This window comes from Pseudomonas sp. PA-6-3C, from assembly GCF_021605825.1.
GTDB classification, from domain to species: Bacteria; Pseudomonadota; Gammaproteobacteria; order Pseudomonadales; family Pseudomonadaceae; genus Aquipseudomonas; species Aquipseudomonas edaphica.
In genome coordinates this window covers 171,131-223,959 of sequence record NZ_WKDV01000004.1, presented here as the reverse complement: position 1 = coordinate 223,959, position 52,829 = coordinate 171,131, and the positions used below count along the sequence as shown (strand labels likewise).

The following is a 52,829-nucleotide window of genomic DNA, read 5'->3' as shown; positions in this document are numbered from 1 at the left end:
GACCATAGAGCATTGGAACCACCTGATCCCATCCCGAACTCAGTAGTGAAACGATGCATCGCCGATGGTAGTGTGGGGTTTCCCCATGTGAGAGTAGGTCATCGTCAAGATTAAATTCCGAAACCCCATTTGCGAAAGCAGATGGGGTTTTGTTTTGCGCGCTCGAAAAGTGTCCCGCAAGCTATTCCGCGAAAAAGCCACCATCAATGCGCACTAACGGGTGCACAGCACGCGTCAAAACGCCTCCAGGCGCTCGCCTCCTTGCCATTCCAGAAGACTGGCTCACTGGTTATCTCTACATGAATGCTGACACTCTGCTGTCTCCCAGGCTCATCAGATCGTGAAAGGTCGTTATATGGGTCGAGGGCGGTAGGATAATCGCAACGCTCCGACGGCCTCTGAAGGCGCTCACGAGGTTTTGAAAGGGCTTATGGTCATAGGGCTTGTTCTGTCATGATTTTGCCTTCTGGGCGCCATTGCGGCGGCCAGCGCTGGAATCTCACTTTTCTACAGACGAAAAAAAAGACCTTGAAATTCAAGGTCTTTCTTTAAGATGGTGCCCCGAGGGAGACTCGAACTCCCACTCCTTTCGAAAACGGATTTTGAATCCGCCGCGTCTACCAATTCCGCCATCAGGGCTCAATGGCGGCGAAGTATAGAGATGAGATTACCGTTGGTCAATCACGTTTCATGGTCTATTTTCACTATTTCCGCTAGACTCCCCGGCCCTGCTAGACGAACCCTATCATGCGCGTTGCTGACTTTACTTTTGAGCTCCCTGATTCGCTGATCGCTCGCCACCCTTTGGCCGAGCGTCGCGCCAGTCGACTGCTGACCCTGGACGGGGTGAGTGGTGCCCTCGCACACCGCCAATTCACTGATTTGCTTGAGCATTTGCGCCCAGGCGATTTGATGGTGTTTAACAATACCCGGGTGATTCCGGCACGGCTGTTTGGCCAGAAAGCGTCCGGCGGCAAGCTGGAAATTCTGGTGGAGCGGGTGCTGGACAGCCATCGCGTGCTGGCCCATGTGCGCTCCAGCAAGTCGCCGAAACCCGGCTCGAGCATCCTCATTGATGGCGGTGGCGAAGCCGAGATGGTTGCACGCCATGACGCGTTGTTCGAACTCAAGTTTGCCGAGGAAGTGTTGCCACTGCTGGAACGCGTCGGCCATATGCCGCTGCCTCCCTATATCGACCGCCCCGACGAAGACTCGGATCGCGAGCGCTACCAGACGGTGTACTCGCAGCGCCTCGGTGCTGTCGCCGCACCTACAGCCGGGCTGCATTTTGACCAGCTGCTGCTGGACGCGATTGCCGCCAAAGGTGTCGAAAGCGCTTATGTGACCCTGCACGTGGGGGCCGGTACGTTTCAGCCGGTGCGTGTGGATAATATTGAAGACCACCATATGCACAGCGAATGGCTGGAAGTCAGCCAGGAAGTCGTGGATGCGGTGGCGGCGTGCAAGGCGCGCGGCGGTCGTGTTGTGGCGGTGGGCACCACCAGCGTGCGCTCGCTGGAGAGTGCCGCGCGCGATGGCGTGCTCAAGCCCTTCAGTGGCGACACCGATATCTTTATTTTCCCGGGCCGGCCGTTCCATGTCGTCGATTGCCTGGTGACCAATTTCCATTTGCCGGAATCCACGCTGTTGATGCTGGTGTCGGCCTTCGCGGGTTATCCCGAAACAATGGCGGCGTATAAAGCTGCCATCGATAATGGATACCGTTTTTTCAGCTACGGTGATGCGATGTTTATCACCCGTAACCCTGCGCCGACTGCTCCTAAAGAAGCGGGCCTTGAGGAGCAACTATGAGTCGTATGTCGTTTGAATTGTTGGCCACGGATGGCAAGGCTCGTCGTGGTCGCCTCACGTTCCCGCGTGGCACCGTCGAAACCCCGGCGTTCATGCCAGTGGGCACTTACGGCACTGTAAAAGGCATGCTGCCGCGTGACATCGTCGCGACCGGCGCCGAGATCATCCTGGGCAACACCTTCCACCTGTGGCTGCGCCCGGGCACGGAAGTGATCAAGAAGCATGGCGACCTGCATGACTTCATGAAGTGGCAAGGCCCGATCCTCACCGACTCCGGTGGTTTCCAGGTATTCAGCCTGGGTGCCATGCGCAAGATCAAGGAAGAGGGCGTGACTTTCGCCTCGCCGGTGGACGGTTCCAAAGTGTTCATGGGCCCTGAAGAGTCGATGCAGGTGCAGCGCGACCTGGGCTCCGACATCGTGATGATTTTTGACGAGTGCACGCCTTATCCCGCGGATGAAGATGTCGCGCGTATCTCCATGGAACTGTCGTTGCGTTGGGCTCAGCGCTCGAAAAACGCCCACGGCGATAACACTGCTGCGCTGTTCGGTATCGTCCAGGGCGGCATGCACGAAAGCCTGCGCAAGCGCTCGCTCGAAGGCCTCGACAAAATCGGCTTTGATGGCCTGGCTATCGGCGGTCTGTCGGTAGGTGAGCCCAAGCACGAGATGATCAAGGTGCTGGATTACCTGCCGGGCCTGATGCCCGCTGACAAACCTCGTTACCTTATGGGCGTTGGCAAACCGGAAGATCTCGTAGAGGGTGTGCGCCGCGGTGTGGACATGTTCGATTGCGTGATGCCAACCCGTAATGCCCGCAATGGGCATCTGTTCATCGATACAGGCGTGCTGAAGATCCGTAACGCGTTCCATCGCCATGATGATTCGCCGCTGGATCCCACCTGTGACTGCTACACCTGCCAGAACTTCTCGCGTGCTTATCTGCACCATCTGGACAAGTGCGGGGAAATGCTGGGTAGCATGTTGAATACCATCCACAATTTGCGTCACTACCAAGTCCTGATGGCTGGTTTGCGTGAGGCTATTCAACAGGGTACATTGGCCGCCTTCGTCGATGCCTTCTATGCCAAGCGCGGGCTCCCTGTGCCGCCCTTGGACTGAGTTTTCCGACCCTAAGATTCACTATTTGCAACTGGAGTGCTAAATGAGCTTTTTTATCTCTAATGCCATGGCTGACGCCGCTGCGCCTGCCGCCGCCGGCCCTATGGGTGGTGGTTTCGAGTGGATTTTCCTGGTCGGCTTCCTGGTCATCTTCTACCTGATGATCTGGCGCCCACAGGCCAAGCGCGCCAAAGAGCAGAAAAACCTGCTGGGCAGCCTGCAGAAAGGCGACGAAGTTGTGACTACTGGCGGCATCGCCGGCAAGATCACCAAGGTTTCCGATGCTTTCGTGGTTCTGGAAGTCTCCGACACCGTAGAAATGAAGTTCCAGAAGGGCGCCATCGCCGCCACGCTGCCAAAAGGCACGCTCAAAGCGATCTGAGTAACAACCTTTACCAATCGACGGGGCGCGCAAGGCGCCCCGCGTTATAAGCGGGCGGCGTGATGCTGAACAAATACCCTCTGTGGAAATACGTACTGATCCTGGCGGTGCTGGCGATCGGTTTTATTTATTCCGCTCCCAATCTTTATCCTGATGACCCTGCGATCCAGATCACTGGCGCCAGCACTACGCTGCAGGTCAATCAGGCTGACCTGGACCGTGCGAGCAAAGCGCTCACCGACGCCGGTATCCAGGTAAAAGCGGCAACCTTGGCGTCTGATGCGAAAGGCGGTTTGTTGCGCCTGACCAAGGCCGAAGACCAGTTGCCGGCCAAAGACGTCGTGCGCAAGGCCATGGGTGATGACTACGTTGTCGCGCTCAACCTCGCACAGACCACGCCAAAATGGCTGCGCAGCATTGGCGCGCACCCGATGAAGCTGGGTCTGGACTTGTCCGGTGGTGTGCACTTCCTGCTGGAAGTCGACATGGACAAAGCCCTCGACGCGCGTCTGAAAGTTTACGAAGGCGACGTGAAGAGCCTGCTGCGCAAAGAGAAGGTGCGTTATCGCAGCCTGCCGCAGCTCAACGGTGCCATCCAGCTGGGCTTCTCTGATGAAGCGACCCGCGAACAGGCCCGTGCCCTGGTGCGCAAGAACTTCAATGATTTCGACATCGTACCGGCTGACCTGAATGGTCAGGCTGTGCTGCGTCTGGCGATGACCCCGGCCAAGATCGCGGAAATCCGCGAATACTCCATCAAGCAGAACTTGACCACGGTACGTAACCGCGTCAACGAGCTGGGTGTGGCTGAGCCGATCGTGCAGCGTCAAGGCGCCAACCGCATCGTGGTTGAACTGCCAGGCGTACAAGATACCGCTGAAGCCAAGCGTATCCTGGGTAAAACCGCCAACCTGGAATTCCGTCTGGCGGCTGAGCCGGGTGCGACTCGCGCGACTGCCGAAGAATTCGAGTTCCGTGAAGGCAACCGTCCTCCAGCGCTGATCGAGCGTGGCTTGATCATCACCGGTGATCAGGTGACTGACGCCAAGGCGGGTTTCGATTCGCAGCACGGTACTCCGGAAGTGAACATCCGTCTGGATGGCCATGGCGGTGACCTGATGAGCCGCGCCACGCGCAGCAACGTCGGTCGCAGCATGGCGGTGATCTTCATCGAGCAACGCCCGGTCACCACCTACACCAAACAAATGGTCGACGGTGTCGAGAAAGACGTGCCGGTGCAGACCTTCAAGGAAGAGAAGAAAATCATCAGCCTGGCGACCATCCAGTCGCCGCTGGGTGCTCAATTCCGCATTACCGGCCTGAATGGCCAGGGCGAATCTTCCGAGCTGGCACTGCTGCTGCGTGCGGGTGGCCTGGCGGCGCCGATGTACTTCGCTGAAGAGCGCACCATTGGCCCGAGCCTGGGTGCCGACAACATCACCAAGGGTATCGATGCGGCCTTGTGGGGCATGCTGTTTGTGTCCTTGTTCATCATCGCCATCTACCGCTTCTTCGGCGTCATCGCCACCGTGGCCCTGGCGGGCAACATGGTGATGCTGCTGGCACTGATGTCGCTGCTGGGCGCAACACTGACCCTGCCAGGTATCGCCGGTATCGTACTCACCATGGGTATGGCCGTAGATGCCAACGTACTGATCTTCTCGCGTATTCGTGAAGAGATCGCGGCGGGCATGACCGTACAACGTGCAATCAACGAAGGCTTCGGCCGGGCATTTACCGCGATTCTCGACTCCAACCTGACCACTCTGCTGGTCGGCGGGATTCTCTTTGCCATGGGCACCGGCCCGGTCAAAGGTTTTGCGGTGACCATGTCCCTCGGTATCTTTACCTCGATGTTCACGGCCATCATGGTGACCCGCGCAATGGTCAACCTGATCTTTGGCGGACGTGACTTCAAGAAGTTGTGGATTTAAGGGGCTGCCATGTTACGTACAATCAACTTCATGGGCGTTCGCAACATTGCGTTCGGCGCCACAGTGCTCCTTACCGTTCTGGCGTTGTTCAGCTGGTTCCATAAGGGCCTGAACTACGGTCTGGACTTTACCGGCGGTACGCTCATCGAGCTGACCTACGAGAAGCCGGCCGACGTCACCCTGGTGCGCAGCGAGCTGGTCAAGGCCGGCTATCACGAAGCCATCGTGCAGAGCTTTGGTGCTACCACCGACCTGCTGGTACGTATGCCGGGCGAAGATCCGCAGTTGGGTCATCAGGTAGCCGAAGCCTTGCAGAAGGTCGGCGGTGACAACCCGGCGTCGGTCAAGCGCGTCGAGTTCGTAGGCCCGCAAGTGGGTGAAGAGCTGCGCGACCAGGGCGGTCTCGGCATGCTGATGGCGCTGGCCGGCATCATGGTCTACCTGGCGTTCCGCTTTCAGTGGAAATTCGGCGTCGGCGCCATTGTGTCGCTGATCCACGACGTAATCGTCACCGTGGGTATCCTGGCGTACTTCCAGATCACCTTCGACCTGACGGTGCTGGCGGCGGTGTTGGCGATCATTGGTTACTCGCTCAACGACACCATCGTGGTATTCGACCGGGTTCGTGAGAACTTCCGTGTACTGCGCAAGGCTACTCTGGTCGAGAACATCAACATCTCCACCACCCAGACCTTGCTGCGGACCATGGCGACGTCGATCTCCACCTTGCTGGCGATTGCTGCACTGATGATCTTCGGTGGCGACAATCTGTGGGGCTTCTCCCTGGCACTGTTCATCGGCGTTCTGGCGGGTACCTACTCGTCGATCTACATCGCTAACGTGGTGCTGATTTGGCTGAACCTCAACAGCGAAGATTTGATCCCACCTGCCGCTACCGGCAAGGAGGTCGACGACCGTCCTTGATGGGCGTTCGTTGATACGCTGTTACAAAGAAGGCACGAGTATTGAACTCGTGCCTTTTTTTTTGCTCCAAGGCTGGGTATAGCGCGGACGTTTCGGTCCGCTTGTGATGGTCAGGAGGTTCACGTGAACAAGTCGTTACTGGTTGGTGCGGTATTGGGTGCTGTCGGTGTGACTGCCGGGGGTGCTGTTGCCACCTACAGCCTGGTAAAAAGCGGCCCTGAGTATGCGCAAGTGCTGGCAGTGCAGCCGGTGAAAACCCAGATCAAAACCCCTCGTGAGGTCTGCAAGGACGTCACCGTGACCCGGCAGAAGCCGGTGCAGGATCAACACCAAATCGTCGGCACCGTGGTTGGCGCGCTGGCCGGTGGCTTGTTGGGCAACCAGGTCGGTGGCGGTAATGGCAAGAAGCTGGCTACTGTAGCCGGTGCTGTCGGTGGCGGTTACGCCGGTAACAAGGTGCAGGAAGGTATGCAGAACCGCGATACCTACACCACCACGCAGCAGCGTTGCAGCACGGTCAACGATATCAGTGACAAGGTTGTGGGTTATGACGTGCGCTACAACCTGGACGGTAAGGAAGGTTCGGTACGTATGGACCGTGATCCGGGCGGCCAGATTCCAGTGGATAAGGAAGGTCGTCTGATCCTGGGTCAGAACCAGCAATAAGGCTGACATCAATCCAAGTGTGGGAGCTGGCTTGCCTGCGATAGCGGTGGGTCAGTAACCCATTAGCTAGCTGGTAGACCGCTATCGCAGGCAAGCCAGCTCCCACATTGGATTGTGTTGGCTGCTGGGATAGCAAATCCCAGGCATAAAAAAAGCACCCCTCGGGGTGCTTTTTTGTGCTCGCTCGCTTAGCGCTTCAGCGAAGCCGGCAGGTGCGGCTGGATCGCCGTCAGTACTGCCTTGAAGCATTTGGTGTTGCCGGCGACCACATGGCCTTTCTCAAGGAAATCGTGACCACCGGTAAAGTCGCTCACCAGGCCACCAGCTTCCTGGATCAGCAGGGCGCCTGCAGCCATGTCCCATTCGGACAGGCCCGACTCCCAGAACGCATCAAAACGACCGGCGGCAACATACGCCAGGTCCAGGCTGGCAGCACCGGCGCGGCGGATGCCGGCGGTCTGGCCAACCAGGGCGCGGAACATGCCCAGGTAGTTTTCCAGGTTGTCCATCTGGTCGTCACGGAACGGGAAGCCAGTGCCCAGCAGGGCGCCGTCCAGGCTGGTACGGCCGCTGACGCGCAGGCGACGACCGTTCAGTTGGGCGCCACGGCCACGGCTGGCGGTGAATTCTTCCTGGCGAACCGGGTCGAGTACGACGGCGTGTTCAAGGCGGCCACGGTATTTGCAGGCGATGCTGACTGCAAAGTGTGGGATGCCGCGCAGGAAGTTGGTGGTGCCGTCCAGTGGGTCGATGATCCACAGGTAGTCTTCGCCTTCGCCGCTGCCTTTGTGCAAGCCGGTTTCTTCACCGAGGATGCCGTGGGTAGGGTAGGCCTTGCGCAGCGCGTCGATGATTTTTTGCTCAGCGGCGCGATCCACCTCGGATACATAATCCTTGGCGTCTTTTTCGTCGACCTTGATGGTATCCAGGCGCTCGATGGAGCGGAAGATCAATTCACTGGCGCTGCGGGCGGCGCGCAGCGCGATATTCAGCATGGGCTGCATGGATGTGTCACCTAAGGTTGTTAAAGAAAGCCGGGCATTCTAGCAGAAACTTTCTTCAGGTGAAGGACGACGTTAGCTTTCATGGCATAACCTTAGGCTGTTCTGTAAGATTTGCTCCCCTTTCCTGTGTCCGAGAGCGCCTCCCTTGCTGCAAAACATCCGTGTTGTCCTCGTCAATACCAGTCATCCCGGCAACATCGGCGGGGTGGCGCGAGCCATGAAAAACATGGGGCTGACGCGCCTGGTGCTGGTCGAGCCGCGTGTGTTCCCGCACCACGAGGCCGATGCCCGTGCATCCGGCGCCAATGACATCCTTGAAAAAGCCCAGGTCGTCGCCACTTTGGAAGACGCTTTGGTCGGCTGCAACCTGGTGCTTGGCACCAGTGCTCGCGACCGTCGAATCCCCTGGCCACTGCTGGATCCGCGCGAATGCGGCACCAAGGTGGTGGAAGAGGCAGCAGGTGGCGCTGAAATCGCTTTGGTGTTTGGCCGTGAAGACTCCGGCCTGACCAATGAAGAGCTGCAGCGATGTCATTACCACGTGCACATCCCATCAGACCCTGAGTTCAGTTCGCTGAACCTCGGGGCAGCGGTGCAGGTGTTGAGTTACGAAGTGCGCATGGCCTGGCTGGCTGCAGAAGGCCAGCCGAGCAAGGTCGAGAAGGATGAGGTCGCATCGACCAAGAGTGGCGAGTTGGCCACCATGGACGAGTTGGAGCGATTCTATGAGCACCTGGAGCAAACCCTGGTGGCCATCGAGTTTCTCGATCCGGAAAAACCACGGCACTTGATGGCACGCCTGCGTCGCTTGTACGGCCGTAGCTCGGTAAGCCGGGCAGAAATGAACATATTGCGTGGCATCCTCACGGAAACCCAGAAAGCGGCCCGTGGTGAGCTTCTTAAGCGGAAGGATTAAAAATGTTCGAGCGTTTGCGAGAAGATATCCAGAGTGTTTTCCACCGTGACCCGGCGGCGCGCAACGCCTTTGAAGTGCTGACCTGCTACCCAGGCATGCACGCGATCTGGATTCACCGCCTGTCCGCAGTCTTATGGGGCATGGGCTGGAAATGGCTGGCACGGCTGGTGTCGAACTTTGGGCGCTGGTTGACCGGAATCGAGATTCATCCAGGCGCCAAGGTGGGTCGTCGCTTCTTTATCGACCATGGCATGGGCATCGTGATTGGCGAAACCGCCGAAATCGGTGATGACGTGACGCTGTATCAGGGCGTGACCCTGGGTGGCACAACGTGGAATAAAGGCAAGCGCCACCCGACATTGGGCGATGGCGTAGTGGTGGGGGCGGGTGCCAAGGTGCTTGGCCCGTTCACTGTCGGCGCGGGTGCCAAAGTGGGCTCCAATGCTGTGGTGACCAAGGCTGTGCCGCCTGGCGCGACGGTGGTGGGCATTCCCGGCCGCATCATCGTCAAGCCGGAGCTCGGCGACGAGCAGGAAGCCAAGCGCAAAGCGATGGCTGAGAAGATCGGTTTCGATGCCTACGGTGTCAGCGAAGACATGCCCGACCCGGTGGCGCGTGCCATTGGCCAGTTGCTCGACCACCTGCAGGCCGTGGATGGCAAGCTGGACGGTATGTGCGGCGCATTGAAGGAGTTGGGCAGTAGCTACTGCGCAAAAGATCTGCCTGAGCTGCGCGAAGAAGACTTCGCCGAGATCAAGGTTGAAGCTGCCACCACCAAGGCTGGCTAAATCTTAAGCGCGATAAAACCTTCTGTGGGAGCTGGCTTGCCTGCGATAGCGGTCTGCCAGCTCATTTAGGGGGTGCTGACCCACCGCTATCGCAGGCAAGCCAGCTCCCATATTTGGCTTCCATTGGTCTTGAGGTTGAGTCGTGGCCCGGTTCCCGCTGTTCGTCCCCACCCCACCCTGCTATTATTCGCGCGCCCTTTTTGCGGGTAATCCTGACTAAAGTACTAGGTCTTATAGTTGACTTAAATACTCGGGAATCGCATACTTGCTCCCATTCTGAAACACCTTGGTACTTGTCCATGAGACTGACTACAAAAGGCCGATACGCGGTGACCGCCATGCTTGACCTGGCCTTGCACGCGCAAACTGGGCCGGTGTCCCTGGCCGATATCTCCGAGCGCCAAGGCATTTCCCTGTCCTATCTCGAGCAGTTGTTCGCCAAATTGCGCCGTAGCAACTTGGTTTCCAGCGTGCGTGGGCCGGGCGGCGGTTATCAATTGTCCCGCGATATGCAGGGCATTCAGGTAGCTCAGGTGATCGACGCGGTGAACGAATCCGTCGATGCCACCAAATGCCAGGGTTTGGGTGACTGCCATGCCGGCGACACCTGCCTGACCCACCACTTGTGGTGTGACTTGAGCCTGCAGATCCATGAGTTTTTGAGTGGTATCAGCTTGGCTGATCTTGTGACTCGCCGTGAGGTGCAAGAAGTAGCCCAGCGTCAGGACCAGCGCCGTTGCAACACCAAGGCGCCGCGTCTGGACAAGATTGAAGCGTCCGCCGTCGAGTGACAGCCGAAGAGCTAACGGCACGCCAGCCAGCCTGATTTAGGAGAAAGTCCATGAAATTGCCGATTTACCTTGATTACTCAGCGACCACCCCGGTTGATCCGCGTGTCGCGCAAAAGATGAGCGAATGCCTGCTGGTTGACGGAAACTTCGGTAACCCAGCTTCCCGTTCCCACGTATTCGGCTGGAAAGCCGAGGAAGCGGTCGAGAACGCTCGTCGCCAAGTCGCCGACCTGGTAGGCGCCGATCCGCGGGAAATCGTCTGGACTTCCGGTGCTACCGAATCCGACAACCTGGCAATCAAGGGCGCGGCGCATTTCTACGCGACCAAGGGCAAGCACCTGATCACCACCAAGATTGAGCACAAGGCTGTCCTCGACACCATGCGCCAACTGGAGCGTGAAGGTTTCGAGGTTACCTACCTTGAACCAACCACCGACGGTATCGTCACGCCGGCCATGATCGAAGCGGCCCTGCGTGAAGACACCATCCTGGTTTCCGTGATTCACGTGAACAACGAAATCGGCACCATCAACGACATCGCAGCCATTGGCGAGCTGACTCGCTCCAAAGGCATCCTGCTGCACGTCGACGCTGCTCAGTCCACCGGCAAGGTCGACATCGACCTGTCCAAGCTGAAAGTCGACCTGATGTCGTTCTCTGCCCACAAAACCTACGGCCCTAAAGGCATCGGCGCGCTATACGTGAGCCGCAAGCCTCGGGTGCGCATCGAAGCCACCATGCACGGCGGCGGTCACGAGCGCGGCATGCGTTCCGGCACCCTGGCGACTCACCAGATCGTCGGCATGGGCGAAGCCTTCCGTGTAGCCAAAGAAGACATGGCTGCCGAAAACATCCGTATCAAGGCGCTGAGCGATCGCTTCTACAAGCAGGTCGAGAACCTTGAAGAGCTGTACATCAATGGCAGCATGACCGCCCGTGTACCGCACAACCTGAATTTGAGCTTCAACTACGTCGAAGGCGAGTCGCTGATCATGGCGCTCAAGGACCTGGCGGTTTCGTCCGGTTCGGCCTGCACCTCGGCTTCCCTTGAGCCTTCGTACGTTCTGCGCGCCCTGGGCCGCAACGACGAACTGGCACACAGCTCGATCCGCTTTACGTTCGGCCGTTTCACCACCGAAGAGCAAGTCGACTACGCCGCGCAGAAAGTCTGCGAAGCCGTCAACAAGCTGCGCGTTCTGTCGCCGCTGTGGGACATGTACAAAGACGGTGTCGATATCTCCAAGATCGAGTGGGCGGCACACTAACTATAGAAGCCGCCACCCAAGCTCTGTAAGAACGTGGCGGAAAACGCAGGCGTTTTTACAGGGTTCCAGAGCGGCCCTGATGAGTGAGGATTCAGTACCATGGCTTACAGCGAAAAGGTCATCGACCACTACGAAAACCCGCGCAACGTCGGCAAGATGAACGCGGAAGACCCTGATGTCGGCACCGGCATGGTCGGCGCTCCGGCGTGCGGCGATGTGATGCGCCTGCAGATCAAGGTCAACGACGCTGGCGTTATCGAAGACGCCAAGTTCAAGACTTACGGCTGCGGTTCCGCCATTGCCTCAAGCTCCCTCGCTACCGAGTGGATGAAAGGCAAGACCCTGGATGAGGCTGTCACCATCAGCAACACCCAGCTGGCTGAAGAACTGGCCCTGCCGCCAGTGAAAATTCACTGCTCCGTACTCGCCGAAGACGCCATCAAGGCGGCCGTTCGCGACTACAAGCAGAAGAAAGGCTTGATCTAAGCATTTGGCGACGAGTAAGGAGTCAACGATGGCTATCAGCATGACAGAAGCGGCTGCGCAGCACATTCGCCGCTCCCTGAATGGGCGCGGTAAAGGTGAGGGGATTCGTCTGGGTGTTCGCACCACGGGCTGTTCCGGCCTTGCCTACGTGCTGGAGTTTGTCGACGAGGTGGTTGAAGAGGACCAGGTGTTCGAAAGTCACGGCGAGAAAGTGATCATCGACCCTAAAAGCCTGACCTACCTGGACGGCACCGAACTCGATTTCGTCAAGGAAGGGTTGAACGAAGGCTTCAAGTTCAACAACCCCAACGTTCGCGGTGAATGTGGCTGCGGCGAAAGCTTCAACATCTGAGGCTATTCGTGGGTACTCCTTGTCATTTCGCTTTATTCGAGCTGCAGCCGAGCTTTCGGCTGGACCTTGAGAAGCTTGCCACGCGCTACCGAGAGTTGGCGCGTGGGGTGCATCCGGACCGCTTTGCTGACGCTTCCGAGCGTGAGCAGCGCCTGGCGCTGGAGCAATCGGCCAGCCTCAACGAAGCCTATCAGACGCTGAAAAACCCGCCCAAACGCGCGCGCTACCTGCTCGCGTTGAACGGTGGTGAGTTGCCTATCGAAGTGACGGTGCACGACCCGGACTTCCTGATGCAGCAGATGCAGTGGCGCGAAGAACTCGAAGACTTGCAGGACGAGGCTGATATAGCCGGTGTCGCGGTCTTCAAGCGTCGTCTGAAAACGGCCCAGGATGAGCTCAATGAAAGCTTCGCAGCCTGTTGGGATGATGCAGCGCAACGTGAACAGGCCGAACGCCTGATGCGGCGCATGCAGTTCCTCGACAAGCTCACCTACGAAGTGCGCCAGCTAGAAGAGCGCCTCGACGATTAACCCAGTGCTGCCCGTGATGCACGCCTGATAGACAGATAAGACCTGATTACCATGGCCCTACTGCAAATCGCCGAACCCGGCCAAAGCCCTCAACCACACCAGCGTCGCCTGGCGGTCGGGATTGACCTGGGCACCACCAATTCCCTGGTTGCTGCCTTGCGCAGCGGCCTGTCCGAGCCATTGCCCGACGCTAATGGCCAGGTGATCCTGCCCTCCGCTGTGCGTTATCACGCTGATCGCACTGAAGTCGGTGAGTCGGCCAAGCTGGCAGCGTCCAGTGACCCGTTGAATACCGTGCTGTCGGTTAAACGCTTGATGGGTCGCGGTCTTTCCGACGTCAAGCAATTGGGCGACCAGCTGCCGTACCGCTTTGTTGGCGGCGAATCCCATATGCCGTTCATCGACACCGTCCAAGGCCCGAAAAGCCCGGTTGAAGTGTCGGCCGATATCCTCAAGGTGCTGCGTCAGCGCGCAGAAAATACCTTGGGCGGCGAACTGGTCGGCGCAGTGATCACCGTTCCTGCCTATTTCGATGACGCACAGCGTCAAGCCACCAAGGACGCCGCGAAGCTTGCGGGCCTGAACGTGTTGCGCTTGCTCAACGAGCCGACCGCAGCGGCGGTGGCCTATGGCCTGGATCAGCACGCTGAAGGCCTGGTGGCTATTTATGACCTGGGCGGTGGTACTTTTGATATTTCGATTCTGCGCCTGACCGGCGGTGTGTTTGAAGTACTGGCCACCGGGGGCGACAGCGCCTTGGGCGGCGATGACTTTGACCATGCCATTGCAGGCTGGATCATCACCAGCGCTGGCTTGTCGGCTGATCTGGACCCGGGCGCGCAGCGTAATCTGCTGCAAACTGCCTGTGCGGCCAAGGAAGCACTGACTGACGCTGATTCTGTTGAAGTTTCCTACGGCAGCTGGTCGGCTCAACTGACTCGCGAAGCCTTTGATGCGCTGATCGAACCGATGGTCGCTCGCAGCCTCAAGGCGTGCCGTAGGGCTGTACGTGATTCCGGTATCGAGCTGGAAGACGTGGCCGCAGTGGTCATGGTCGGCGGTTCGACGCGCGTCCCACGCGTTCGCGAAGCGGTTGCCGAAGCTTTCGGTCGCCAGCCACTGACAGAAATCGACCCGGACCAAGTAGTCGCCATCGGCGCTGCTATCCAGGCCGACACGCTTGCCGGTAACAAGCGCGAGGGTGGCGAACTGCTGCTGCTCGACGTGATCCCGCTTTCTTTGGGGTTGGAAACCATGGGCGGCCTGATGGAGAAGGTGATTCCACGCAACACCACCATCCCCGTCGCACGCGCCCAGGATTTCACCACGTACAAAGATGGCCAGACGGCCATGATGATTCATGTGCTGCAAGGCGAGCGCGAACTGATCAGCGACTGCCGCTCCCTGGCGCGCTTTGAATTGCGCGGCATCCCGGCGATGGTGGCCGGTGCGGCGAAAATTCGCGTGACCTTTCAGGTCGACGCCGATGGCCTGCTCAGCGTAGCAGCGCGTGAATTGGCCTCGGGCGTTGAAGCCAGCATTCAGGTCAAGCCGTCCTACGGCCTCACCGACGGCGAAATCGCCAAGATGCTCAAGGATTCGTTCCAATATGCCGGTGACGACAAGGTCGCCCGCGTGCTGCGCGAGCAGCAAGTCGATGCCCAGCGCCTGCTCGAAGCTGTGCAGGGCGCCCTGGAAGCCGACGGCGAGCGTCTGCTGGATGCTGAAGAGCGCATGGTTATCGACCTGCAAATGCAGGAACTGGCCGAACTGATGAAAGGCAACGATGGTTACGCCATCGAGCAGCAGACCAAGCGCCTGTCGCAAGTGACTGATGCTTTTGCCGCCCGCCGCATGGATCAGACGGTGAAAGCCGCACTGGCCGGGCGCAACCTGAATGAAATCGAGGAATAATTAATGCCGCAGGTCATTTTTCTGCCACACGCCGAGCATTGCCCGGACGGTATGGTTGTGGAGGCTGAGACCGGCAAGTCCATCCTCGAGGTTGCCCATGACAACCACATCGAGATCGAAAGCGCCTGCGGCGGTGTCTGCGCCTGCACGACCTGCCACTGCGTGATTCGCGAAGGTTTCAACTCTCTCGAAGAAGCGGACGAGCTGGAAGAGGACTTTCTGGATCGCGCCTGGGGCCTTGAGGCGACTTCTCGCCTAAGCTGTCAGGCAAAGGTCGGCACGGAAGACATTACCGTCGAAATTCCGAAATATTCCCTCAACCATGCAGCCGAAGCGCCGCATTGATTCAAGGAAATGTCATGAGCCTGAAATGGGTTGATGTACAAGAAATCGCTATACAACTTGCTGAAGCTCATCCTGAGGTCAATCCTCTTACCGTGAACTTCGTCAAATTGCGCGACCTCGTAATGGCGCTGCCGGAATTCGACGACATTCCTGACCGGGGTGGCGAAAAGGTCCTGGAGGCGATTCAGGGTCTGTGGATCGAAGAAGCAGACGACTGAGCCGACTTTTTACGCAGTTAGGCAATACCTAATAACCCGCGTATAATTCGCGGGTTTAATTTTTCGTAAATTACCGTTTCTGGAGTTACACCATGGCTGTTCAACGTACTTTCTCCATCATCAAGCCTGACGCTGTTGCAAAAAACGTCATCGGCGAGATCACCACTCGTTTCGAAAAAGCCGGCCTGAAGGTTGTAGCTTCGAAACTCAAGCAACTGTCCAAAGCTGAAGCTGAAGGCTTCTACGCTGAGCACAGCGCTCGTGGCTTCTTCGGCGACCTGGTTGCCTTCATGATCTCCGGCCCTGTTGTTGTTCAGGTTCTGGAAGGCGAAAACGCTATCGCTCTGAACCGCGAGCTGATGGGCGCTACCAACCCTAAAGAAGCCGCTGCCGGCACTATCCGTGCTGACTTCGCTGAGTCCATCGACGCCAACGCTGTTCACGGTTCGGACTCCGAAGCCGCTGCTGCTCGCGAAATCTCGTACTTTTTCGCTGCTACTGAAGTAACCGCTCGCTAAGCATCGGCTTAAAGAGTGAGGGTGAATCCATGACTACATCGACTGTTAAAACCAACCTGCTGGGTCTGACTCAACAGGAAATGGAAAAATTCTTCGACTCAATCGGGGAGAAGCGTTTCCGTGCCGGTCAGGTAATGAAGTGGATTCACCACTTTGGTGTCGACGATTTCGACGCCATGACGAACGTCAGCAAGGCCCTGCGCGACAAGCTCAAGGCCATTGCTGAGGTCCGTGGTCCCGAGGTTGTCAGCGAGGACATCTCCACCGACGGCACCCGTAAGTGGGTGGTGCGCGTGGCGTCCGGCAGCTGCGTCGAGACCGTCTACATTCCCCAGGGCAAGCGCGGCACTTTGTGCGTTTCGTCCCAGGCAGGCTGTGCCCTGGACTGCAGTTTCTGCTCCACCGGCAAGCAAGGCTTCAATAGCAACCTCACCGCCGCCGAAGTCATCGGCCAGGTGTGGATTGCCAACAAATCCTTTGGCAGCGTCCCGGCAACCGTCGACCGTGCCATCACCAACGTGGTGATGATGGGCATGGGTGAGCCGCTGCTGAACTTCGACAACGTCGTTGCCGCCATGCATTTGATGATGGACGACCTCGGCTACGGCATCTCCAAGCGCCGTGTGACCCTGTCGACTTCCGGCGTGGTGCCGATGATCGATGAGCTGGCCAAGCACATCGACGTCTCCCTGGCGCTGTCGTTGCACGCACCGAATGACGCATTGCGTAACCAATTGGTGCCGATCAACAAGAAGTATCCGCTTAAGATGCTGCTCGAATCTTGCCAGCGTTACATGGCGACCCTGGGCGAAAAGCGTGTGTTGACCATTGAGTACACCATGCTCAAGGACATCAACGACAAAGTTGAGCACGCGGTCGAAATGATCGAACTGCTCAAGAACACCCCGTGCAAGATCAACCTGATTCCGTTTAACCCGTTTCCCCATTCTGGCTACGAGCGGCCGAGCAACAACGCCATCCGTCGTTTCCAGGATCAACTGCACCAGGCCGGCTACAACGTTACTGTGCGCACCACCCGTGGTGAAGACATCGACGCCGCCTGTGGCCAACTGGTCGGGCAAGTGATGGATCGCACCCGCCGCAGTGAGCGTTATATCGCCGTGCGCGAACTTAACGCCGCCGAAGATTTGCCGCAAATTGCTGTGAATCGAATCTGAGAGAGGACCTCTATGCCCTTGCGCCTCGCGCTGCTGTTGCTTTTTACCGGTCTCGCGGCCGGTTGTGTTTCATCGGGCCATGACAGCCCCATGCAAACCGGCAAAGGCCGTGACGAGGCGCGAATTGCCTATGTGCAATTGGGCTTGGGATATCTGCGCCAGGGCATGAGCGAGCAGGCCAAGGTGCCGTTGAAAAAAGCCCTTGAGCTGGACGGCGACGACGCCGATGCCAATGCCGCACTGGCGCTGGTATTCCAGGCCCAGGCCGAGCCTGAACTGGCCGACGCGTATTTTCACAAGGCCCTGGCCGCACGTCCTGCCGACCCGCGGCTGCTGAACAACTACGGCAGTTTTCTGTTTGCGCAGCAACGTTACGACCAGGCGTCCCGCTATTTCCAGCAAGCCAGTACCGATACCCTTTATCCTGAGCGTTCGCGAGTATTCGAAAACCTTGGGGTGACCTCGATACGCCTTGGCCTGCGCGACAGCGGTCGTCAGCAACTGGAAAAAGCCCTGCACCTGAACAATCGCCAGCCACGGGCTTTACTCGAAATGGCTGAGTTGTCTTACGAAGACAGGCATTATGTGCCGGCACGTGACTTTTACGAGCGTTTTAGCCTGCTCAGCGGGCAAAATGCACGTAGTCTATTGCTCGGTGTGCGCCTGGCGACGGTTCATGAAGAACGCGACACGGCCGCACAGTTTGGCCAGCAACTCGAACGACTCTATCCCGGTACGCCGGAATATCAGCAATACCTGTCGGAGCAATGATGAAAGCGGCGCACCCGGAAGTTGTAGCAGCTAATCGCGTAAACCCAGGCGAGACCTTGCGTCAGGCCCGCGAAAGCAATGGTTGGTCGCTGGCAGAAGTGGCCCTCAAGCTCAATTTGACCGCCACATCCCTGGGCAACCTGGAAGCCGGCGCGTTCGACAAGCTGCCTGGGCATACTTTTGCCCGCGGCTATATCCGCGCCTATGCAAAGTTGCTGGGCATCGACCAGGCGGTACTGGTCCAGGAATTTGACCAGTTCACCGGCACCGATTCCCAGGGCAGCAATGTGCATGGCCTGGGCCGCATCGAGGAGCCGGTACGGGTTTCCCACACTATTTTGCGGATTGTCAGCCTGTTGCTGCTGATTGCCGTAGTGGGTGGCGGTTTCGTCTGGTGGCAAGACCAGGCCTCCCAACGCACCAAGGATATGACCAGCAACGCCATGGAGCACGTCGAAGTCGAAAGCGCCGACGGCACCACCCAGATTCACCCGCTGGATGAGCCGGAAGACCAGGCGGTTGCCCAAGGGCAGGCCGCCTCGGAAGCGCCGGCTACCACCGAGCAACCGACTCCGGAAGCGGGCACTGCACCTGCAGCCACCGCTGCTGTGCCGGCTCCAACCGTACCGGCTGCCCCGGTTGCCCAGGCGCACACGCCAGTTGCTCCGGCTGCTCCGGCGCAGGCCCCAGCGACTAACGCACCAGTGGCCCCGGCCCCGGCCGCGATTTCGCCTCCCACCACCCCGGCATTGATCGCCGGCGACGGGCATATCCAGATTACCTTCATCGCTGACTGCTGGACGCAAGTCACCGATGGCAATGGCAAAGTGCTGTTTAGCGGTCTGAAGCGTAAGGGAGATACGCTTGACCAAGGCGGCAAGCCTCCTTTGACGCTGCGTCTGGGCTTTGCCCGTGGCGCGCAAGTGGCCTACAACGGCCAGCCTGTGGACGTGGCGCCGTTCACCAGTGGCGAGACTGCTCGCCTCAAGTTGGGACAATAGTCATGCACGGCGAATCTCCAATCAAACGTCGCGTATCGCGCAAGATCTGGGTCGGCTCCGTACCGGTAGGTGGCGATGCCCCTATCGCAGTGCAGAGCATGACCAACAGCGACACCAATGATGTGGCCGCCACAGTCGCCCAGATCAACCGTCTGGAAGCCGCCGGTGTGGACATCGTGCGCGTATCCGTACCGGACATGGACGCTGCCGAGGCCTTTGGCCGCATCAAGCAACTGGTCAAGGTTCCGCTGGTCGCCGACATTCACTTCGACTACAAAATCGCTCTGCGTGTGGCCGAGCTGGGTGTGGACTGCCTGCGCATCAACCCGGGCAACATCGGTCGCGAAGACCGTGTGCGCGCCGTGGTGGACGCGGCACGTGACCGTGGCATTCCCATCCGTATCGGCGTCAACGCCGGTTCGCTGGAAAAAGACCTGCAGAAAAAGTACGGCGAACCAACCCCAGCCGCGCTGGTTGAGTCGGCATTGCGCCACGTCGAGCACCTTGAACGCCTGAATTTCCAGGACTTCAAGGTCAGCGTAAAGGCCTCCGACGTGTTCATGGCGGTAGAAGCCTACCGCCTATTGGCCAAGGAAATCGTGCAGCCGCTGCACCTGGGTATCACTGAAGCGGGCGGTTTGCGCTCAGGCACAGTGAAATCTGCGGTGGGTCTCGGTATGCTGCTCGCCGAAGGGATTGGCGATACTATCCGCATCTCCCTGGCGGCAGACCCCGTAGAGGAAGTGAAAGTCGGCTACGACATTCTCAAATCCCTGCGTTTGCGTTCCCGTGGCATCAACTTCATTGCCTGCCCGAGCTGCTCGCGGCAGAACTTCGACGTGGTGAAAACCATGAACGACCTGGAGTTGCGCCTCGAAGACCTGCTGGTGCCGCTGGATGTGGCGGTGATCGGGTGTGTGGTCAATGGGCCGGGTGAAGCCAAGGAAGCCCATGTGGGCCTGACTGGCGGTACACCGAACCTGATTTACATCGACGGCAAGCCGTCGCAGAAACTGACGAATGAGAATCTCGTGGATCATCTGGAAAAGCTGATCCGCGAGAAAGCAGCTGAAAAGGTTGCGGCTGACGCAGCGCTGATCGCGCGCGGCTAAGAACGAATTTAAGGATTAGATGTGAGCAAGTCTCTGCAAGCCATTCGTGGCATGAACGACATCCTGCCGGAGCAGACGCCACTGTGGCGCTACTTCGAGAGCACGGTCGCGCGTCTGTTGGATAACTACGGTTACAAACAGATCCGCATGCCGATCGTCGAGTTCACCGAGCTGTTCAAGCGCTCCATCGGTGAAGTGACCGACATCGTCGAAAAAGAGATGTACACCTTTGAAGATCGCAACGGTGACTCCCTGACCCTGCGTCCGGAAGGTACAGCCGCCTGCGTGCGTGCCGTGCTCGAGCATGGTCTCACCGGTGGTGGCCAGCCGCAGAAGTTGTGGTACATCGGCCCGATGTTCCGCCACGAGCGCCCGCAGAAAGGCCGTTATCGCCAGTTCCACCAGATCGGCCTCGAGGTGTTCAACCTCGATGGTCCGGACATCGACGCCGAGCTGATCGTGCTGACCTGGCGCCTGTGGGGCCTGCTCGGCATCCGCGACGCGGTCAAGCTTGAGCTCAACAGCCTGGGCACCAGCGAATCCCGGGGTCGCTATCGCGTTGCCCTGGTCGAGTATCTGTCTGCTCACTTGGACAAATTGGATGAAGACAGCCAGCGCCGTCTGAAAACCAACCCGTTGCGCGTCCTCGATACCAAGAACGCCGACACCCAAGCCGTACTGGTCGACGCGCCGAAAATGGCCGACTACCTGGACGACGAATCGCGCGTGCACTTCGAGGGCCTCAAGGCTCGCCTGGATGCGGCCGGTATTCCCTACGTCATCAACCCTAAACTGGTGCGTGGCCTCGATTACTACAGCAAGACCGTGTTCGAGTGGGTCACCGACAAACTCGGCGCCCAGGGCACCGTGTGTGCCGGTGGTCGCTACGACGGCCTGGTTGAGCAAATGGGCGGCAAGCCGACCACCGGCGTAGGTTTTGCCATGGGCATCGAGCGGCTGATCCTGCTGCTGGAAACCCTGGAGCAGGTCCCGGAAGAAATCTCCCGTCAGGTGGACGTGTACCTATGCGCCTTTGGCGAGGCCGCCGAACTGGCAGCCCTGGCCCTGAGCGAAAAAGTGCGTGACCAACTGCCGAACCTGCGCCTGCAGATCAATGCCGGCGCCGGCAGCTTCAAGAGCCAGTTCAAGAAGGCCGACAAGAGCGGCGCGCTGTATGCGCTGATCCTCGGCGATGACGAACTGGCCCAGCAAGTGATAGGTTTCAAACCCCTGCGTGGCCAGGGCGAGCAACAGAACATTGCCTTTGATGCGCTCGCCGCGCACTTGGCCACCTGCGTCGTGCAGGGTTGAAGCTGTCGAACAGCCGAATTTAGCGATTAAGGAGTATTGGGGTGTCGAGTACTGATGATGAGCAACTGGCCGAGTTCAAGGACTGGTGGCAGCGTAACGGCAAGCCCCTGGTTACTGGCGGTCTGCTGGCTTTAGTGGTGGTGTTCGGCTGGCAAGCCTGGCACAAGTATCAGGCCAACCAGTCCCAAGGCGCCTCGATCCTCTATCAGCAATTGCTGGAAACCACGCTGACGCCGGACGGCAAGCCTGATCCAGCCCAAGTGGCGGACCTTGCCGGCAAGCTGAAAAACGAATTTGGCGGTAGCACCTACGCCCAGTACGGCAGCCTGTTCGTCGCGAAAGTTGCGGTCGACACCGGCAAGCTGGATGACGCAGCCACCGAGCTGAAGGCCATCGCCGACAAACCGACCAACCCGACCCTGGGTGAAATCGCACGTCAGCGCCTGGCGCAGGTATTGGCGGCACAGAACAAGGCTGACGAAGCACTCAAACTGCTCGACGGCGATGCTGACAAGGCATTTGTGGCCACTCGTGAAGAGCTCAAGGGCGACCTGTTGGTCCAATTGGGTCGTACCGACGAAGCCCATGCTGCGTACCAAAAAGCCAAGGCGGCGCTGTCTGATGAAGCAGCGGTCGGTGGCTTACAAATCAAGCTGGACGACTTGGCCAAAGGGGATGCGTGACGTGATCCGTTGGAAACATGCAGCATTGCTGGCTCTGGCCGTTCTGGCCGCGGGTTGCAGCAGCAACAGTAAAAAAGAACTGCCTCCTGCCGAGCTGACCAGCTTCAAGGAAGAAGTGGTCCTGCAAAAGCAGTGGAGCCGCTCCGTCGGTGACGGCCAGGGCGACCTGTACAACTTGTTGCAGCCGGCAATCGACGGCGACAACATCGTGGCCACTGACTCCACTGGCGTTGTCATGGCCATGGATCGTATGAATGGCGACGTGAAGTGGAAGAAAGACCTCGAGCTGCCGGTTTCCGGTGGTGTGGGCGTCGGCTACGGCATGGTGCTGATCGGTACGCTTAAAGGCGACGTGGTGGCTCTGGACTCGGCAACGGGTGAAGAGAAATGGCGTGCTCGCGTGACCAGTGAAGTGCTCTCCGCGCCTGCCACCAACGGCGATATCGTCGTGGTGCAAACCCAGGATGACCGTGTGATCGGCCTGGATGCCGCCACCGGTAACCAGCGCTGGTTGTATGACAGCACCCCGGCGGTGTTGACCCTGCGCGGTACCAGTGGTCCGATTGTGACGAACAACCTGGCCGTTGCTGGCCTGTCGACCGGTAAAGTGGTCGCCCTGGATACCCAGAACGGCGTGCCGGCCTGGGAAACCCGTGTGGCCATTCCGCAAGGTCGCTCCGAGCTGGACCGCGTAGTGGACATCGACGGCGGCCTGCTGCTGTCGGGTGAAACCATTTACGTGGCCACTTACCAGGGCCGTGTTGCGGCGCTGGACCTGCAAAGCGGCCGCATCAACTGGCAGCGTGATGCTTCCAGCTACGCCGGTGTCGCCCAAGGGTTCGGCAGCGTCTACGTAAGCCTCGCTTCCGGCACCGTTGAAAGTGTCGACGAGCGTTCCACCACTGCGCTGTGGAGCAACGACTCCCTGGCTCGCCGTCAACTGTCGGCACCGGAAGTGTTCTCCAGCTACGTAGCGGTAGGTGACTTCGAAGGTTACCTGCACCTGCTGAGCCAGGTAGACGGTCGTTTTGTCGGCCGCGAGCGTATCGACAGCGACGGTCTGCGTGCGCGTCCGCTGGTTGTGGGTAACATGCTTTACGTGTTTGGCAACAGCGGCAAGCTGGAAGCCCTGACCATCAAGTAAGCAACTATGCTTGGGGTAAAACCCAGGCGGCCCCGCTTCGGCGGGGCATGCGGCATTTGACTATGCTGCCCCGAGCACCAGCCGCTGCCTTGCAGCGGCTTTTGTATTTTCTGAAATAACGAAGTGGAGAGCCGCATGGTTCCCGTAATCGCCCTGGTGGGCCGACCTAACGTCGGCAAGTCCACCTTGTTCAACCGCCTGACCAGGACTCGTGACGCCATCGTTGGCGACTTGTCCGGTCTGACCCGTGATCGCCAATACGGTGAGGCAAAGTGGCAAGGGCGCTCCTACATTATTGTCGACACCGGTGGTATCTCCGGTGACGAGCATGGCATGGACGAAAAGATGGCCGAGCAGTCGCTGCTCGCTATCGAAGAAGCCGATGTCGTGTTGTTCCTGGTGGACGCCCGTGCGGGCTACACCGCTGCCGACCAAATGATTGGCGAGCACCTGCGCAAGCGCAACAAGCGTTCCTATCTGGTCGCCAACAAGATCGATAACATCGATCCTGAAGCGGCCCGTGCCGAATTCAGCCCGATGGGCCTGGGCGATGCGATCCCGGTCGCCGGTGCCCACGGTCGCGGCATCACCCAGATGCTGGAAATCGCCCTGCGCGACTTCCCCAAGGATGACGCTGAGGAAGAAGAGGGCGAGGAAGAGATCGTTGCCGAAGGTGAGGAAGCCAAGCGCATTCCTGGCCCGAGCGAAAAAGACGGTATCAAGATCGCCATCATCGGCCGTCCGAACGTCGGCAAGTCGACCCTGGTTAACCGCATGCTCGGTGAAGACCGGGTCATCGTGTATGACCAGCCGGGTACTACCCGCGACAGTATCTACATCCCGTTCGAACGTAACGACGAGAAGTACACGCTGATCGACACCGCCGGTGTGCGCAAGCGCGGCAAGATCCACGAGGAAGTTGAAAAGTTCTCGGTGGTCAAAACCCTGCAGGCGATCAAAGACGCCAACGTGGTGATCTTCGTGATGGACGCCCGCGAAGGCGTGGTGGACCACGACCTCAACTTGCTGGGCTTTGCCCTGGAAGCCGGTCGTGCCCTGGTCATCGCGATCAACAAGTGGGACGGCATGACGCCGAGCGAGCGCGATTTCGTCAAGATCGAGCTGCAACGTCGGCTGTTCTTCGTCGAGTTCGCCGATATCCACTTTATCTCGGCACTGCACGGCACCGGCGTGGGCAACCTCTACGCGTCCGTGCAGAACTCGTTCAAGTCTGCGGTTACTCGCTGGCCGACCAACCGCCTGACCCAGATCCTGGAAGATGCGGTCGGTGAGCACGCGCCACCGATGGTCAACAACCGTCGGATCAAACTGCGTTACGCCCACTTGGGTGGTGCCAACCCGCCGATTATCGTGATCCATGGTAACCAGATCGAGAAGGTGCCCAAGTCCTACGTGCGTTACCTGGAAAACACCTACCGCCGTGTCTTGAAACTGGTCGGTACGCCGATCCGTATCGAGTTCAAGGGTGGCGAGAACCCATACGAAGGCAACAAGAACACACTGACTGACCGTCAGGTGAACAAGAAGCGTCGTTTGATGACTCACCACAAGAAGGCCGACAAGAAGCGCCGCGACAAGAAATAAGCGCCGCTTTGAGTTGTGAGCGACACGCTGCAAAAAGGGCTCCTTTGGAGCCCTTTTTTGTGCGCGGTGGTTTGTGCCTTGACCCGATGCTTAGGGCAGCTTAAAACTTGGGGCTCACCTGCAGGGGCCTCCGATGATCACCAGCAAGCTGCCGAATGTCGGCACCACCATTTTTACTACAATGTCGCAATTGGCTGCCGAAACCGGCGCGCTTAACCTGTCCCAGGGCTTTCCCGATTTTAATGGCCCTCAAGGGTTGCTCGATGCCGTGGGCAAGCATATCGCCCTCGGCCATAACCAATATGCACCGATGACCGGCCTGCCCGTGTTGCGCCAACAAGTGGCGGCCAAGATCGCCCGCAGTTATGGCGCTACAGTGGATGTCGACAGCGAAGTGACCATCACCCCAGGCGCGACCGAGGCGATCTTTTGCGCGATCCAGGCGGTCATCCGCAACGGCGATGAAGTCATCGTGTTCGACCCCAGCTACGACAGCTACGAGCCGTCGGTCGAGCTGGCCGGTGGCCGTTGCGTGCATGTGCAATTGAGCCTGCAAGGCTTCGCGCTCGACTTTGACAAGATCAAGGCTGCGCTCTCACCGCGCACGCGCATGATCATCCTCAACTCGCCGCACAACCCCACCGGCGCGTTGATCAGCCAGGCCGAGCTGGACCAGTTGGCCGAGCTGATCCGCGACCGCGATATCTACCTGGTCAGCGATGAGGTCTACGAACACCTGGTGTTCGATGGCGTGCTCCATGTCAGCGTGCTGGCCCATGAAGAGTTGTATCAACGGGCGTTTGTGGTCAGCTCCTTCGGCAAGACCTACCACGTCACCGGCTGGAAAACCGGCTACGTGGTCGCACCACCGGCCCTGACCGCCGAGCTGCGCAAGGTGCATCAATATGTCAACTTTTGCGGCGTGACCCCTTTGCAGTACGCTTTGGCTGACTTCATGGCCGAACACCCGGAACACGTCGAGCAATTGCCGGCCTTTTATCAGGCCAAGCGCGACCTGTTCTGCGACCTGCTGGCGCCGTCGCGTTTCAGCTTTACCCGGGTGGCCGGCACTTACTTCCAACTGGTGGATTACTCGCAGATTCGCCCCGACCTGGATGACGTCGCCATGTCACTGTGGATGACCCGCGAACACGGCGTGGCGACCATCCCCGTCTCGGTGTTCTATCAGAGCCCGCCGCAAGGCCAGCGCCTGGTGCGCCTGTGCTTTGCCAAACGCGAGGAGACGCTGCAACACGCGGCGGAGAAACTATGCGTGATTTGACTGCATTGCCCGACCTGAATATCGCCTTGGTCCAGACCAGCCTGGTATGGCATGACCGTCAGGCCAACCTCGAACATTTCGAACTGTTGCTGGAGCAGGCCAAAGGCGCCGACCTGATTGTACTGCCGGAGATGTTCACCACCGGTTTCTCCATGGAGTCGCAAACCCTTGCCGAGCCGCAACATGGCCCGACTCATCATTGGCTGCAAGCCCAGGCGGCGAAGTACAACGCGGTGATCACCGGCAGCGTGATCATCCAGGCAGCCGACGGCAGCCACCGTAACCGTCTGCTATGGGCACGCCCGGACGGGGAAGTGTTGCACTATGACAAGCGTCACCTGTTCCGTATGGCTGGCGAGCACGACCATTACACGCCCGGCGAGCGCCAGGTACAGTTCGAGTTGAAGGGGTGGCGTATACGCCCGTTGATTTGCTACGACCTGCGCTTCCCGGTGTGGAGCCGTGATGCCCAGGACACTGACCTGCTGCTGTACACCGCGAACTGGCCGGGTGCGCGCCGTCAGCACTGGAACCGCTTGCTGCCGGCGCGTGCTATCGAGAACCTGTGTTACGTGGCGGCAGTCAATCGGGTGGGTACCGATGGCAAGGGCTTTGCCTACACCGGGGACAGCCAGGTGCTGGATTTTCAGGGTGAGACCTTGCTGAGTGCGGGGGAGGCGGACGGGGTGTTTCAGGTGTGCCTGAATGCGGCAGAGTTGGCAGCGTATCGCACCAGGTTTCCGGCAAATCTGGATGCCGATGACTTTCAGTTTGTCTGACAGACCGCTATCGCGGGCAAGCCCGCTCCCACAGGTGAATGCATTCCAAATGTGGGAGCCGGGCTTGCCCGCGATGAGGCCCTAGCAGACACCACAAATAAAAAGGCCCCTGGATTCTCACCCAGGGGCCTTTTGCATTACCGCGACAGCGCTTACGCCGCCTTCGCTTCCAGCTGGCTCAACGAGCGGTTCAGCGCACTGAACACCGCCTTGAAGCTCGCGGTGGTGATATTTTCATCAATCCCCACACCATGCACCGGACGCTCGCCGTTCACGCGCAGCTCGATGTAAGCCGCCGCCTTGGCATGGGTACCGGCGCCGATCGCGTGTTCGTTGTAGTCCATGATCTCAACCTTGATCGGCAGCGCCGCCACCAGCGCTTCCAAAGTGCCGTAGCCCTTGCCGTTCCAGCGCAGGTTGGTTTCGCCCTGGCCCTTGCCCGAGACTTCCACTTCCACGGTGCTATTGCCGTTTTCTTCCTGCAGGCGATGGCTGACCAGCGCGTACGGGGTGTTGGCTTGCAGGTATTCACGCTGCAACAAGGCGTAGATCTGTGGTGCAGTCATCTCCAGGCCCACGCGGTCGGTTTCGGCCTGTACCACTTGGCTGAACTCGATCTGCATGCGGCGTGGCAAGCTGATGTCGTACTCCTGCTCCAGCAGGTAGGCGATGCCGCCTTTGCCCGACTGGCTGTTTACGCGGATCACCGCCTCGTAGCTGCGGCCGATATCCGCCGGGTCGATCGGCAAGTACGGCACTTCCCACAGCGCGTCGGCTTTCTGCTGGGTAAAGCCCTTGCGGATTGCGTCCTGGTGGGAGCCGGAGAATGCGGTGTGCACCAGGTCGCCGACGTACGGGTGACGTGGGTGCACCTGAATCTGGTTGCACTCCTCGACGACTTTGCGCACGCCATCGATATCGGAAAAGTCCAACTGCGGGTCGAGGCCTTGGGTGTACATGTTCAAGGCTACGGTCACAAGATCGACGTTACCGGTACGCTCGCCGTTGCCGAACAGGCAGCCTTCGACACGGTCAGCGCCGGCCATCAGGCCCAGCTCGGTGGCGGCCACGCCGGTGCCGCGGTCGTTGTGGGTGTGCAGGCTGATGATCACGCTGTCACGACGGTTGATATGGCGGCCGAACCACTCGATCTGGTCGGCATAGATGTTGGGTGTCGCGCATTCAACCGTGGCCGGCAGGTTGAGGATCATCTTGTGCTCTGGCGTCGGGTTCCATACCTCGATCACCGCATCACACACTTCCTTGGCGAACTCCAGCTCCGTGGCGCTGAAGGTCTCTGGGGAGTACTCGAAAGTCCACTGGGTTTCCGGCTGCTGGGCGGCGTATTTGACGAACAGCTTTGCCGCGTTGACCGCGATGGCCTTGATGCCATCTTTGTCCTGGTTGAACACGATGCGGCGGAACGACGGCGATGTGGCGTTGTACAAGTGCACGATGGCCTTTTTAGCGCCGCGCAGGGATTCGAAAGTACGTGCGATCAGGTCTTCACGGCCCTGGGTCAGCACCTGGATGGTGGTGTCCGCGGGGATGTGGTTGTCTTCGATCAAGGTGCGCACGAAGTCGAAGTCGGTTTGCGACGCGGCCGGGAACGAGGCTTCGATTTCCTTCACGCCTACAGACACCAGGGTCTTCCAGAAACGCAGCTTTTTCGCGGCGTCCATCGGTTCGATCAGCGACTGGTTGCCATCACGCAGGTCGGAGCTGCACCAGATCGGCGCTTCGGTGATGGTCTTCGACGGCCACGTGCGGTCCGGGATATCGATGGTCGGGAACGCGCGGTATTTCGAAGACGGGTCTTTGAGCATGCTCATCGGGAAATCCTTTGTAGTAGGGGCCGAGAAAAGGCGGCCTGCCGTAAAACTGTTATTGGGGGCGAAGCTTGGGACGAGGCAGATCGATTCAGCCTGGCAGTCGTGCGCTGACGAGGCACAGGCTACGGTGCTGGCGGAGCTGAATGAGGGTGTGAGAGGTTTTCATAAGCTCAACCCTAACCGCAGGGGTGAAAGATGGCAAGCAGTCGGGAAAAATTGAGATAAGTTCTGCTATTTGGCTGGGATTCGATATTTTGTGTCGGTTATTGAGTGTAGGGTTTCTTTTTATTGCGCGGTACTTATCGGGCGCGCAATTGGGCTGGCAGGCTTGGCGTCATCGCGGGCAAGCCCGGCTCCCACAGGGAATCGCGTTCACCTGTGGGAGCCAGGCTTGCCCGCGATGAGCATAGGTATCTACACAACCGGTTAACACGAAGTCTGTGGCAGGTGGGCTGTTGTGGCGAGCAGGCTTGTCCTGCGTTGGGCTGCGAAGCGGCCCCAGTACAGGCACGGCAATTTTGCTGAAAGTACTCAGCGTCTGTTTTTGGGGCCGCTTCGCAGCCCAACGCAGGACAAGCCTGCTCGCCACAGGAGAAATAGGCTGCTTTTAAAAGTTGCGTAGATACCTATGCCGCGATGAGGCCGGTAGGTTGAATATTTTTATCAGGGCTGGAACGCGCCAATAAAGATCGCCGGGTCAACCCGCGCATCGTTAAGGCTGATGTTCCAATGCATATGCGGCCCGGTTGCACGGCCAGTGGAACCGACCTTGCCCACCACTGCGCCGCGTGCCAGTTGGTCGCCGACTTTGACGTCGATCTTCGACATATGGCAGAACATGCTGATAAAGCCCTGGCCATGGTCGACGAACACGGTGTTGCCGTTGAAGAAGTAATTGCCGGTGAGGATCACCTTGCCCGCCGCCGGCGTCTTGATCGGCGTGCCCGCGCCCACGGCAAAGTCCAGGCCCGAATGCGGGTTGCGTTCCTCGCCATTAAAGAAACGGCGCACGCCGAATTTGCTCGACAGTGGCCCGTTGACCGGTTTGTCCAGCAGCAGGTTGCTCGGTGTGTTCGGGCTGAAGCTGCGGTAAGCCTTGAGCTGCACGGCCAGTTCGCCCTCGATGCGCTTGAGTTGCGCCGGGGCCGGGTTCACCTGGCTTTTGTTCTTCAAGGTGATGTGCTGTTCGGGGTATTTCTTGAAGCCCACCACAAACGGCAAGTTTTGCCCGCCGCTGGTGATGCGCTCGGTGCCGGGTTTGACCGTCAGTGGAATGCCGACAATCGCCAGCCAGTTGTTCTGCTCCTTGACCACCAGCACCGGCCGGTTCTGGTAGGTGGCTTTAGGCGCGGCCGTTGAAGTGCCCAGGTCAATCACCGCGACGCCACCCGGCACCGGCTTGTTCAGCAACCGCGTGATGTAGCTGTCGGCGTGGGCGTTGAAGGTCAGGCACAAGAGCATCAGCAGGCTAAATAAACGTGGCATCAATCAATCCAGTAACGAAAGGGTGACGGGCGTCAGGTGGTTATCTTCCACCCGCACCTGCAATTGGCCTTCGCCGAGGCGCGCAGTGAGGCGCTGGCCGGTGTGGGTTTGCGCGGCGTTGCGGATCGCCTGGCCGCGCTCGTCCAGCAAGATGCTGTAGCCACGGCCCAGGGTGGCCAGCGGGCTGACCACCTGCAACGTCTGCACCTGGCTTTGCAGTTGCAGGCGGCGTGCCTTAAGGCCTTCGCGCATGGCGCGGGGCAGGCGTTCTGCGAGGCTATCGAGGCGCTGGCGCAGCAACGCCAGTTGACGGCCGGGGTGTTGGCCTGCGAGGCGGGTTTCGAGGCGGATCAGGCGTTCGCGACGGGTATTGAGGCTGCGCTCGAAGGCGCGGCGCAGGCGCATGTCCAGGTCGTCCAAACGCTGGGCTTGCTGGCGAAGACGTTCGCCAGGGTGACGCAGGCGGCGGGCCATGCCTTCCAGGCGCAGGCGATCATGGCTCAGACGGTTGCGCATCAGCATCACCAGGCGGCGGTGCAGGTTTTCGACTTGGCGCACCAGGTGGCTGGCATCTGGCGCGAGCAATTCGGCGGCGGCGGAGGGCGTGGGGGCGCGCACGTCGGCCACAAAGTCGCAGATCGACACGTCGGTTTCATGGCCGACGGCGCTGACGATGGGCGTCACGCAGGCATCCACCGCGCGGGCCACGGCTTCTTCGTTGAAGCACCACAGGTCTTCGAGCGAACCGCCGCCTCGGGCCAGGATCAACGCGTCGAAACCGCGCGCATCCGCCAGTTTCAGCGCGCGCACAATCTGCGGGATGGCTTCGCGGCCCTGTACGGCGGTGGGGATCAGTGTCAGTTCAACGTTCGGCGCACGACGACGGAACACGCTGATGATGTCGCGAATCACCGCGCCCGTCGGCGAGCTGATAATCCCAATGCGCCGAGGGTGCGCCGGCAGCGGCACCTTGCGCTCGGCGCTGAACAGGCCTTCGGCGCTGAGCTTTTCCTTCAACGCGTCAAAGGCCAAACGCAGCGCGCCATCGCCGGCAGGTTCCACGGTGTCGAGGATCAGTTGGTAGTCGCCCCGGCCTTCGAACAGCGAGACCTTGCCGCGCACCTTCACCGCCAGGCCGTCCTTCAACGCCTGGCGCACCCGTGCGGCGTTGTTGCGAAACAGCGCGCAACGCACTTGGGCGCCGCTGTCCTTGAGGGTGAAATACACATGGCCGGAAGCCGGGCGGGCGAGGTTGGAGATCTCGCCTTCGACCCAGATATTGGTGAACACGTCTTCCAGCAACACCCGCGCGCGGCCGTTGAGCTGGCTGACAGTCAGGACTTCGCGGTCCAGGCCCAAGCGGGCAAACGGATCTTTAATCATGAGGAGCGATCTTTAATCATGGGCGGCAGTTTATAGGCATTCGTGCAAGGTTTGGCAGAATTGCTCCACCAGTGCGCTCGGCGCCTGCGCGCAGGCAAGGGCCACGGTACTCAAGCAGTCCGGGTCCGCCAGGGACAAAAAGTGCAGGTTGGCCGGCGCTATGTCCTGCATGGATTTTGGTAACAGGGCAATACCGAATCCGGCCTGGATCAGTTGCAACTGCGTGGTTTTGCGCGACATCACCCGCGCCGCCTTGGGGAAAAATCCTGCACGCATGCACAGCTCGGCCGACAGATAACTCAGGCCGCCGCGTTGGGGATGGGGGATCGAGATAAACGCTTCGTCCTTGAGTTGCTCCAGTTCGATCGGGTTATTACTGCGGGCCAGCGAGTGATTGGGCGGCACAGCCAGCAACAGTTGTTCGCTATATAAAGGCACCACGCGCACGCCTTCGCGCTGGCGCAGCACCGGTAAACGTAAAAGGCCGACTTCCAGGCGCCCGTCGGCAATTTCTTCAAGTTGCGCCTCGGAAGACAGTTTGACGATATCCATCGATACGCCGGGGCAACGCTGCAGCCAGGTGCTGATGCCGTGCAGCAATGGCCCGCTCATCGGCACGGTGCTCGAATGGCTCAGGCGCAGGGTGCCAAGCTGACCCTTGCCAACCTGGGTGGCCATCTCGCTGGCCTTGAGCAGCTCGCTCAGCAGGTTGCGCGCCCTCGGGTAAAAGGCTTCGCCCGCCGCCGTCAGCCGGGGCTGGCGCGCGGTGCGTTCGAACAGTGAAGTTTGCAGCTGGGTTTCCAGCGCCTTGATCTGGCGGCTCAGGGCCGATTGCGCCACGAACAAACGCTCGGCGGCGGCGCTGAAGCTGCCGCTGTCGGCGATCTCTACGAAGTAGCGCAGTTGGCGGGTCGAGATCACTTGTCATGCCTTTTCAAGATAAGTAGAGGGCTTTGAAGATATTAGTCGCAACACTCGGCGATGGCTAAAGTGTTGGTTATCTCTTTCAAGGAATACGACATGAGCCCGGTTGAGCTGATGAGCCAGTGGTCGTTTAGTGGTGTCGATTGGCTGGTCATCGGCCTGGGTGTGGTGCTGGCCTATATCGTCTTCGGTATTGCAGGCTTTGGCACGGCGCTGGTGGCGGGGCCGATCCTGATTGTGTTTATGCCGTTGTCGAAGATCATCCCGCTGCTGGTGCTGCTGGATTTTGTCGCGGCCTTTGGCAATCTGCTGCAATCGCGGCGAGACGTGAACAAGCCCGAGCTGCTGCGGTTGCTGCCATGCATGGCCATCGGTTGTACGCTGGGCGTGATCTTTCTGCTCAACCTGCATTCGGATCTGTTGCTGCTGCTGATGGGGGTGTTTATCAGTGCCTATGCGATCTACAGCTTGTCGGTGAAGGCGCGGCCCACTCAGCTTTCCAAAGGTTGGTCGATTCCAATGGGCACCGTCGGCGGCCTGTTTGGTGCGCTGTTCGGCAGCGGCGGCTTTTTATATGCGATCTACCTCAACAGCCGTTTGCCCAAGGATGCGGCGCGGGCCACGCAAAGTGCGTTGATCAGTTGCAGCACGGTGGTGCGCTTGAGTCTGTTCCTGATTGCCGGGGTGTATGCGGACTTGCCGTTGCTGTTGTTGGCGCTGTGCCTGTTGCCGGCGATGGCCCTGGGGCTGTGGTGTGGGCGCAGGTTGACGATGCGGATGTCCCGCGAAGCCTTTGTGCGCTTGGTGACATGGTTGGTGTTGGCCAGTGGGATTGCATTGATTGGGCGGTATTTGAGCACTTGACCTGTGTGGGGCAGGGATTAAGCTGCCAGGCTTCAAGGCCTCATCGCAGGCAAGCCAGCTCCCACAGGTGAATGCATTCCAAATGTGGGAGCCGGGCTTGCCCGCGATGTCGGCAGTCGCCACACCGCAGGGCTCCCAAGCACCATGAACTCCCAAAGCATCCTTGTCCCCAAAATCTCCACCTTGCCCGTCCACGAACCCCGCGCCCGGGCCATCGTGCGTTGGCTGGTGCGCAAGAACATCATCAAGGAAGAGCTGACCACCTGCGGGCGCACCGGCAACCGCATGGCCTACGCCCTGGCCGACGGCGCCCGCGCCGTGGTGCTGCACCCCGAAGCGCTGCCGTTCAACGAGCCGATCAATGGCCTGGAGATCATCTACAAGCGCTGCATCTACACGCCGGCCAAGGGCTTTCTCGAAGAGGCCGGCTGCCCGGAGTGCCTTAAAGAAGTCGGCGAGGCGCTGTTCGAAAGCCTGGAAGACTGGATGCCCGGCCACACCGATAACTTCACTTGCCCGTTGTGTGGGCATGAAGATGACATCAATGGGTTTCTGTTCCTGCAGGAATGCGGCTTCTCCAACCTGGGTTTCATCTTCAACAACTGGGCGGAAGCGGGATTCAAGCAGAGCTTTATCGACGAATTTGCCGACTGGCTGGACCAGAAGATGAGTTGGGTCAAAGTCGAGCTTTAACCTGATCGTTCCCACGCTCCTGCGTGGGAATGCATCCCGTGACGCTCCGCGTCACCATTGCGCAAGACCCCGGACGCGGAGCGTCCCTGGCGGCATTCCCACGCGGAGCGTGGGAACGATCTAGCGCTGCAGGTTTTATCCATCTATCAGTATTACCAAGTTTGTCAGAGTTTTACATTGAGCCCGACAGGGTGCATGTATATAATGGCGCGCTTCCATTTTCCCGCTCGGGAGCCCCCGCGATGCTGCGTATCAGCCAAGAAGCTCTGACATTCGACGACATTCTCCTAGTGCCCGGTTATTCCGAGGTGCTTCCTAACGAAGTCAGTCTCAAGACCCGCCTAACCCGTGGCATCGAGCTGAATATTCCTCTGGTTTCCGCTGCCATGGACACCGTCACTGAAGCCCGTTTGGCAATTGCCATGGCTCAGGAAGGCGGCATTGGCATCATCCACAAGAACATGACCATCGAGCAGCAAGCTGCCGAAGTGCGCAAGGTCAAGCGTTACGAAGCCGGTGTGGTGAAAGATCCAATCACCATCGAAGCCGACGCCACCGTGCGTGATCTGTTCGACCTGACCCGCCTGCACAACATCTCCGGCGTTCCGGTACTGCACGATGGCGACCTGGTCGGCATCGTCACTTCCCGTGACGTGCGTTTCGAGAACCGTCTTGAAGTCACCGTCCGTGAAGTGATGACGCCTAAAGAGCGCCTCGTTACTGTCAAGGAAGGCGCCGACAAGAACGACGTGCGCGAATTGCTGCACAAGCACCGCATCGAGCGCGTGCTGATCGTCGACGACAAATTCGCCCTCAAAGGCATGATGACCGTCAACGACATCGAAAAAGCCAAGGCTTACCCGCTGGCCAGCAAGGATGACCAAGGTCGTCTGCGCGTCGGCGCTGCGGTCGGCACCGGTAAAGACACCGGTGATCGCGTTTCGGCCCTCGTGGCAGCCGGTGTTGACGTGGTGGTGGTCGACACTGCCCACGGCCACTCCAAAGGCGTGATCGACCGCGTTCGCTGGGTCAAACAGAATTTCCCTGACGTACAGGTTATCGGCGGCAACATCGCCACCGGCGCAGCTGCCAAGGCCCTGGCCGAAGCCGGCGCCGATGCGGTCAAGGTCGGTATCGGCCCTGGCTCCATCTGCACCACGCGTATCGTCGCCGGTGTAGGCGTGCCGCAAATCAGCGCCATCGCCAACGTCGCCGCTGCCCTTGAAGGCACTGGCGTTCCGTTGATCGCCGACGGCGGCATCCGTTTCTCCGGTGACCTGTCCAAGGCCATCGTAGCCGGTGCTTCCTGCGTGATGATGGGCTCGATGTTCGCCGGTACCGAAGAAGCACCAGGTGAAATCGAACTGTTCCAGGGCCGTTCGTACAAGGCTTACCGCGGCATGGGTTCGCTGGGCGCCATGTCCCAGGCGCAGGGCTCTTCCGACCGTTACTTCCAGGACTCCTCGGCAGGCGCCGAGAAGCTCGTACCGGAAGGCATCGAAGGCCGTGTGCCGTACAAAGGCACCCTGAGCGCGATCATCCATCAATTGATGGGCGGCCTGCGTTCCTCGATGGGCTACACCGGCAGCGCCGACATCGAAGAAATGCGCACCAAGCCAGAGTTCGTACGGATCACCGGCGCCGGCATGGCTGAATCCCATGTCCACGACGTGCAGATCACCAAGGAAGCGCCGAACTACCGCGTAGGTTGAGGCTTCCAGCAAAACGTTAAGTAACCGGGGCTGTTCTTTCAGCCCCGAGTTGTTTCTGATTCATTAGACGAGACTGACTTCATGGCCCTCGACATTCACGCCCACCGCATCCTGATCCTCGACTTCGGTTCCCAGTACACCCAACTGATCGCCCGCCGCGTGCGTGAAATCGGCGTGTACTGCGAACTGCACCCGTTCGACATGGACGACGAAGCGATCCGCGAATTCGCACCGAAAGGCGTCATCCTTGCCGGTGGCCCCGAGTCCGTGCACGAAGCCAACAGCCCGCGTTGCCCGCAAGCCGTATTCGACCTGGGCGTGCCCGTCTTCGGTATCTGCTACGGCATGCAGACCATGGCCGAGCAACTGGGCGGCAAGGTTGAAGGTTCCGAACTGCGTGAATTCGGTTATGCCCGTGTCGACGTGGTCGGCAAGAGCCGCCTGCTGGACGGCATCGAAGACCACATCGACGCCGACGGCCTGTTCGGCCTCGACGTGTGGATGAGCCACGGTGACAAGGTCACCAAGATGCCGGAAGACTTCCACATCCTGGCCAGCACCCCGAGCTGCCCGATTGCCGGCATGTTCAACGACGAGCGCGGCTATTACGGCGTGCAGTTCCACCCGGAAGTGACCCACACCAAGCAAGGCGGCCGTATCCTGTCGCGCTTCATCCTCGACATCTGCCAATGCGAAGCCCTGTGGACCCCGTCGAAAATCGCTGAAGACGCCATCGCCAACGTGCGTGCCCAGGTGGGTACCGACAACGTATTGCTCGGCCTGTCCGGCGGCGTTGACTCCTCCGTGGTTGCCGCGCTGCTGCACAAAGCCATCGGCGACCAGCTGACGTGCGTGTTCGTCGACAATGGCCTGCTGCGCCTGCACGAAGGCGAGCAAGTGATGGCCATGTTCGCTGAGAACATGGGCGTCAAGGTGATCCGCGCCAACGCCGAGGACCAGTTCCTCAACAACCTGGCGGGCGAAAGCGACCCAGAGAAGAAGCGCAAGATCATCGGCCGCACCTTCATCGACGTGTTTGATGCCCAGTCCAACAAACTGGACAACATCAAGTACCTCGCCCAGGGCACCATCTACCCTGACGTGATCGAGTCGGCTGGCGCCAAGAGCGGCAAGGCTCACGTGATCAAGTCCCACCACAACGTGGGTGGCCTGCCGGAGGAGATGAACCTCAAGCTGGTAGAACCACTGCGCGAACTGTTCAAAGACGAAGTCCGCCGCCTGGGCCTGGAACTCGGCCTGCCGTACGACATGGTCTACCGCCACCCATTCCCAGGCCCGGGCCTGGGCGTGCGCATCCTGGGTGAAGTGAAAAAGGAATACGCCGACCTGCTGCGTCGCGCCGACCACATCTTCATCGAAGAACTGCGCAAGGCCGACTGGTACCACAAGGTCAGCCAGGCGTTCGTGGTGTTCCAACCGGTGAAATCGGTGGGTGTTGTGGGTGATGGCCGTCGTTACGCGTGGGTTGTTGCGCTGCGTGCCGTAGAGACCATCGACTTCATGACCGCGCGTTGGGCACACCTGCCGTACGAGCTGCTGGAGACTGTCAGCGGCCGTATCATCAATGAAATCGAAGGTATTTCGCGCGTGACGTATGACGTGTCGAGCAAGCCGCCGGCGACGATTGAGTGGGAGTGATCCTGCGCTAGCAGGTAAACGCTGAATAACAAAACCCCGGCCAGGTGCCGGGGTTTTGTGTTTCTGGAATACGCCAGATCAAACAACACTGATCGAAGTGTGGGAGCGGGCTTGCCCGCGATGAGGGCCTATCAGGCAAAACATCGATAACTGACAGGCCGCCATCGCGGGCAAGCCCGCTCCCACATTTGATCTTCTTTCGGCTTTAGCGCCGCGCAATATCCGAAAAATAAAACTTATCCAACGTATGCCGCGACTCGGTGTACTCGAACTGCCTGCCATCCTGCAAAAACGTCTGGTTGCTCACCACAATCACATGGCTTTGCCCATCCAGATCCAGATGCGCCTGGTCGTCCTTGCTGCGCGGCAGAGCTTCGATGGTGCGCTGCGCATAACTGATCTGCAGCTCCAGCGTCTGTTCGATAAACGCATAGATCGACTGCTCGGCGATGTCGCGGTCCAGGCCGGGGATCAGGTCAGCCACAAAGTGGTTGATGTCCAGGATCACGCGTTTGCCGCCGATGCGCCGTACCCGTTTGATGCGGGTAATCAGAGCGCCGGGCGCGGCTTCGATGTGTTGCAGCAGCGAGCCTTCGAGCGGGAACTGGCTGAATTCGACTACTTCGGTGCGTACGTCATCGCCCAGGTCAGCGTGGGTTTCGTGGAAGCTGACGATGCCGCCCAGTTGGAACTCAATGGGGTTGGGCGACAACACAAACGTGCCCTTGCCGTGGATTTTTTGCGCAAAACCACGCTCCTGCAACTGCTCGATGGCGCGGCGCACCGTGCCACGGCTGGCCTGGTAGGCGTCCATCAGTTCGGTTTCAGAGGGAAGGCGCGTACCGCGTTGCAGGCGTTCAGTGGTGATGCTGGCAAGCAGATCCGTATAGATCTGGTTGTATTTGCTCATGGGGATGGCTCTGTGCCGGCTTGATGAAAGTGAACGGCGGGTTCAAGGCAGGAACCTTAGTGGCAGAGGTGGGCTTTGTCCATTGGACCTGCGTGGAATTAGGGAAATGTCTGACTTCAAATTCAGAAATTTAAACTTTATGTAACTCGTACAGACGAGTTATTGATTTAACTCGTACATACGAGTACTTTTGCCCACGGCGTGCTGCCAATGACTGCCCCCAAATAAAAAAACCAAAGTGGAAACCAAGCATGAGCCACGACTATTCCAATATTGCCCGCGAGATTCTCGAGAACCTCGGGGGCAGCGACAACCTTGAGCAAGCCGCCCACTGCGTGACCCGCCTGCGCCTGGCGCTCAAGGACCCGAGCCTGGTCAACAGCAGCGCGTTGAACCAGGTCGATCTGGTCAAGGGCTCGTTCTTCACCGGCGGCCTGTTCCAAGTGGTGATCGGCCCCGGCGAAGTGGAAAAGGTCTATGCCGCCCTGCGTGAGCAGACGGGTCTTGCGGCTTCGACCATCGCTGACGTCAAGCAGAAGGGCGCCGACAAGACCAACGCCATGCAGCGTCTGGTGCGTGTGTTCTCCGACGTGTTCATGCCGATCCTGCCCGCGCTGATCATCGCCGGCCTGCTGATGGGCGTGAACAACCTGATGGGCGCCAAGGGCATGTTCATCGAGGGCCAGACGCTGCTGGAGGCGTATCCGAACCTGGATGGCCTGTGGAGCCTGATCAACCTTATGGCCAACACCTCGTTTGTGTTCCTGCCGGCGCTGGTGGGCTGGTCGGCGGCCAAGCGCTTCGGCGGCAGCGAAATCCTCGGCATCGTGCTCGGCCTGATGCTGGTGCACCCGGACTTGCTCAACGCCTGGAACTACGGCAAGGCGGTGGCCGGGCTCGATGGCCAGAGCTTGCCGTACTTCGATATTTTCGGTTGGTTCAAGATTGAGAAGGTGGGTTATCAGGGCCAGATCCTGCCGATCCTGATGGCGGCCTATGTGATGAGCGTGATTGAAAAGTGGCTGCGGGCACGCGTGCCAAACGCCATCCAACTGCTCGTGGTGCCGATCACCACCATCGTCGTCACCGGCGTGCTGGCGCTGGCCATCATCGGCCCGGTGACCCGTCACCTCGGCATCCTGATTACCGAAGGCGTGGTCACCCTGTTTGACCTGGCGCCGATGGTTGGCGGGGCGATTTTCGGCCTGTTGTACGCGCCGCTGGTGATCACCGGCATGCACCACATGTTCCTCGCCGTGGACCTGCAACTTATCTCCACCCAGGGCGGCACCTTTATCTGGCCGATGATCGTGATGTCCAACCTGGCCCAGGGCAGCGCCGCACTGGGCGTGTTCTACATGACCCGCAACGCGCGGGACAAAAGCATGGCCTCGACCTCGGCGATTTCCGCTTACTTCGGCATTACGGAACCGGCGATGTTCGGCGTGAACCTGCGCTTCAAATTTCCGTTCTATGCCGCGCTGCTGGGCTCGGCGCTGGGCAGCATTTTCCTGTCGATGAACAAGGTGATCGCCTCGGCCATCGGCGTGGGTGGCTTGCCTGGGTTTATTTCGATCATTCCGCAGTTCATCCCCAGTTTTGTGATCGGGATGGTCATCGCCATGGTCGTGCCGTTTGTTCTGACCTGTGCGTTGAGCATGAAGATTGTGCGGCCGGGATATCGCGTCGCTTGATCGATCGCTATCGCAGGCAAGCCAGCTCCCACATTTGAATGTGTTCACACATCAAAGTGGGAGCCGGGCTTGCCCGCGATGAGGCCCTCAAAGCCAGCACACAACTCAATTGAAGGAACCCACCATGCAAGACTGGCAAGACTCGGTGATCTACCAGATCTACCCCAAAAGCTTCCACAGCCACGCGGGTAACGCCACCGGTGACCTGCTGGGCATCGTGGACAAACTCGATTACCTCAAGTGGCTGGGCGTGGATTGCCTGTGGATCACCCCGTTCCTGCGCTCGCCGCAACGCGACAACGGCTACGACATCAGCGACTACTACGCCATCGACCCCAGCTACGGGACCATGGCCGATTGCGACCTGCTGATCAGCGAAGCGGCCAAGCGCGGCATCAAGCTGATGCTCGACATTGTGGTCAACCACACCTCCATCGAGCATGAGTGGTTCCAGCAGGCGCGCAGCAGCCTCAACAACCCGTACCGCGACTTTTACATCTGGCGCGACCAGCCGAACAACTGGCAATCCAAGTTCGGCGGCTCGGCCTGGGAATACGAGGCGCAAACCGGCCAGTACTTCCTGCACCTGTTCGACCATACCCAGGCCGACCTCAATTGGGACAACCCCAACGTGCGCGCCGAGGTGTACCAGTTGATGCGCTTCTGGCGTGACAAAGGCGTGGGTGGCTTCCGCCTGGACGTGATCAACCTGATCTCCAAGCCTGCCGATTTCCCCGAAGACAACACCGATGGCCGCCGCTTCTACACCGACGGCCCGAACGTGCATGAGTACCTGCAGGAAATGCACCGTGAAGTCTTCGAAGGGCACGACCTGATCAACGTCGGCGAGATGTCGTCCACCAGCCTTGAGCACTGCATTCGTTATTCGAATCCGGCGTCCAAAGAGCTGTCGATGACCTTCAACTTTCATCACTTGAAAGTCGATTACCCGAACCTGCAAAAGTGGGTGAAGGCCGACTTCGACTTCCTGCAGCTCAAGCAGATTTTTTCCGACTGGCAACTGGGCATGCAGGCCGGTGGCGGCTGGAACGCGCTGTTCTGGTGTAACCACGACCAGCCGCGAGTGGTCTCGCGTTTTGGTAACGACGGCGAGTACCGCGTGGTCTCGGCCAAGATGCTCGCCACTGCGCTGCACTTCCTCCAAGGCACGCCGTATGTGTACCAGGGCGAAGAGCTGGGCATGACCAACCCGGGTTTCGACAAGATTGAGCAGTACCGCGATGTCGAGACCCTGAACATCTTCCGCCTCAAGCGTGATGCCGGTGAGTCCGAGGCGTCGAGCATGGCGGCGATCATGCAGAAGTCGCGCGACAACAGCCGCACGCCAATGCAATGGAACACCCAGGCCAATGCCGGTTTCAGCAGCGGTGAACCGTGGATCGGCATCCCGGCCAACGCGGCGCAGATCAACGTCGAAAGCCAGCTGGATGACCCCGATTCGGTGCTGCATCACTACCGCGCGCTGATTGCGTTGCGTCGTCACGAGCCGCTGATCCAGGAGGGCGTTTATCGCCAACTACTGCAAGACCACCTCCAGGTCTGGGCGTATCTGCGCGAAGGCGATGGCGAGCGCTTGTTGGTACTCAACAACTTCTACGGCACAGCCTGCGAAATCCAACTGCCGGAAGGCGTCCTCAGTGCGGCGAACGAGCAACGCCTGCTGATCAGCAATTACCCCGACTGCCCGTTGCGTTCGAGCACGGTGGTGTTGCGCCCGTATGAATCGTTTGTGCTGCACCTCAAGGACTGAGACCCGCTGCATCCCCCGTATGGGAGTGCGGGGGCGCTTCACCAAAAAACATAATAAAAATATCGGAGTGCTTCATGAAAACAACAATAAAGCTGGGCCTCATTGCTTCCTGTCTTACCGCACCTTTTGCCGTTCAAGCCCTGGAGTTTGCCGGCTACTTGCGCAGCGGCGCGGGGACTTCAACAGGCAGTGGCAAGCAACAGTGTTTCCAACTGCCGGGAGCGCAATCCAAATACCGCCTGGGCAACGAATGCGAGCAGTACGCCGAACTCGAGTTGCGCCAGGACCTGTTGACCCTCGACGACGGCTCGGTGCTGAGCGTCGATGCCATGGCATCGCTGTACAACAAATACGACCGAGCCCTGAAGTTCCAGGGTGAGGACAACGGCTCGGCGCGCATGCCGCAGATGTACGCGCAGTGGTCCAACCTGCCCAGCCTCAATGGCGGCTCGGTGTGGGCGGGGCGCCGTTACTACAAGCGTAACGACATCCATATCTCTGACTTCTACTACTGGAACCAGAGCGCCACGGGCGGCGGTGTCGAGGACGTTAAAATCGGCGACCTCAAATACAGCTACGCGCTGTCGCGCAAGGACAACCTGTACCAGAAGGAATACGCCACCCGTCACGACTTCAACGTGGCAGGCTTCAAAACCAACCCCGGCGGTGAGCTGGAGTTTGGCTTGAGCTATATAGAAAAAGCCGGCGGGCGTGAAGCCAACAGCGGTTGGGCGATCACCGCGCAGCATGTGCAAAAACCGTTTCTTGGCGGCAAGAACAAATTCGCCTTGCAGTACGGCGAAGGCCCCGGCACTGGCTTGGGATATACCGGCGATACCGCCTTGGACAAGAGCAGCAAAAGCTACCGCGCCGTGGAGTTTTTTGACTGGCAGGTGACGCCGCGTTTCGGTGGGCAGGTCGAGGCGGTGTATCAAAAGGATATTCGCCCCGGCAGCCAGGACCAGACCTGGATGTCCATCGGTGTGCGCCCGGCATATGCCATCAGCGAACAGTTCAAACTGGTCACCGAGCTTGGGCATGATCAAGTCGAGGCTGCCGGTGGTACGCGCAAGCTGAGCAAATTCACCTTCGCCCCGACCTGGTCGCCCAACGGCCCGGATTTCTGGGCACGGCCGGAAGTGCGGTTGTACTACACCTATGCAACCTGGAACGAAGCGGCCAAGCGTGCGGCGAACGAACTGGCGGCGGGCTCGGCGTTGTCCGACACCGGCGCCTACGGCACGGCGCGGCATGGCTCGAATGTGGGTGTGCAAGTCGAATATTGGTGGAAATAGCTCGGTTTTAAGTGAACGCTTTTTAGGTGGGAGCTGGCTTGCCTGCGATAGCAACCCCTCGGTCTTACTGAGACACCGAGTCGCCGGCATCGCAGGCAAGCCAGCTCCCACAGTGGATCGTCGTTCGCCCTATGATTTTTACAGAACAAAACAGCAGGTGAAGTCATGACCACAACTCAACCCCTGGAACTGCTGGCGCCCTTGTCCGGGGTGCTGCTGGCGCTGGACCAGGTGCCTGACCCGGTGTTCGCCAGCCGCATGATCGGCGACGGCCTGTGCATCGATCCCACCTCGCAGACCCTGTGCGCGCCGTTGGCCGGGGTGATCAGCAATATCCAGGACACCGGGCATGCGGTCAGCGTCACCGGCGACAACGGCGTGCAGGTGCTGATGCATATTGGCCTGGACACGGTGCACCTGGCTGGCAAGGGCTTCACCCGTCTGGTCGAGGAAGGCCAGCGGGTCGAGGTCGGGCAGCCGTTGATCGAGTTTGATGCCGACTACGTGGCGCTCAATGCGCGCAGTTTGCTGACCTCGATGCTGGTGGTCAGCGGCGAGCCGTTTGTGTGGCTGGCATCGGGCAGTGGCGCGGTGGAGGTGGGCCAGCCGCTGTTGCACGTCTCACCCGGCCAGGCCGCTGAAACCGTGGGCGAGGAGGAGGGCGATGCACTGTTCTCCAAGCCGCTGACGCTGCCCAATGCCAACGGTTTGCACGCACGCCCGGCCGCCGTACTGGCGCAAACGGCCAAAGGTTTCAACGCCAGCATTTACCTGCACAAGCAAACCCAGAGCGCCAACGCCAAGTCATTGGTGGCGATCATGGCGCTGCAAACCGTGCAGGGCGATACCTTGCAAGTGAGTGCGGCGGGAGAGGATGCCGATGCGGCCATCAAGGCATTGGTAACCCTGCTGGCGCAAGGTTGCGGGGAGGCAGTCGAAGAGTCTGTTGCGCCTGTTGAAACGCAGTCACCCGAGTCATCGGCGACCTTGTTGCGCGGCGTGTGTGCTTCGCCCGGCTCCGCGTTTGGCCAGGTGTTTCAAGTGGCGGAACCCGAGTTGCACATCGAGGAACAGGGCGCGGGTGAATCCGTTGAACACGCTGCGCTGAGCCGCGCCTTACTGGTAGCCACCGAAGCGCTGCAAGTGTTGCAAGACAAAGCGGTTGGCAGCGCCCAGGCGGAAATCTTCCGCGCCCATCAGGAACTGCTTGAAGACCCGACCCTGTTGGAGCAAGCCCATCGCCTGCTCACCGAAGGCAAGAGTGCTGCCTTTGCCTGGAACAGCGCCACGGCCGCAACCGCCAAGCTATTTCTCGGCCTGGGCAGTGCGTTGCTGGCTGAGCGCGCAGCGGATTTGGCCGATGTTGGCCAGCGTGTGCTGAAGTTGATCCTCGGTATTGAGGACAGCGCCTGGGCGTTGCCGGATCGTGCGATCGTGATTGCCGAGCAACTGACCCCCTCGCAAACCGCTGGCCTTGATACGCGCAAAGTGTTGGGGTTCGTCACCGTCGGCGGCGGCGCCACCAGCCATGTGGCGATCCTGGCGCGTGCCCTTGGTTTGCCGTCGTTGTGCGGCGTTCCGGCACAGGCACTGGCGCTGGCCAACGGCAAGCAGGTGCTGCTCGATGCCGACAAAGGCGAGCTGCACCTGGAGCCTGACCTGGCCGCTGTCGAGCAACTGGCCGCTACCCGCAAGCAACACATACTGCGACGTGAGCGTGAGGTGGCGCAGGCCGCCTTGCCCGGTATCACGCGCGATGGTCATCATGTCGAGATCACGGCCAATGTCGCCTCGTTGCAGGAGGTCGAGCAATCCCTGGCCTTGGGCGGTGAAGGCGTTGGCCTGTTGCGTTCGGAGTTTCTCTACCTGGACCGCAATCGCGCGCCCAGCCCCGAGGAGCAAGCCGGCACCTACAGCGCCATCGCCCGAGCTCTGGGCAGCGAACGCAATCTGGTGGTGCGCACTTTGGATGTGGGCGGCGATAAACCTTTGGCCTATGTGCCGATGGAGCGCGAGACCAACCCGTTCCTCGGCCTGCGTGGTATTCGCCTGTGCCTGGAGCGCCCTGAATTGCTGCGCGAGCAGTTCCGCGCGATCCTGGCGAGTGCCGGATTTGCGCGGCTGCATATCATGCTACCGATGGTCAGCCTGCTGTCGGAGCTGCATCTGGCGCGCAAGATCCTTGAAGAGGAAGCGCTGGCGCTGAGCCTGACCGAGCTGCCAAAGCTGGGCATCATGATCGAGGTGCCGTCTGCGGCCTTGATGGCAGATGTCTTCGCGCCGCATGTGGATTTCTTCTCCATCGGCACCAATGACCTCACCCAATACACCCTGGCCATGGACCGCGACCACCCGCGCCTGGCCAGCCAGGCCGACAGCTTCCATCCGTCGGTATTGCGCCTGATTGCCACCACGGTCAAGGCCGCCCACGCCCATGGCAAGTGGGTCGGCGTGTGCGGCGCGTTGGCGTCTGAAGCACTGGCGGTGCCGGTGTTGATCGGGCTGGGGGTGGATGAGCTGTCGGTCAGCGTACCGCTGATCCCGACCATCAAGGCCACCGTGCGCGAGCTGGACATGGCCGACTGCCAGATCATCGCCCGCCAGGTGCTTGGCCTGGAAGAAGCCGCCCAAGTACGCGAGGCCCTGCGCCTGTACCACGCGGCCACTGTTGAAACCTCACCTGTCGTGGAGCACTGAGCATGTTCGAGAAATTACAGCGCGCATTCTGGAAGGCCCTCACCCCGGACTTGATTGCCGAAACCGTGGTGGCGCCTGCGCAGGGTCTGTTGTCGGCCGAGGTACTGAGCGCATTGGGCGGTGTGGATAACCTCAAGTCGCAACAGCGCGTGGCACTGACGCGGGTGCGGGTGCAGTTGCAGGATGCAGGGCGGCTGGATGCGCAGGCGCTGAAGGCGGCGGGTGTTGCGGGTGTGATGGTGTTAACGGGCGGGGTCGTGCATCTGCTCACTGGCCTATAAAACGACGAGGATCAACTGTGGAAGCCGGGCTTGCCCGCGATAGCGGTGTGTCAGGAAACGAATATGTTGACTGGCTAGCCGCCATCGCGGGCAAGTCGAATCGTCGCACCGCCGCTCCCACAGGGTTATGGGTCGTTTGGGCGATCGGGTTTACAGCTGCGGGTTATCTTCCGGCGGCTTGGTCTTGTCGATACCCGGCACGTGCAAGTTGCCTTCCACCACTTGGTTGCCTTCCAACTGCGGCTGGGTCACCCAGGTGAGAATGTCGTAATACCGCCGGATGTTCGCGACAAAATGCACCGGCTCGCCACCGCGGGCATAACCGTAGCGGGTCTTGCTGTACCACTGCTTCTGCGACAGGCGCGGCAGCATCTTCTTCACGTCCAGCCACTTGTTCGGGTTCAGGCCGTCTTTCTTGGCCAGCGTGCGCGCATCTTCCAGGTGGCCGGTGCCGACGTTATAGGCGGCGAGGGCGAACCAGGTGCGGTCCGGCTCGGCAATGCTGTCGTCCAACTCATCCTTGATCTTGGCCAGGTACTTGGCACCGCCCATGATGCTTTGCTTGGCGTCCAGGCGGTTGGACACGCCCATGGCCTGGGCGGTGTTCTGGGTCAGCATCATCAGGCCGCGCACGCCGGTCTTGGAGGTGACGGCCGGTTGCCACAGCGATTCCTGATAGCCGATGGCCGCCAGTAGGCGCCAGTCGACCTTTTCTTCCTTGGCGTAGGCGCGAAAGTGTTTCTCGTACTTGGGCAGGCGTTGCTGCAAATGCTGGGCGAAGGTGTAGGCGCCGACATAGCCGAGTACATCGACATGCCCGTAGTAACGGTCTTTCAGTCGCTGCAGGGTGCCGTTTTTCTCAACCTTGTCCAGGTAGCTGTTGATCTCGTTGAGCAGGCTATTGTCTTCCCCCGGTGCCACGGCCCAGCTCTGGTTGCTGGCATTGCCGAGGTCGAAGGCCACGCGCACGTTGGGGAAGTACACCTGGTTCATCGCCACTTCGTTGGAGTCCACCAGGGTCAGGTCGATCTGGCCCTCGTCCACCATGCGCAGCAGGTCGACCACCTCCACGGCGTCGGACTCTTCGTATTCAATCGCTGGGTTCTGCTTTTTAAGTGCCGCCAATTGCTCGGCGTGGGTGCTGCCTTTGAGCACCATGATCTTCTTGCCCACCAGGTCTGCCGGGCCGGTGGGGCGCGACTGGCCATTGCGGTAGATGATCTGCGGCGTGACTTCCAGGTACGGATGGGAGAAACGCACCTGTTGCGCGCGCTGCTCGCTGCTGACCAGGCCGGCGGCCGCAAGAACCGGACCGTTGGGTTTGCCCAGCTGGCCGAACAGGTCATCGAGATTATCGGCGGTCTCGATTTCCAGCTTCACGCCCAGGTCATCGGCAAAGCGCTTGACCAGTTCGTACTCGAAACCGGTTTCACCGTTGCGGTCCTGGAAATACGTCGCCGGGCTGTTCCGGGTAATCACCCGCAATACGCCATCCTCCTTGATTCGCTCGAGCGTGCTGGGCTTATCAACACAGGCGCTGAGCATCAGGAAGAGTCCGGTTGCGATCAGCCATTTGGCGCATCGCGGGCGTAAAGCAGTAGGGGAGAACATCTGCGCAGTATACGCAAACGGCCCTCGGCGCCATATCTCGACAGCAGCGGACTTGTCTGCTAGCACCCGCAAAACCGGGCTGCAGCCCGCAGAAACGTGGGTTGGCGAGGGTTTGTGACGGTTAAAATAACTGCGCGCCAACCCCAGGATTTCGCCCCGAAAGCATGCAATCGCTGCCAACTGACGTTCGGCAGCGGCCAGCCGTGCCGTTTCGAGTGCCGTTGGCGCAGGTTTACGCTAGAATGCACGGCCTCAAAGCACACCCCCTTCCCGAGGCTGTCCCGAAGATGTTGATCCTGCGCGGCGCTCCTGCCCTTTCTGCCTTTCGCCACAGCAAACTCCTTGAGCAACTGAGCCAAAAGGTTCCAGCTGTTACAGGCTTGTATGCTGAATTTGCTCACTTCGCCGACGTAACCGGCGTCTTGACCGCCGACGAACAGCAAGTGCTCGCACGCCTTCTGAAGTACGGCCCCAGCGTTCCCGTTCAAGAGCCGACCGGCCGCTTGTTCCTGGTTCTGCCGCGGTTCGGCACCATCTCGCCCTGGTCGAGCAAGGCCAGTGATATCGCGCGTAATTGCGGCCTGGAAAAAATCCAGCGCCTGGAACGCGGTATCGCTTTCTACGTCGCCGGCCAGTTCAGCGATGCCGAAGCCGAGCGGATTGCCAGCAGCCTGCACGACCGCATGACCCAGATCATCGTCAGCCAGCTGGAACAGGCTGCCGGCCTGTTCAGCCACGCCGAGCCCAAGCCGCTCACTGCGATTGACGTGCTCGGCGGTGGCCGCGCCGCCCTCGAGAAGGCCAACACCGAACTGGGCCTGGCGCTCGCCGAAGATGAGATCGACTATCTGGTCGACGCCTTCAATGGCTTGAAGCGCAACCCGCACGACATCGAACTGATGATGTTCGCCCAGGCCAACTCCGAGCACTGCCGTCACAAGATCTTCAACGCCAGTTGGGATATCGACGGCGAAAGCCAGGAAAAAAGCCTGTTCGGCATGATCAAGAACACCTACGTGATGCACAGCGAAGGCGTTCTGTCGGCTTATAAGGACAACGCCTCGGTGATCGTCGGCTCCGTCGCCGGCCGTTTCTTCCCGGACCCTGAAACCCGCCAGTACGGCGCGGTGCAGGAGCCGGTGCACATCCTGATGAAGGTTGAAACCCACAACCACCCGACCGCGATTGCCCCGTTCCCGGGCGCAGCGACAGGTTCGGGCGGCGAAATCCGTGACGAAGGCGCCACCGGCCGTGGCGCCAAGCCCAAGGCTGGCCTTACCGGTTTCACCGTGTCCAACCTGCAGATCCCGGGCTTCGAACAGCCGTGGGAAGTGCCGTACGGCAAGCCTGAGCGCATCGTCACCGCACTCGACATCATGATCGAAGGCCCGCTGGGCGGCGCCGCGTTCAACAACGAGTTCGGGCGCCCGGCGCTGACCGGTTACTTCCGTACCTTCGAACAGTCCATCACCACCCCGCGTGGCGATGAAGTGCGCGGTTACCACAAGCCGATCATGTTGGCCGGCGGCATGGGCAACATCCGTGAAGAACACGTCAAGAAGGGCGAGATCCTGGTCGGCTCCAAGCTGATCGTGCTCGGCGGCCCGGCGATGCTGATCGGCCTGGGCGGCGGTGCAGCCTCCTCCATGGCCACCGGCACCAGCTCGGCAGACCTGGACTTTGCTTCCGTACAGCGCGAAAACCCGGAAATGGAACGCCGCTGCCAGGAAGTCATCGACCGTTGCTGGCAGTTGGGTGACAAGAACCCGATCAGCTTCATCCACGACGTCGGCGCCGGTGGTTTGTCCAACGCCTTCCCGGAACTGGTCAACGATGGCGACCGTGGTGGCCGTTTCGAACTGCGCAACATTCCAAACGACGAGCCGGGCATGGCCCCGCACGAAATCTGGAGTAACGAATCCCAGGAACGCTACGTACTGGCCGTTGGCCCTGAAGACTTCGCGCGCTTCCAGGCCATCTGCGAACGTGAGCGTTGCCCGTTTGCCGTGGTCGGCGAAGCCACTGCCGAACCACAGCTGACGGTCACCGACAGCCACTTCGGCAACAGCCCGGTCGACATGCCGCTGGAAGTACTGCTGGGCAAAGCCCCGCGCATGCACCGTTCGGCCGTGCGTGAAGCCGAGCTGGGCGATGACTTCGACCCAAGCACGCTGGAACTGGCCGACAGCATCGAGCGCGTGCTGCACCACCCGGCCGTGGCGAGCAAAAGCTTCCTGATCACCATTGGCGACCGCACCATCACCGGCCTGGTGGCCCGTGACCAAATGGTTGGCCCATGGCAAGTGCCGGTGGCCGACGTTGCCGTCACCGCCACCAGCTTTGACGTGTACACCGGTGAAGCCATGGCCATGGGCGAGCGCACGCCGCTGGCCCTGCTGGACGCCCCGGCGTCGGGCCGTATGGCGATTGGTGAAACCCTCACCAACATCGCCGCTTCGCGCATTGGCAAGCTGTCCGACATCAAACTGTCGGCCAACTGGATGTCCGCTGCCGGTCACCCGGGTGAAGATGCGCGCCTGTACGACACCGTCAAGGCTGTCGGCATGGAGCTGTGCCCGGAACTGGGTATCACCATTCCGGTGGGCAAGGACTCCATGTCCATGGCCACCCGTTGGAACGAAGACGGCACCGACAAGAGCGTGACCTCGCCGCTGTCGCTGATCGTGACCGGTTTTGCACCGGTCACCGACATCCGCCAGACCCTGACCCCGCAACTGCGCATGGACAAGGGCACCACCGATCTGATCCTGATCGACCTGGGCCGTGGCCAGAACCGCATGGGCGCCTCGATCCTCGCGCAAACCCACGGCAAGCTCGGCAAGCACGCGCCGGACGTGGATGACGCCGAAGACCTCAAAGCCTTCTTCGCCGTGATCCAGGGCCTGAACGCCGACGGCCACCTGCTGGCTTACCACGACCGTTCCGACGGCGGTTTGCTGACCAGCGTTGTCGAAATGGCATTTGCCGGTCACTGCGGCCTGAACATTGTGCTCGACAGCGTTGCCGAGGATGCTGCCGAAATCAACGGCATCCTGTTCAATGAAGAGTTGGGCGCCGTGATCCAGGTTCGCCAGGACGCCACTCCGGACGTACTCGCACAATTCAGCGCCGCTGGCCTGGACGACTGTGTGGCGGTGATCGGTCAGCCGATCAATAACGGTGAAATCAATATCTCCTTCAATGGCGATACCGTGTTTGCCGGCCAGCGCCGCTTGCTGCAACGCCAGTGGGCCGAGACCAGCTACCAGATCCAACGCCTGCGTGATAACGCCGACTGCGCCGAGCAGGAATTCGACGTGATCCTGGAAGAAGACAACCCGGGCCTGAGCACCAAGCTCAGCTTCGACGTCAACCAGGACATCGCCGCGCCTTACATCAAGAAAGGCATTCGCCCACAAGTTGCCGTACTGCGAGAGCAGGGCGTCAACGGCCAGGTGGAAATGGCGGCCGCGTTCGACCGCGCCGGCTTTAATGCGATCGACGTGCACATGAGCGACATCCTCGCCGGTCGCGTTGACCTCAACGAGTTCAAAGGCCTGGTCGCTTGCGGTGGTTTCTCCTACGGTGACGTGTTGGGTGCCGGTGAAGGCTGGGCCAAATCGGCCCTGTTCAACAGCCGTGCGCGCGATGCGTTCCAGGGCTTCTTCGAGCGTAACGACAGCTTCACCCTGGGTGTGTGCAACGGTTGCCAGATGATGTCCAACCTGCACGAGTTGATCCCGGGCAGCGAGTTCTGGCCGCACTTTGTGCGTAACCGTTCCGAGCAGTTCGAAGCCCGTGTCGCCATGGTGCAGGTGCAGGAATCCAACTCGATCTTCCTGCAAGGCATGGCCGGTTCGCGCATGCCAATCGCCATCGCCCACGGTGAAGGCCACGCTGAATTCTCCAGCGAAGAAGCCCTGCTCGAAGCCGACCTGTCCGGTTGTGTGGCGATGCGTTTCGTCGACAACCACGGCAAGGTCACAGAGAGCTACCCGGCCAACCCGAACGGCTCGCCGCGCGGGATCACCGGCCTTACCAGCCGCGACGGTCGCGTGACCATCATGATGCCGCACCCGGAGCGTGTATTCCGCGCCGTGCAAAACTCGTGGCGCCCTGAAGAGTGGAACGAAGACGGCGCGTGGATGCGCATGTTCCGCAACGCTCGCGTGTGGGTGAACTAAGGCGGTGTACAAGCTTGCCTTCTTTGTGCCCGCCAGCCATGTGGAGACGGTGAAAACCGCCGTCTTCGCCGCCGGCGGCGGGCGCATCGGCGACTACGACAGCTGTGCCTGGCAAGTGCTGGGCCAGGGCCAATTCCGCGCGATGGACGGCAGCCAGCCGTTTATCGGGCAAGTGGGCCAGGTTGAAGTGGTTGAGGAGTGGAAGGTTGAGCTGGTGGTGGCGGATGAGTTGATCGTGGCGGTTGTAGCCGCGTTGAAACTCAGCCATCCCTATGAGACACCGGCGTATGAGGTGTGGCAGTTGGCGGATTTTTGATTCGCAGATTGCAGAAACAAGAAACCCGCTGGGCCAGTTTGGTCAGCGGGTTTTTTGTTGGTTGTAAGGGCCAATCGCAGGCAAGCCAGCTCCCACAGTTTGATCTGTGAATACGTTCAAAATGTGGGAGCTGGCTTGCCTGCGATGGCGCCGGGACAGGCGCCCCAGATCTTTCCCACAGGCTTTTCAGGTTGTCCCTAGGAACTCGCCTTATTAACCTTTGCCAGTCGCTGCCAATTCAGCGATCGGGACTGCAAGCCCGCCGAAACCTCACCAGTTACTCCTAAGCGCCTTTATAATTGCGGCGCTTTTTCATGGTCGTCATTTATGGCGGCTGTGTGCGGGAGACCTTCGGGTCTACCGAGGTGCTGGTGGGACTCGGTCTTGCAGGCCCGCGCACAGCTGCCACCCATCATCTGCAAGTGATGCTGGTAGTTCCTAAATTCTCACTAGGAAACACACCATGATCAAAGACAGTCCAAATCCCCCATCTGATTCTCAGCCCACCGATCAAATCTTCACCGTACTTCCTAACCTGAACAGCGAAACCCTGCTCGCCAATGCCTCCCAAGACCTGGCATCAGTACAAGCACTTGCAGGCAATCTGGCTTTTGATATCGACGGCCCACAGCGTGATGCAGTGCTGGGGATTCATCGGATGCTGGAAGGTATTCAGTTGATGGTGG

The 52,829-nt window shown here is 59.8% G+C and carries 46 protein-coding genes, 1 tRNA gene and 1 rRNA gene (1 of these 48 cut by a window edge); 40 read left to right on the top strand and 8 right to left on the bottom strand.

The window, feature by feature from the left end; all coding sequences use genetic code 11:
* Window positions 1–110: ribosomal RNA gene (gene rrf / locus GIW48_RS05310) — 5S ribosomal RNA — on the top strand; the annotation flags it as partial.
* Between the two features lie 444 nt (window positions 111–554).
* Here the strand turns inward: rrf and GIW48_RS05305 are convergent.
* Window positions 555–639, bottom strand: a tRNA-Leu gene (locus GIW48_RS05305).
* Window positions 640–747: 108 nt separating this feature from the next.
* Here GIW48_RS05305 and queA point away from each other — a divergent pair.
* The 6 genes from queA to GIW48_RS05275 all read left to right on the top strand — a co-directional run bounded on the left by queA (window position 748) and on the right by GIW48_RS05275 (window position 6,839).
* Complete coding sequence (gene queA, locus GIW48_RS05300) at window positions 748–1,812, top strand: tRNA preQ1(34) S-adenosylmethionine ribosyltransferase-isomerase QueA (RefSeq protein WP_169985246.1); 1,065 nt, start codon at window positions 748–750, stop codon at window positions 1,810–1,812.
* Between the two features lie 5 nt (window positions 1,813–1,817).
* The gene (tgt, locus tag GIW48_RS05295) at window positions 1,818–2,933 is read left to right on the top strand and encodes a tRNA guanosine(34) transglycosylase Tgt (RefSeq protein ID WP_003175976.1); all 1,116 of its coding nucleotides are present in this window, start codon (window positions 1,818–1,820) and stop codon (window positions 2,931–2,933) included.
* Window positions 2,934–2,976: 43 nt separating this feature from the next.
* Window positions 2,977–3,315: a preprotein translocase subunit YajC gene (gene yajC / locus GIW48_RS05290; RefSeq protein WP_003175975.1), complete on the top strand. Its 339-nt coding sequence runs from the start codon at window positions 2,977–2,979 to the stop codon at window positions 3,313–3,315.
* A gap of 62 nt (window positions 3,316–3,377) precedes the next feature.
* Window positions 3,378–5,249: a protein translocase subunit SecD gene (secD, locus tag GIW48_RS05285; RefSeq protein ID WP_017135939.1), complete on the top strand. Its 1,872-nt coding sequence runs from the start codon at window positions 3,378–3,380 to the stop codon at window positions 5,247–5,249.
* A 9-nt stretch (window positions 5,250–5,258) separates the two neighbouring features.
* Entirely contained in the window at window positions 5,259–6,173 is a 915-nt protein-coding gene (gene secF / locus GIW48_RS05280; RefSeq protein ID WP_017135940.1) for a protein translocase subunit SecF, read from the top strand.
* A 123-nt stretch (window positions 6,174–6,296) separates the two neighbouring features.
* On the top strand, window positions 6,297–6,839 hold the full coding sequence (locus GIW48_RS05275; RefSeq protein WP_017135941.1) for a glycine zipper 2TM domain-containing protein: 543 nt from the start codon (window positions 6,297–6,299) through the stop codon (window positions 6,837–6,839).
* A gap of 188 nt (window positions 6,840–7,027) precedes the next feature.
* On the opposite strand, the gene suhB is transcribed toward GIW48_RS05275, so the two are convergent.
* A complete protein-coding gene (gene suhB / locus GIW48_RS05270; protein WP_003175971.1) occupies window positions 7,028–7,843 on the bottom strand; it encodes a type III secretion system regulator SuhB in 816 nt (271 codons plus the stop codon).
* Between the two features lie 145 nt (window positions 7,844–7,988).
* On the opposite strand from suhB, the gene trmJ reads away from it, so the two are divergent.
* From trmJ to GIW48_RS05165, 21 genes are all read left to right on the top strand, one after another.
* Window positions 7,989–8,759, top strand: coding sequence for a tRNA (cytosine(32)/uridine(32)-2'-O)-methyltransferase TrmJ (gene trmJ / locus GIW48_RS05265; protein ID WP_003210307.1), 771 nt, complete (start codon window positions 7,989–7,991; stop codon window positions 8,757–8,759).
* Window positions 8,760–8,761: 2 nt separating this feature from the next.
* Complete coding sequence (gene cysE, locus GIW48_RS05260; RefSeq protein WP_017135943.1) at window positions 8,762–9,547, top strand: serine O-acetyltransferase; 786 nt, start codon at window positions 8,762–8,764, stop codon at window positions 9,545–9,547.
* 299 nt (window positions 9,548–9,846) lie between these two features.
* The gene (iscR, locus tag GIW48_RS05255; protein WP_003194020.1) at window positions 9,847–10,338 is read left to right on the top strand and encodes a Fe-S cluster assembly transcriptional regulator IscR; all 492 of its coding nucleotides are present in this window, start codon (window positions 9,847–9,849) and stop codon (window positions 10,336–10,338) included.
* Window positions 10,339–10,388: 50 nt separating this feature from the next.
* Entirely contained in the window at window positions 10,389–11,603 is a 1,215-nt protein-coding gene (locus GIW48_RS05250) for an IscS subfamily cysteine desulfurase (protein WP_017135944.1), read from the top strand.
* 99 nt (window positions 11,604–11,702) lie between these two features.
* On the top strand, window positions 11,703–12,089 hold the full coding sequence (gene iscU, locus GIW48_RS05245) for a Fe-S cluster assembly scaffold IscU (RefSeq protein ID WP_003175965.1): 387 nt from the start codon (window positions 11,703–11,705) through the stop codon (window positions 12,087–12,089).
* A 28-nt stretch (window positions 12,090–12,117) separates the two neighbouring features.
* Window positions 12,118–12,441, top strand: a complete 324-nt coding sequence (gene iscA, locus GIW48_RS05240) for an iron-sulfur cluster assembly protein IscA (RefSeq protein WP_003209680.1) — start codon at window positions 12,118–12,120, stop codon at window positions 12,439–12,441.
* Window positions 12,442–12,449: 8 nt separating this feature from the next.
* Complete coding sequence (hscB, locus tag GIW48_RS05235; RefSeq protein ID WP_236460748.1) at window positions 12,450–12,971, top strand: co-chaperone HscB; 522 nt, start codon at window positions 12,450–12,452, stop codon at window positions 12,969–12,971.
* A gap of 51 nt (window positions 12,972–13,022) precedes the next feature.
* The gene (gene hscA / locus GIW48_RS05230; RefSeq protein WP_236460749.1) at window positions 13,023–14,885 is read left to right on the top strand and encodes a Fe-S protein assembly chaperone HscA; all 1,863 of its coding nucleotides are present in this window, start codon (window positions 13,023–13,025) and stop codon (window positions 14,883–14,885) included.
* A 3-nt stretch (window positions 14,886–14,888) separates the two neighbouring features.
* A complete protein-coding gene (gene fdx / locus GIW48_RS05225; RefSeq protein ID WP_015885743.1) occupies window positions 14,889–15,230 on the top strand; it encodes an ISC system 2Fe-2S type ferredoxin in 342 nt (113 codons plus the stop codon).
* Between the two features lie 14 nt (window positions 15,231–15,244).
* Complete coding sequence (gene iscX / locus GIW48_RS05220; RefSeq protein ID WP_017135947.1) at window positions 15,245–15,448, top strand: Fe-S cluster assembly protein IscX; 204 nt, start codon at window positions 15,245–15,247, stop codon at window positions 15,446–15,448.
* 92 nt (window positions 15,449–15,540) lie between these two features.
* The gene (gene ndk, locus GIW48_RS05215) at window positions 15,541–15,966 is read left to right on the top strand and encodes a nucleoside-diphosphate kinase (RefSeq protein WP_003175956.1); all 426 of its coding nucleotides are present in this window, start codon (window positions 15,541–15,543) and stop codon (window positions 15,964–15,966) included.
* 29 nt (window positions 15,967–15,995) lie between these two features.
* Entirely contained in the window at window positions 15,996–17,144 is a 1,149-nt protein-coding gene (gene rlmN / locus GIW48_RS05210) for a 23S rRNA (adenine(2503)-C(2))-methyltransferase RlmN (protein WP_017135948.1), read from the top strand.
* A gap of 12 nt (window positions 17,145–17,156) precedes the next feature.
* Entirely contained in the window at window positions 17,157–17,915 is a 759-nt protein-coding gene (pilW, locus tag GIW48_RS05205) for a type IV pilus biogenesis/stability protein PilW (RefSeq protein WP_017135949.1), read from the top strand.
* Entirely contained in the window at window positions 17,915–18,916 is a 1,002-nt protein-coding gene (locus GIW48_RS05200) for a RodZ domain-containing protein (RefSeq protein WP_236460750.1), read from the top strand. The genes pilW and GIW48_RS05200 overlap by 1 nt, the downstream gene beginning before the upstream one ends.
* A 2-nt stretch (window positions 18,917–18,918) precedes the next feature.
* Window positions 18,919–20,028 carry a flavodoxin-dependent (E)-4-hydroxy-3-methylbut-2-enyl-diphosphate synthase gene (gene ispG, locus GIW48_RS05195; RefSeq protein ID WP_056858733.1) on the top strand — a complete coding sequence of 370 codons (1,110 nt, stop codon included), beginning with the start codon at window positions 18,919–18,921 and terminating at the stop codon, window positions 20,026–20,028.
* Window positions 20,029–20,049: 21 nt separating this feature from the next.
* Window positions 20,050–21,339: a histidine--tRNA ligase gene (gene hisS / locus GIW48_RS05190; RefSeq protein WP_017135952.1), complete on the top strand. Its 1,290-nt coding sequence runs from the start codon at window positions 20,050–20,052 to the stop codon at window positions 21,337–21,339.
* A gap of 41 nt (window positions 21,340–21,380) precedes the next feature.
* On the top strand, window positions 21,381–22,022 hold the full coding sequence (locus tag GIW48_RS05185) for a YfgM family protein (RefSeq protein WP_017135953.1): 642 nt from the start codon (window positions 21,381–21,383) through the stop codon (window positions 22,020–22,022).
* A complete protein-coding gene (gene bamB, locus GIW48_RS05180) occupies window positions 22,015–23,166 on the top strand; it encodes an outer membrane protein assembly factor BamB (protein ID WP_186617307.1) in 1,152 nt (383 codons plus the stop codon). Before GIW48_RS05185 ends, bamB begins: the two co-directional genes overlap by 8 nt.
* Window positions 23,167–23,301: 135 nt before the next feature.
* Entirely contained in the window at window positions 23,302–24,771 is a 1,470-nt protein-coding gene (der, locus tag GIW48_RS05175) for a ribosome biogenesis GTPase Der (protein ID WP_053135513.1), read from the top strand.
* 133 nt (window positions 24,772–24,904) lie between these two features.
* Window positions 24,905–26,053 carry a pyridoxal phosphate-dependent aminotransferase gene (locus GIW48_RS05170; RefSeq protein WP_236460751.1) on the top strand — a complete coding sequence of 383 codons (1,149 nt, stop codon included), beginning with the start codon at window positions 24,905–24,907 and terminating at the stop codon, window positions 26,051–26,053.
* Complete coding sequence (locus GIW48_RS05165) at window positions 26,041–26,832, top strand: amidohydrolase (protein ID WP_176992611.1); 792 nt, start codon at window positions 26,041–26,043, stop codon at window positions 26,830–26,832. The genes GIW48_RS05170 and GIW48_RS05165 overlap by 13 nt, the downstream gene beginning before the upstream one ends.
* Before the next feature lie 152 nt (window positions 26,833–26,984).
* On the opposite strand, the gene leuA is transcribed toward GIW48_RS05165, so the two are convergent.
* The 4 genes from leuA to GIW48_RS05145 all read right to left on the bottom strand — a co-directional run bounded on the left by leuA (window position 26,985) and on the right by GIW48_RS05145 (window position 32,453).
* Entirely contained in the window at window positions 26,985–28,664 is a 1,680-nt protein-coding gene (leuA, locus tag GIW48_RS05160) for a 2-isopropylmalate synthase (RefSeq protein WP_017138560.1), read from the bottom strand.
* A gap of 663 nt (window positions 28,665–29,327) precedes the next feature.
* The gene (locus GIW48_RS05155; RefSeq protein WP_170040763.1) at window positions 29,328–30,149 is read right to left on the bottom strand and encodes a peptidoglycan DD-metalloendopeptidase family protein; all 822 of its coding nucleotides are present in this window, start codon (window positions 30,147–30,149) and stop codon (window positions 29,328–29,330) included.
* Window positions 30,150–30,152: 3 nt separating this feature from the next.
* Window positions 30,153–31,532: an exodeoxyribonuclease VII large subunit gene (gene xseA, locus GIW48_RS05150; RefSeq protein WP_058422672.1), complete on the bottom strand. Its 1,380-nt coding sequence runs from the start codon at window positions 31,530–31,532 to the stop codon at window positions 30,153–30,155.
* Between the two features lie 30 nt (window positions 31,533–31,562).
* A complete protein-coding gene (locus GIW48_RS05145; RefSeq protein ID WP_236460752.1) occupies window positions 31,563–32,453 on the bottom strand; it encodes a LysR family transcriptional regulator in 891 nt (296 codons plus the stop codon).
* Window positions 32,454–32,552: 99 nt separating this feature from the next.
* Between GIW48_RS05145 and GIW48_RS05140 the strand changes: the two genes are divergently transcribed.
* The 4 genes from GIW48_RS05140 (at window position 32,553) to guaA (ending at window position 37,384) form a co-directional block, all read left to right on the top strand.
* The gene (locus GIW48_RS05140; RefSeq protein WP_017134676.1) at window positions 32,553–33,320 is read left to right on the top strand and encodes a sulfite exporter TauE/SafE family protein; all 768 of its coding nucleotides are present in this window, start codon (window positions 32,553–32,555) and stop codon (window positions 33,318–33,320) included.
* A 144-nt stretch (window positions 33,321–33,464) separates the two neighbouring features.
* Window positions 33,465–34,013, top strand: a complete 549-nt coding sequence (locus tag GIW48_RS05135; RefSeq protein WP_015885727.1) for a hypothetical protein — start codon at window positions 33,465–33,467, stop codon at window positions 34,011–34,013.
* A gap of 242 nt (window positions 34,014–34,255) precedes the next feature.
* Complete coding sequence (guaB, locus tag GIW48_RS05130) at window positions 34,256–35,725, top strand: IMP dehydrogenase (protein ID WP_016977684.1); 1,470 nt, start codon at window positions 34,256–34,258, stop codon at window positions 35,723–35,725.
* 81 nt (window positions 35,726–35,806) lie between these two features.
* Entirely contained in the window at window positions 35,807–37,384 is a 1,578-nt protein-coding gene (gene guaA / locus GIW48_RS05125) for a glutamine-hydrolyzing GMP synthase (RefSeq protein WP_017134673.1), read from the top strand.
* 205 nt (window positions 37,385–37,589) lie between these two features.
* Here guaA and treR read toward each other — a convergent pair whose 3' ends face one another.
* Window positions 37,590–38,294 (bottom strand): trehalose operon repressor, encoded by a 705-nt coding sequence (gene treR / locus GIW48_RS05120; protein ID WP_017139697.1) that lies wholly within the window; start codon window positions 38,292–38,294, stop codon window positions 37,590–37,592.
* A 251-nt stretch (window positions 38,295–38,545) separates the two neighbouring features.
* Between treR and treP the strand changes: the two genes are divergently transcribed.
* The 5 genes from treP (at window position 38,546) to GIW48_RS05095 (ending at window position 46,032) form a co-directional block, all read left to right on the top strand.
* Entirely contained in the window at window positions 38,546–39,988 is a 1,443-nt protein-coding gene (gene treP / locus GIW48_RS05115; protein ID WP_236460753.1) for a PTS system trehalose-specific EIIBC component, read from the top strand.
* A gap of 124 nt (window positions 39,989–40,112) precedes the next feature.
* Complete coding sequence (gene treC / locus GIW48_RS05110) at window positions 40,113–41,759, top strand: alpha,alpha-phosphotrehalase (protein WP_176992085.1); 1,647 nt, start codon at window positions 40,113–40,115, stop codon at window positions 41,757–41,759.
* Window positions 41,760–41,833: 74 nt separating this feature from the next.
* Entirely contained in the window at window positions 41,834–43,054 is a 1,221-nt protein-coding gene (locus GIW48_RS05105; protein ID WP_169985223.1) for a maltoporin, read from the top strand.
* 165 nt (window positions 43,055–43,219) lie between these two features.
* Window positions 43,220–45,751 carry a phosphoenolpyruvate--protein phosphotransferase gene (gene ptsP / locus GIW48_RS05100; protein ID WP_236460754.1) on the top strand — a complete coding sequence of 844 codons (2,532 nt, stop codon included), beginning with the start codon at window positions 43,220–43,222 and terminating at the stop codon, window positions 45,749–45,751.
* A gap of 2 nt (window positions 45,752–45,753) precedes the next feature.
* Window positions 45,754–46,032, top strand: coding sequence for a PTS transporter subunit EIIB (locus tag GIW48_RS05095; RefSeq protein ID WP_170040767.1), 279 nt, complete (start codon window positions 45,754–45,756; stop codon window positions 46,030–46,032).
* Between the two features lie 150 nt (window positions 46,033–46,182).
* On the opposite strand, the gene mltF is transcribed toward GIW48_RS05095, so the two are convergent.
* Window positions 46,183–47,643 (bottom strand): membrane-bound lytic murein transglycosylase MltF, encoded by a 1,461-nt coding sequence (gene mltF / locus GIW48_RS05090; protein WP_017139703.1) that lies wholly within the window; start codon window positions 47,641–47,643, stop codon window positions 46,183–46,185.
* 287 nt (window positions 47,644–47,930) lie between these two features.
* Between mltF and purL the strand changes: the two genes are divergently transcribed.
* From purL to GIW48_RS05075, 3 genes are all read left to right on the top strand, one after another.
* A complete protein-coding gene (purL, locus tag GIW48_RS05085; protein WP_236460768.1) occupies window positions 47,931–51,827 on the top strand; it encodes a phosphoribosylformylglycinamidine synthase in 3,897 nt (1,298 codons plus the stop codon).
* A gap of 4 nt (window positions 51,828–51,831) precedes the next feature.
* Window positions 51,832–52,143 carry an NGG1p interacting factor NIF3 gene (locus tag GIW48_RS05080; protein ID WP_170040769.1) on the top strand — a complete coding sequence of 104 codons (312 nt, stop codon included), beginning with the start codon at window positions 51,832–51,834 and terminating at the stop codon, window positions 52,141–52,143.
* Window positions 52,144–52,606: 463 nt separating this feature from the next.
* On the top strand, window positions 52,607–52,829 hold the 5' portion of the coding sequence (locus GIW48_RS05075) for a DUF6124 family protein (RefSeq protein ID WP_170040770.1). It continues 41 nt past the right edge of the window; the window shows 223 of its 264 coding nt (coding positions 1–223); the start codon lies at window positions 52,607–52,609; its stop codon lies off the right edge, out of view.

Coding starts and splice junctions, on each gene's coding strand:
- queA (WP_169985246.1), top strand. CDS start 748: ATGCGCGTTGCTGACTTTACTTTTGAGCTCCCTGATTCGCTGATCGCT.
- tgt (WP_003175976.1), top strand. CDS start 1,818: ATGTCGTTTGAATTGTTGGCCACGGATGGCAAGGCTCGTCGTGGTCGC.
- yajC (WP_003175975.1), top strand. CDS start 2,977: ATGAGCTTTTTTATCTCTAATGCCATGGCTGACGCCGCTGCGCCTGCC.
- secD (WP_017135939.1), top strand. CDS start 3,378: ATGCTGAACAAATACCCTCTGTGGAAATACGTACTGATCCTGGCGGTG.
- secF (WP_017135940.1), top strand. CDS start 5,259: ATGTTACGTACAATCAACTTCATGGGCGTTCGCAACATTGCGTTCGGC.
- suhB (WP_003175971.1), bottom strand. CDS start 7,843: ATGCAGCCCATGCTGAATATCGCGCTGCGCGCCGCCCGCAGCGCCAGT.
- cysE (WP_017135943.1), top strand. CDS start 8,762: ATGTTCGAGCGTTTGCGAGAAGATATCCAGAGTGTTTTCCACCGTGAC.
- iscR (WP_003194020.1), top strand. CDS start 9,847: ATGAGACTGACTACAAAAGGCCGATACGCGGTGACCGCCATGCTTGAC.
- GIW48_RS05250 (WP_017135944.1), top strand. CDS start 10,389: ATGAAATTGCCGATTTACCTTGATTACTCAGCGACCACCCCGGTTGAT.
- iscU (WP_003175965.1), top strand. CDS start 11,703: ATGGCTTACAGCGAAAAGGTCATCGACCACTACGAAAACCCGCGCAAC.
- iscA (WP_003209680.1), top strand. CDS start 12,118: ATGGCTATCAGCATGACAGAAGCGGCTGCGCAGCACATTCGCCGCTCC.
- hscA (WP_236460749.1), top strand. CDS start 13,023: ATGGCCCTACTGCAAATCGCCGAACCCGGCCAAAGCCCTCAACCACAC.
- fdx (WP_015885743.1), top strand. CDS start 14,889: ATGCCGCAGGTCATTTTTCTGCCACACGCCGAGCATTGCCCGGACGGT.
- iscX (WP_017135947.1), top strand. CDS start 15,245: ATGAGCCTGAAATGGGTTGATGTACAAGAAATCGCTATACAACTTGCT.
- ndk (WP_003175956.1), top strand. CDS start 15,541: ATGGCTGTTCAACGTACTTTCTCCATCATCAAGCCTGACGCTGTTGCA.
- rlmN (WP_017135948.1), top strand. CDS start 15,996: ATGACTACATCGACTGTTAAAACCAACCTGCTGGGTCTGACTCAACAG.
- pilW (WP_017135949.1), top strand. CDS start 17,157: ATGCCCTTGCGCCTCGCGCTGCTGTTGCTTTTTACCGGTCTCGCGGCC.
- GIW48_RS05200 (WP_236460750.1), top strand. CDS start 17,915: ATGAAAGCGGCGCACCCGGAAGTTGTAGCAGCTAATCGCGTAAACCCA.
- ispG (WP_056858733.1), top strand. CDS start 18,919: ATGCACGGCGAATCTCCAATCAAACGTCGCGTATCGCGCAAGATCTGG.
- bamB (WP_186617307.1), top strand. CDS start 22,015: ATGCGTGACGTGATCCGTTGGAAACATGCAGCATTGCTGGCTCTGGCC.
- der (WP_053135513.1), top strand. CDS start 23,302: ATGGTTCCCGTAATCGCCCTGGTGGGCCGACCTAACGTCGGCAAGTCC.
- GIW48_RS05170 (WP_236460751.1), top strand. CDS start 24,905: ATGATCACCAGCAAGCTGCCGAATGTCGGCACCACCATTTTTACTACA.
- GIW48_RS05165 (WP_176992611.1), top strand. CDS start 26,041: ATGCGTGATTTGACTGCATTGCCCGACCTGAATATCGCCTTGGTCCAG.
- leuA (WP_017138560.1), bottom strand. CDS start 28,664: ATGAGCATGCTCAAAGACCCGTCTTCGAAATACCGCGCGTTCCCGACC.
- GIW48_RS05155 (WP_170040763.1), bottom strand. CDS start 30,149: ATGCCACGTTTATTTAGCCTGCTGATGCTCTTGTGCCTGACCTTCAAC.
- xseA (WP_058422672.1), bottom strand. CDS start 31,532: ATGATTAAAGATCCGTTTGCCCGCTTGGGCCTGGACCGCGAAGTCCTG.
- GIW48_RS05140 (WP_017134676.1), top strand. CDS start 32,553: ATGAGCCCGGTTGAGCTGATGAGCCAGTGGTCGTTTAGTGGTGTCGAT.
- GIW48_RS05135 (WP_015885727.1), top strand. CDS start 33,465: ATGAACTCCCAAAGCATCCTTGTCCCCAAAATCTCCACCTTGCCCGTC.
- guaB (WP_016977684.1), top strand. CDS start 34,256: ATGCTGCGTATCAGCCAAGAAGCTCTGACATTCGACGACATTCTCCTA.
- guaA (WP_017134673.1), top strand. CDS start 35,807: ATGGCCCTCGACATTCACGCCCACCGCATCCTGATCCTCGACTTCGGT.
- treR (WP_017139697.1), bottom strand. CDS start 38,294: ATGAGCAAATACAACCAGATCTATACGGATCTGCTTGCCAGCATCACC.
- treP (WP_236460753.1), top strand. CDS start 38,546: ATGAGCCACGACTATTCCAATATTGCCCGCGAGATTCTCGAGAACCTC.
- treC (WP_176992085.1), top strand. CDS start 40,113: ATGCAAGACTGGCAAGACTCGGTGATCTACCAGATCTACCCCAAAAGC.
- GIW48_RS05105 (WP_169985223.1), top strand. CDS start 41,834: ATGAAAACAACAATAAAGCTGGGCCTCATTGCTTCCTGTCTTACCGCA.
- ptsP (WP_236460754.1), top strand. CDS start 43,220: ATGACCACAACTCAACCCCTGGAACTGCTGGCGCCCTTGTCCGGGGTG.
- GIW48_RS05095 (WP_170040767.1), top strand. CDS start 45,754: ATGTTCGAGAAATTACAGCGCGCATTCTGGAAGGCCCTCACCCCGGAC.
- mltF (WP_017139703.1), bottom strand. CDS start 47,643: ATGTTCTCCCCTACTGCTTTACGCCCGCGATGCGCCAAATGGCTGATC.
- purL (WP_236460768.1), top strand. CDS start 47,931: ATGTTGATCCTGCGCGGCGCTCCTGCCCTTTCTGCCTTTCGCCACAGC.